The sequence below is a fragment of the Streptomyces abyssomicinicus genome, from assembly GCF_008974245.1.
Lineage (GTDB): Bacteria > Actinomycetota > Actinomycetes > Streptomycetales > Streptomycetaceae > Streptomyces > Streptomyces abyssomicinicus.
In genome coordinates this window covers 449,300-506,337 of record NZ_BBZI01000007.1, presented here as the reverse complement: position 1 = coordinate 506,337, position 57,038 = coordinate 449,300, and the positions used below count along the sequence as shown (strand labels likewise).

General features: G+C 70.6%; 50 protein-coding genes and 8 pseudogenes (2 of these 58 running past the window's edge). 24 read left to right on the top strand and 34 right to left on the bottom strand.

Features of this window, described 5'->3' with window-relative positions:
* Positions 1-68, bottom strand: partial view of a 50S ribosomal protein L33 gene (gene rpmG, locus GBN72_RS15595; RefSeq protein WP_151772389.1) — the start only. 97 nt of this gene lie to the left of the window's left edge; 68 of the gene's 165 nt are visible here — the first part of the coding sequence; its start codon is at positions 66-68; its stop codon lies off the left edge, out of view.
* Between the two features lie 93 nt (positions 69-161).
* On the opposite strand from rpmG, the gene GBN72_RS15590 reads away from it, so the two are divergent.
* From GBN72_RS15590 to exaC, 3 genes are all read left to right on the top strand, one after another.
* The gene (locus tag GBN72_RS15590) at positions 162-1,973 is read left to right on the top strand and encodes a hypothetical protein (protein WP_151772388.1); all 1,812 of its coding nucleotides are present in this window, start codon (positions 162-164) and stop codon (positions 1,971-1,973) included.
* A 218-nt stretch (positions 1,974-2,191) separates the two neighbouring features.
* Entirely contained in the window at positions 2,192-3,520 is a 1,329-nt protein-coding gene (locus GBN72_RS15585; protein ID WP_151772387.1) for a GAF domain-containing protein, read from the top strand.
* A 44-nt stretch (positions 3,521-3,564) separates the two neighbouring features.
* Positions 3,565-5,088, top strand: a complete 1,524-nt coding sequence (gene exaC / locus GBN72_RS15580; RefSeq protein WP_151772386.1) for an acetaldehyde dehydrogenase ExaC — start codon at positions 3,565-3,567, stop codon at positions 5,086-5,088.
* 171 nt (positions 5,089-5,259) lie between these two features.
* Here the strand turns inward: exaC and GBN72_RS36175 are convergent.
* The 3 genes and pseudogenes from GBN72_RS36175 to GBN72_RS36040 all read right to left on the bottom strand — a co-directional run.
* A pseudogene (locus tag GBN72_RS36175) lies at positions 5,260-5,856 on the bottom strand (hypothetical protein); the annotation flags it as partial.
* A 391-nt stretch (positions 5,857-6,247) separates the two neighbouring features.
* Positions 6,248-7,531 (bottom strand): serine hydrolase domain-containing protein, encoded by a 1,284-nt coding sequence (locus GBN72_RS15570; protein ID WP_151772385.1) that lies wholly within the window; start codon positions 7,529-7,531, stop codon positions 6,248-6,250.
* A gap of 144 nt (positions 7,532-7,675) precedes the next feature.
* Positions 7,676-7,870, bottom strand: coding sequence for a hypothetical protein (locus GBN72_RS36040; protein ID WP_369695886.1), 195 nt, complete (start codon positions 7,868-7,870; stop codon positions 7,676-7,678).
* A gap of 226 nt (positions 7,871-8,096) precedes the next feature.
* Here GBN72_RS36040 and GBN72_RS15560 point away from each other — a divergent pair.
* A pseudogene (locus GBN72_RS15560) lies at positions 8,097-8,312 on the top strand (transposase); the annotation flags it as partial.
* A 31-nt stretch (positions 8,313-8,343) separates the two neighbouring features.
* Here GBN72_RS15560 and GBN72_RS15555 read toward each other — a convergent pair.
* A complete protein-coding gene (locus GBN72_RS15555; RefSeq protein ID WP_151772383.1) occupies positions 8,344-8,640 on the bottom strand; it encodes an integrase core domain-containing protein in 297 nt (98 codons plus the stop codon).
* A 308-nt stretch (positions 8,641-8,948) separates the two neighbouring features.
* Between GBN72_RS15555 and GBN72_RS15550 the strand changes: the two genes are divergently transcribed.
* The 8 genes and pseudogenes from GBN72_RS15550 to GBN72_RS35300 all read left to right on the top strand — a co-directional run bounded on the left by GBN72_RS15550 (position 8,949) and on the right by GBN72_RS35300 (position 13,896).
* Positions 8,949-9,917 carry an endonuclease/exonuclease/phosphatase family protein gene (locus GBN72_RS15550; RefSeq protein WP_246212516.1) on the top strand — a complete coding sequence of 323 codons (969 nt, stop codon included), beginning with the start codon at positions 8,949-8,951 and terminating at the stop codon, positions 9,915-9,917.
* Between the two features lie 333 nt (positions 9,918-10,250).
* A pseudogene (locus tag GBN72_RS15545) lies at positions 10,251-10,784 on the top strand (TraG/TraD/VirD4 family protein); the annotation flags it as partial.
* A gap of 52 nt (positions 10,785-10,836) precedes the next feature.
* A pseudogene (locus tag GBN72_RS36035) lies at positions 10,837-11,085 on the top strand (DUF317 domain-containing protein); the annotation flags it as partial.
* 197 nt (positions 11,086-11,282) lie between these two features.
* Positions 11,283-11,369 (top strand): annotated as a pseudogene (locus tag GBN72_RS35310) (hypothetical protein); the annotation flags it as partial.
* 93 nt (positions 11,370-11,462) lie between these two features.
* On the top strand, positions 11,463-11,594 hold the full coding sequence (locus tag GBN72_RS35885) for a hypothetical protein (RefSeq protein WP_281371839.1): 132 nt from the start codon (positions 11,463-11,465) through the stop codon (positions 11,592-11,594).
* A gap of 250 nt (positions 11,595-11,844) precedes the next feature.
* The gene (locus GBN72_RS15535) at positions 11,845-12,225 is read left to right on the top strand and encodes a hypothetical protein (protein WP_151772382.1); all 381 of its coding nucleotides are present in this window, start codon (positions 11,845-11,847) and stop codon (positions 12,223-12,225) included.
* Between the two features lie 129 nt (positions 12,226-12,354).
* Positions 12,355-13,230: a hypothetical protein gene (locus tag GBN72_RS35305; protein WP_246212514.1), complete on the top strand. Its 876-nt coding sequence runs from the start codon at positions 12,355-12,357 to the stop codon at positions 13,228-13,230.
* Between the two features lie 297 nt (positions 13,231-13,527).
* Complete coding sequence (locus GBN72_RS35300; RefSeq protein ID WP_246212512.1) at positions 13,528-13,896, top strand: hypothetical protein; 369 nt, start codon at positions 13,528-13,530, stop codon at positions 13,894-13,896.
* 164 nt (positions 13,897-14,060) lie between these two features.
* Here GBN72_RS35300 and GBN72_RS15520 read toward each other — a convergent pair whose 3' ends face one another.
* From GBN72_RS15520 to GBN72_RS15510, 3 genes and pseudogenes are all read right to left on the bottom strand, one after another.
* On the bottom strand, positions 14,061-14,816 hold the full coding sequence (locus GBN72_RS15520; RefSeq protein WP_151772381.1) for a class I SAM-dependent methyltransferase: 756 nt from the start codon (positions 14,814-14,816) through the stop codon (positions 14,061-14,063).
* A gap of 41 nt (positions 14,817-14,857) precedes the next feature.
* Complete coding sequence (locus GBN72_RS15515) at positions 14,858-15,073, bottom strand: hypothetical protein (protein ID WP_151772380.1); 216 nt, start codon at positions 15,071-15,073, stop codon at positions 14,858-14,860.
* Between the two features lie 319 nt (positions 15,074-15,392).
* Positions 15,393-15,945 (bottom strand): annotated as a pseudogene (locus tag GBN72_RS15510) (transposase family protein).
* 872 nt (positions 15,946-16,817) lie between these two features.
* On the opposite strand from GBN72_RS15510, the gene GBN72_RS34115 reads away from it, so the two are divergent.
* The 4 genes and pseudogenes from GBN72_RS34115 to GBN72_RS35290 form a co-directional block, all read left to right on the top strand.
* Positions 16,818-16,985, top strand: coding sequence for a hypothetical protein (locus GBN72_RS34115; protein WP_164540656.1), 168 nt, complete (start codon positions 16,818-16,820; stop codon positions 16,983-16,985).
* Positions 16,986-17,093: 108 nt separating this feature from the next.
* Positions 17,094-17,276 (top strand): annotated as a pseudogene (locus GBN72_RS36030) (IS3 family transposase); the annotation flags it as partial.
* A 294-nt stretch (positions 17,277-17,570) separates the two neighbouring features.
* Complete coding sequence (locus GBN72_RS35295; protein WP_246212511.1) at positions 17,571-18,173, top strand: DUF4097 family beta strand repeat-containing protein; 603 nt, start codon at positions 17,571-17,573, stop codon at positions 18,171-18,173.
* A 120-nt stretch (positions 18,174-18,293) separates the two neighbouring features.
* Positions 18,294-18,458: pseudogene (locus GBN72_RS35290) on the top strand (IS5/IS1182 family transposase); the annotation flags it as partial.
* A gap of 89 nt (positions 18,459-18,547) precedes the next feature.
* Here the strand turns inward: GBN72_RS35290 and GBN72_RS15495 are convergent.
* The 5 genes from GBN72_RS15495 to GBN72_RS15475 form a co-directional block, all read right to left on the bottom strand.
* On the bottom strand, positions 18,548-19,255 hold the full coding sequence (locus GBN72_RS15495) for a hypothetical protein (RefSeq protein WP_151772377.1): 708 nt from the start codon (positions 19,253-19,255) through the stop codon (positions 18,548-18,550).
* 39 nt (positions 19,256-19,294) lie between these two features.
* Positions 19,295-20,266: a hypothetical protein gene (locus GBN72_RS35285; RefSeq protein WP_246212509.1), complete on the bottom strand. Its 972-nt coding sequence runs from the start codon at positions 20,264-20,266 to the stop codon at positions 19,295-19,297.
* 20 nt (positions 20,267-20,286) lie between these two features.
* Positions 20,287-21,693 (bottom strand): PrsW family intramembrane metalloprotease, encoded by a 1,407-nt coding sequence (locus GBN72_RS15485; protein WP_164540653.1) that lies wholly within the window; start codon positions 21,691-21,693, stop codon positions 20,287-20,289.
* Between the two features lie 137 nt (positions 21,694-21,830).
* Entirely contained in the window at positions 21,831-22,109 is a 279-nt protein-coding gene (locus GBN72_RS15480) for a hypothetical protein (RefSeq protein WP_151772375.1), read from the bottom strand.
* 701 nt (positions 22,110-22,810) lie between these two features.
* Entirely contained in the window at positions 22,811-24,601 is a 1,791-nt protein-coding gene (locus tag GBN72_RS15475; protein ID WP_151772374.1) for an IlvD/Edd family dehydratase, read from the bottom strand.
* Between the two features lie 1,215 nt (positions 24,602-25,816).
* On the opposite strand from GBN72_RS15475, the gene GBN72_RS15465 reads away from it, so the two are divergent.
* Positions 25,817-26,287, top strand: coding sequence for a bifunctional 4-hydroxy-2-oxoglutarate aldolase/2-dehydro-3-deoxy-phosphogluconate aldolase (locus GBN72_RS15465; protein ID WP_246212507.1), 471 nt, complete (start codon positions 25,817-25,819; stop codon positions 26,285-26,287).
* 97 nt (positions 26,288-26,384) lie between these two features.
* Positions 26,385-27,353, top strand: coding sequence for a C-terminal binding protein (locus tag GBN72_RS15460; RefSeq protein ID WP_151772373.1), 969 nt, complete (start codon positions 26,385-26,387; stop codon positions 27,351-27,353).
* A 577-nt stretch (positions 27,354-27,930) separates the two neighbouring features.
* On the opposite strand, the gene GBN72_RS15450 is transcribed toward GBN72_RS15460, so the two are convergent.
* From GBN72_RS15450 to GBN72_RS15440, 3 genes are all read right to left on the bottom strand, one after another.
* A complete protein-coding gene (locus GBN72_RS15450) occupies positions 27,931-28,311 on the bottom strand; it encodes an NUDIX hydrolase (RefSeq protein ID WP_246212505.1) in 381 nt (126 codons plus the stop codon).
* Positions 28,312-28,509: 198 nt separating this feature from the next.
* Positions 28,510-32,280, bottom strand: a complete 3,771-nt coding sequence (locus GBN72_RS15445; protein WP_151772370.1) for a S8 family serine peptidase — start codon at positions 32,278-32,280, stop codon at positions 28,510-28,512.
* Positions 32,281-32,505: 225 nt separating this feature from the next.
* A complete protein-coding gene (locus tag GBN72_RS15440; RefSeq protein WP_151772369.1) occupies positions 32,506-34,023 on the bottom strand; it encodes an MFS transporter in 1,518 nt (505 codons plus the stop codon).
* 103 nt (positions 34,024-34,126) lie between these two features.
* Between GBN72_RS15440 and GBN72_RS15435 the strand changes: the two genes are divergently transcribed.
* Positions 34,127-35,011 carry a helix-turn-helix transcriptional regulator gene (locus GBN72_RS15435; RefSeq protein ID WP_151772368.1) on the top strand — a complete coding sequence of 295 codons (885 nt, stop codon included), beginning with the start codon at positions 34,127-34,129 and terminating at the stop codon, positions 35,009-35,011.
* Between the two features lie 43 nt (positions 35,012-35,054).
* Here the strand turns inward: GBN72_RS15435 and GBN72_RS15430 are convergent, their stop codons facing one another.
* A complete protein-coding gene (locus GBN72_RS15430) occupies positions 35,055-35,876 on the bottom strand; it encodes a hypothetical protein (protein ID WP_151772367.1) in 822 nt (273 codons plus the stop codon).
* Between the two features lie 118 nt (positions 35,877-35,994).
* Here GBN72_RS15430 and GBN72_RS15425 point away from each other — a divergent pair, with 118 nt between their 5' ends.
* Entirely contained in the window at positions 35,995-36,444 is a 450-nt protein-coding gene (locus GBN72_RS15425; protein ID WP_151772366.1) for an Lrp/AsnC family transcriptional regulator, read from the top strand.
* Positions 36,445-36,558: 114 nt separating this feature from the next.
* Complete coding sequence (locus tag GBN72_RS15420; protein WP_151772365.1) at positions 36,559-36,954, top strand: MFS transporter; 396 nt, start codon at positions 36,559-36,561, stop codon at positions 36,952-36,954.
* On the opposite strand, the gene GBN72_RS15415 is transcribed toward GBN72_RS15420, so the two are convergent.
* Genes GBN72_RS15415 through GBN72_RS15395 form a run of 5 tightly spaced genes read right to left on the bottom strand, consistent with a single transcriptional unit; the run spans position 36,902 to position 42,037 of the window.
* Positions 36,902-38,098, bottom strand: a complete 1,197-nt coding sequence (locus GBN72_RS15415; protein WP_151772364.1) for an acetyl-CoA C-acyltransferase — start codon at positions 38,096-38,098, stop codon at positions 36,902-36,904. The genes GBN72_RS15420 and GBN72_RS15415 overlap by 53 nt on opposite strands.
* A 31-nt stretch (positions 38,099-38,129) precedes the next feature.
* The gene (locus GBN72_RS15410) at positions 38,130-38,867 is read right to left on the bottom strand and encodes an SDR family oxidoreductase (protein WP_151772363.1); all 738 of its coding nucleotides are present in this window, start codon (positions 38,865-38,867) and stop codon (positions 38,130-38,132) included.
* Positions 38,854-39,309 (bottom strand): Zn-ribbon domain-containing OB-fold protein, encoded by a 456-nt coding sequence (locus GBN72_RS15405; RefSeq protein WP_151772362.1) that lies wholly within the window; start codon positions 39,307-39,309, stop codon positions 38,854-38,856. The genes GBN72_RS15410 and GBN72_RS15405 overlap by 14 nt, the downstream gene beginning before the upstream one ends.
* Before the next feature lie 8 nt (positions 39,310-39,317).
* Positions 39,318-40,472, bottom strand: a complete 1,155-nt coding sequence (locus GBN72_RS15400) for a thiolase family protein (protein WP_151772361.1) — start codon at positions 40,470-40,472, stop codon at positions 39,318-39,320.
* Between the two features lie 29 nt (positions 40,473-40,501).
* Complete coding sequence (locus GBN72_RS15395; protein WP_151772360.1) at positions 40,502-42,037, bottom strand: class I adenylate-forming enzyme family protein; 1,536 nt, start codon at positions 42,035-42,037, stop codon at positions 40,502-40,504.
* A 134-nt stretch (positions 42,038-42,171) separates the two neighbouring features.
* Between GBN72_RS15395 and GBN72_RS15390 the strand changes: the two genes are divergently transcribed.
* The gene (locus GBN72_RS15390; RefSeq protein WP_151772359.1) at positions 42,172-43,323 is read left to right on the top strand and encodes a thiolase C-terminal domain-containing protein; all 1,152 of its coding nucleotides are present in this window, start codon (positions 42,172-42,174) and stop codon (positions 43,321-43,323) included.
* 3 nt (positions 43,324-43,326) lie between these two features.
* On the opposite strand, the gene GBN72_RS15385 is transcribed toward GBN72_RS15390, so the two are convergent.
* The 12 genes from GBN72_RS15385 to GBN72_RS15330 are packed head-to-tail and all read right to left on the bottom strand — an operon-like array spanning position 43,327 to position 55,114.
* Positions 43,327-44,949: an AMP-binding protein gene (locus tag GBN72_RS15385; protein ID WP_151772358.1), complete on the bottom strand. Its 1,623-nt coding sequence runs from the start codon at positions 44,947-44,949 to the stop codon at positions 43,327-43,329.
* Positions 44,946-45,377 carry a Zn-ribbon domain-containing OB-fold protein gene (locus GBN72_RS15380; RefSeq protein WP_151772357.1) on the bottom strand — a complete coding sequence of 144 codons (432 nt, stop codon included), beginning with the start codon at positions 45,375-45,377 and terminating at the stop codon, positions 44,946-44,948. Before GBN72_RS15380 ends, GBN72_RS15385 begins: the two co-directional genes overlap by 4 nt.
* Before the next feature lie 3 nt (positions 45,378-45,380).
* Positions 45,381-46,538, bottom strand: a complete 1,158-nt coding sequence (locus GBN72_RS15375) for a thiolase C-terminal domain-containing protein (protein ID WP_151772356.1) — start codon at positions 46,536-46,538, stop codon at positions 45,381-45,383.
* Positions 46,538-47,314 (bottom strand): SDR family oxidoreductase, encoded by a 777-nt coding sequence (locus GBN72_RS15370; protein ID WP_151772355.1) that lies wholly within the window; start codon positions 47,312-47,314, stop codon positions 46,538-46,540. The genes GBN72_RS15375 and GBN72_RS15370 overlap by 1 nt, the downstream gene beginning before the upstream one ends.
* Positions 47,311-47,736 carry a Zn-ribbon domain-containing OB-fold protein gene (locus GBN72_RS15365; RefSeq protein ID WP_151772354.1) on the bottom strand — a complete coding sequence of 142 codons (426 nt, stop codon included), beginning with the start codon at positions 47,734-47,736 and terminating at the stop codon, positions 47,311-47,313. The genes GBN72_RS15370 and GBN72_RS15365 overlap by 4 nt, the downstream gene beginning before the upstream one ends.
* A 54-nt stretch (positions 47,737-47,790) precedes the next feature.
* Positions 47,791-48,576, bottom strand: coding sequence for an SDR family NAD(P)-dependent oxidoreductase (locus GBN72_RS15360; RefSeq protein WP_151772353.1), 786 nt, complete (start codon positions 48,574-48,576; stop codon positions 47,791-47,793).
* 2 nt (positions 48,577-48,578) lie between these two features.
* Positions 48,579-49,055, bottom strand: a complete 477-nt coding sequence (locus GBN72_RS15355; RefSeq protein ID WP_151772352.1) for a PaaI family thioesterase — start codon at positions 49,053-49,055, stop codon at positions 48,579-48,581.
* Between the two features lie 27 nt (positions 49,056-49,082).
* The gene (locus tag GBN72_RS15350) at positions 49,083-50,228 is read right to left on the bottom strand and encodes an acyl-CoA dehydrogenase family protein (protein ID WP_151772351.1); all 1,146 of its coding nucleotides are present in this window, start codon (positions 50,226-50,228) and stop codon (positions 49,083-49,085) included.
* Positions 50,225-51,016 carry an ABC transporter ATP-binding protein gene (locus GBN72_RS15345; protein ID WP_151772350.1) on the bottom strand — a complete coding sequence of 264 codons (792 nt, stop codon included), beginning with the start codon at positions 51,014-51,016 and terminating at the stop codon, positions 50,225-50,227. Before GBN72_RS15345 ends, GBN72_RS15350 begins: the two co-directional genes overlap by 4 nt.
* A gap of 18 nt (positions 51,017-51,034) precedes the next feature.
* Positions 51,035-51,901 carry a branched-chain amino acid ABC transporter permease gene (locus GBN72_RS15340; protein WP_151772349.1) on the bottom strand — a complete coding sequence of 289 codons (867 nt, stop codon included), beginning with the start codon at positions 51,899-51,901 and terminating at the stop codon, positions 51,035-51,037.
* Positions 51,902-51,939: 38 nt separating this feature from the next.
* Positions 51,940-53,172 carry an ABC transporter substrate-binding protein gene (locus GBN72_RS15335; RefSeq protein ID WP_151772348.1) on the bottom strand — a complete coding sequence of 411 codons (1,233 nt, stop codon included), beginning with the start codon at positions 53,170-53,172 and terminating at the stop codon, positions 51,940-51,942.
* A 49-nt stretch (positions 53,173-53,221) separates the two neighbouring features.
* The gene (locus tag GBN72_RS15330) at positions 53,222-55,114 is read right to left on the bottom strand and encodes an ABC transporter permease subunit (RefSeq protein WP_164540651.1); all 1,893 of its coding nucleotides are present in this window, start codon (positions 55,112-55,114) and stop codon (positions 53,222-53,224) included.
* A gap of 150 nt (positions 55,115-55,264) precedes the next feature.
* Here GBN72_RS15330 and GBN72_RS15325 point away from each other — a divergent pair, with 150 nt between their 5' ends.
* Positions 55,265-55,897 carry a TetR/AcrR family transcriptional regulator gene (locus tag GBN72_RS15325; RefSeq protein WP_151772346.1) on the top strand — a complete coding sequence of 211 codons (633 nt, stop codon included), beginning with the start codon at positions 55,265-55,267 and terminating at the stop codon, positions 55,895-55,897.
* Between the two features lie 1,060 nt (positions 55,898-56,957).
* Positions 56,958-57,038: the start of a MetQ/NlpA family ABC transporter substrate-binding protein gene (locus GBN72_RS15320; RefSeq protein ID WP_164540649.1), read on the top strand. 777 nt of this gene lie beyond the right edge of the window; only the first 81 of its 858 coding nucleotides appear in the window; the start codon lies at positions 56,958-56,960; the stop codon falls past the right edge of the window.

The following is a 57,038-nucleotide window of genomic DNA, read 5'->3' as shown; positions in this document are numbered from 1 at the left end:
ACGTACGTGACGCCGGTGCCGGCCGTGGACCTCAGCTTCACCACGGGACGCGCGGTACTACGTGCCATGGGACCTCCTTCCGATCTGGCCATGTCAACAGCACGGGCGGCGTCGGCATTCCCGCCCCTCCACTGTCGGAGGCATGGGCCATGATCGGGACCATGAACCGGACGACCAGCGCCCACCACCCCCCGGCACCCCGGGAATGGCCGCGTCACGAGATGTCCGCCGCCCTCGCCGGCCTCGTCACCGGGTCGGGCATGTGGCAGGAGGACGCGTTCGCCGGTGTCGCACGCACCGCGGCGTTCCTCGACGGGACCTGGACCCCCGGCCCCGGCGCGGACGGCCCCCGGCCGGCCGGCGACGGCTCCTGGACCCGCTTCATAGGCCGCACGGACGCCGTCGCGCTGCGCGCGGCGGCTCCCTCCACCCGGCCCCGTCACCGTGAGGTCCTGCTCGACTTCCTGGAGATGTGGGCCGCGACGCCCTTCGCGGACCCGGACCGCCACTTCAGGGTGGGCAGCCTCCAGGGGACGGACCGCCCCTTCGGGGTCCGTGACGAGCGGGGCGCCGCCACGAGCGTGTACTGGCCCGTCGACGGCCGGCAACGGTTCCTGGAGGCGCGGACGGCCGACGACCCCGGCCCCGCGCTGCCGGGCTCGGTGATCCACTCGACGCGGACGCGCCGAGGTCGGTACACCCGTGAACGGCTCCTGGCGCTGGTCGCCGCGGTTCGCGAGCGCGGGCCGATGCCGTGGGACCCGGCCGCCGTGACCGGTCTCGCCCGGGCCACCGGGCTGAGCCGGGCCATGGCCGCCCTGTTGCTGGCGGGCGCACCGGTGCCCTTCCGTTTCGACGCCGCGGAACGCGAGGTGCTGGGACTGGGGGCGGCCGAGGCCGACGACGGCCTGCAGGAGGTGCGCGGCCTCACGGAGGCGGACCTGATCGCGCTGCTGGCCGACGTCCTGCCCGACGACCCCGCCGATCTGTGGCGGCCCGCCGGCCCGCGGGACGTCGCCGCACGCCTGGCCCGGAGCTGGTCGGACCGGCACGGGGCGTGGCCGCAGGCGTCCGAGACAGCGTGGCAGGCCGCGCTGCCGCTGGACCGGCGCATACCGGCGGCGGACCTGTGCCGTCTCCTCCTCGACCCCGCCCGGCTGCCCCCGGCGGGCGGCATCGGCGTCAACCCCCGCTGGCTGGAGCCCGAGCACCGCCGCCTCCCCACGATCTGGGACGTCCGGAACTGGGGCGACGCCGAGCTGCTGCTCGACACGTTGCTCACCGCCGTGCCGTGGGCCTACGCGGAACTGCCCGCGGGCGACGCGGTGCGCGGTGGCGCCCCGGAGCTGGTCCGGTTCCTGCGCGGGGCGCTGTCCCGCGCGGACTCCCCGGGCCGCCTGCTGCGGGAGGGCCTGGCGCAGGGAACGCGGCACGCGGAGGAACGGCAGTGGCTGACCGGCGGGGCGTGCGATCGGATGATGGCACGGATCACCTCCGGCGCCCTGCCCGAGGGCGCGTACGAGACCGATCCGCGCGCGAGCGCGCCCGAGGTCGTCTCGCGGGCCGCCGGGCACCTGGGGGTGTCCGGGGACGCGGCCGCCCTGTACCTGCAACTGCTCACCCTCCCCTCCCCCACCGACCGGCACGTGCGCCGGTGGAACGGCTGGACCACCCGGCAGCACCGCGACGCCGCCGCCGAGCTGGCCGGCCGGGGCCTGGTGGTCCGCGACCGGCGGGCCCGGGCGGGCCGTGACGTCTTCCTGCCCGGCGCCTGGATGCCGAGCGGCAGGCCCCGGCGCGGCCTCAAGCCCCCGCCGCCGCTGGAGGGCTGGAAGGTTCCGCTGCTGGGCGCCCTGCTGGGCCACGACGGGAAGGTGACGGACCTGCCGCCCTTCCCCGACACCCTGCCCGCACTCTTCGCGCGGGCCTGGCGCCTGGTGCGCGACGGCGACGGACCGGAGCCGGCGCCCTGACGCACCCGTGCCGGGCGCGCTCCTCACCCGCGGCGCGGGCGGGCTCCTCACCGGCGACGCCGGGCGGGGTCGTCACCGGCGGCGCGGGCGGGCTCCTCACCGGCGGCGCCGGGCGGTCTCCGCCGAATCCCCGCGGCGCGACGCCTTGTCGCCCTCCCCGCCCCGGATGAGGATGTGACGACGACCGCACGTCACCGTCGCCTTGCGGGGAGGCCGCATTGACCGATCCTTGGGTGGCCCTCAAACCGGGAGCCGATCCGGTGGAGCGGGCACGGGTGCTGCGCCGGGCCCACGAGACGTTCACCCGGGCGGGAACCGTGCCCCGCCCGGTGCGCCCGGTGGTGGCCGACTCGTGGCGCAGGTCCGCCCGGGCCGGTGTGGGACCGGACCGCACGGCGGACATCGAGCTGGCCGACGCCGACCTCAACGCCTACCGGGCCGAGCATCCGCTCTCCCGGATGATGCCCCTGATCCGGGAACTGGTGGGCACCTTCGCCGACGACGGCGGCCATCTCCTGGCCGTCTGCGACGCGCACGGCCGCCTGCTCTGGGTGGAGGGCTGCCCGGCGACCCGGCGGGCAGCGGACTCCATGAACTTCGTGCCGGGCGCCCGCTGGTCGGAGAGCGCCGTGGGCACCAACGCGCCCGGCACCGCGGTCACCGTCGACCGCCCCGTGCAGGTCTTCACCGCCGAGCACTTCTGCCACCGGGTCCAGCCGTGGACCTGCGCCGCCGCCCCGGTCCACGACCCGCGCACCGGGCGCGTCCTCGGCGCCGTCGACATCACCGGGGGCAACGGCCTGGCCCATCCGCACAGCCTGGGGTTCGTCCAGGCGGTGGCGCGCGCCGTCGAGTCGCAGCTCGCCCTCCTGGAACCGCCGTCACCGGGCGGCGGAACGCTGGAGCTGACCGCACTGGGCCGGGAGGAGGCCCTGCTGCGGGCGGGCGGCGGGCGCCGACTGCGGCTGAGCCGGCGGCACTCCGAGATCGTGCTGCTGCTGGCCCGCCATCCCGAGGGACTGAGCGGCGACGAGCTGGCCTGCGCCCTCTACCCCGACGAGACCGTGCCCCCCGTGACGCTGCGCGCCGAACTGGCCCGGCTGCGGCGGGTGCTGGGCCCGGACGTGCTGGCCTCCCGCCCGTACCGGCTGACCGCCCCGGTCGTCTGCGACCTGGAGCTGGTGGAGCGGCGCCTGGAGACGGGCGCCGTCGCCGCGGCGGCCGCCGCCTACCGGGGGCCGCTGCTGCCCTCCTCGCAGGCGCCCGCGGTGGCCCGCCTGCGGCATCGGGTGGCGGACGCCCTGCGCACCGCGCTGATCATCCGGGGCGACCCGGACCTCCTGGCCGACTGGGCGCACGCCCCGTGGGGCGAGGACGACCTCGAGGTCTGGCGGGCCCTCGCCGCGGTCCGCCCCAGCGCCCCCGCACGCGCCCGGCTCGCCGCACTGGAACGCGAACTCGGCGCGCCGCCAACCCCGTTCTCCCCCGGCGCCCGCTCGCAACGTCCGCGCAACGTCGTGGCGCCTAGCCTGCGCGACCAGAGCTGACGAGCCGTCCGACGGCGGGCGGCACATCTCCGGGAGGCAGACAGATGACCCGCTACGCAAGCCCGGGCACCGAGGGCGCGATCGTCTCCTACCAGGCGCGCTACGACCACTTCATCGGCGGCGAGTACGTGCCCCCCGCGCGCGGCCAGTACTTCGAGAACCCGTCGCCGGTGAACGGGCAGCCCTTCACCGAGGTCGCACGCGGCACCGCGGAGGACGTGGAGCGCGCCCTGGACGCCGCCCACGCCGCCGCCCCGGCGTGGGGACGCACGTCCCCGACGGAGCGCGCCGGCATCCTGCTGAGGATCGCGGACCGGATGGAGGCGAACCTGGAGAAGCTGGCGGTCGCCGAGACCTGGGAGAACGGCAAGCCCGTCCGGGAGACGCTGGCCGCCGACATCCCGTTGGCCATCGACCACTTCCGCTACTTCGCGGGCGCTCTGCGCGCCCAGGAGGGCTCACTGGCGGAGATCGACGACGACACCGTCGCCTACCACTTCCACGAGCCGCTGGGCGTCGTCGCCCAGATCATCCCGTGGAACTTCCCCATCCTGATGGCCGTCTGGAAGCTCGCCCCGGCCCTCGCGGCCGGCAACGCGGTGATCCTCAAGCCGGCCGAGCAGACCCCGGCCTCCATCCACTACTGGCTGAGCCTGGTCTCGGACCTGCTCCCGCCGGGCGTGCTGAACATCGTCAACGGCTTCGGCGTCGAGGCGGGCAAGCCGCTGGCCTCCAGTCCGCGGGTCGCCAAGGTGGCGTTCACCGGTGAGACCACCACCGGGCGGCTGATCATGCAGTACGCCTCGGAGAACATCACCCCGGTCACCCTGGAGCTGGGCGGCAAGTCCCCGAACATCTTCTTCGACGACGTCTCCCGCGCGCAGGACGACTTCCTGACCAAGGCGCTCGAGGGATTCGCCATGTTCGCCCTCAACCAGGGCGAGGTCTGCACCTGTCCCTCGCGCGCCCTGATCCAGCGCGGCCACTACGGCGACTTCCTCGCCGCCGCCGTCGAGCGCACCGAGCGGATCGTCCCCGGCCACCCGCTGGACACCGCCACGATGATCGGCGCACAGGCCTCCAACGACCAGCTGGAGAAGATCCTCTCCTACCTGGACATCGGCCGCCAGGAGGGCGCCAAGATCCTCACCGGCGGCGAACGCATCGAACACGAAGGCGACTTGAAGGGCGGCTACTACGTCCAGCCCACCATCTTCGAGGGCGACAACCGCATGCGGATCTTCCAGGAGGAGATCTTCGGCCCGGTCGTCTCGGTGACCTCCTTCGGCGACTTCGACGACGCCGTCAAGATCGCGAACGACACCCTCTACGGCCTCGGGGCCGGCGTCTGGACCCGCGACGCCAACACCGCCTACCGCGCGGGCCGCGCCATCCAGGCGGGCCGCGTGTGGACCAACTGCTACCACGCCTACCCGGCCCACGCCGCCTTCGGGGGCTACAAGGGCTCGGGCATCGGCCGCGAGACGCACAAGATGATGCTGGACCACTACCAGCAGACCAAGAATATCTTGACCTCGTACTCCGCCAAGGAGGTCGGCCTCTTCTGAGAGCCTCGAAGAAGGGCGCCTGACCTGCAGGAATGCAGGTCAGGCGCCCTTGCTTCCACGACCTTGAACGGCGGAGCAGGGATGACCGGCTACTCCCGATTCCTCCCACTGGCTTCCCATCCCGGACCAGCTGTCCCGGTCTTTTCCGGTCCAAGAAGGCCCTGCCCAAGGTCATCGACGTCGCCTCGGAGCAGGCTGGGACACCCGGTCCCACTCGCGCAGCGACTGGTCGATCAACTGGTTTGCGTGCTCCTGGACGCCGTCGAGGAACTTCGCGTAGTTGCGGAAGAGAACCTCGATGCTCTGCCCCGCCCGCCTGGCGCACTCCGCGGGATCGACACCGGAGTACAGCCAGAAGGAGATACCGGCGTGCCGGAGGCCGTAGGGCCGTTTGACAAGCCCCGCGGCCAACTCCATCCGGGTCAGAGCCGCCCGCCGCGCTCGCGCCCACGTCCTCCCGTAGGCCGCGGCCTCTACGTAATTGCCCTCGGCGTTACGGAACAGCCGGCCGTCATCCGCTACGCCGAAGCGCTCAACGTGCTCCCTCAGCCGCTCCACGAACACAGGCGGTACCGGAACAGGACGCGTCGCCCTCTCGGCCCGCCTCTCGTCAGTCCTTGTCTCGGTGAGGCAGCCGTCTATGAGGTGGCTGCGGTACTGGATGTGGCGGAGGCCGCTTCGGATGCGCTGCATGAGGTGGTCCGGGGTGGTGAAGGCGACGTTGGAGAGCCAGCCGCGACGCAGGAAGTAGTGCTGGCCTTCTACCAATGGGCGGTGGGCGGGCAGTTGGTGGCTGAAGCCCCTCTCCCTCAGCGAGACCGGCCGACGCCGCTGTCCGGGTTGTCGTTCGGGTCGAGCCGGTCGAGTGCAGCCGGGACCGCGACGGTTCCAGCGACCTGCGCCCACGGCGAGGCCGACGAGAGGATCGAGTGGCTGTCGGCGGCATCCTCCCGACGCAGGCGGGACGTCGAGGTCCGCGGATATGACGTCACCGGGTTGTCGAGGCCGCTGGATTTCGCGGGTGACCGACCACCGCGACGTCGCCCGCGCCGAGGTGATCGCCGATACCCGATCCAGACCGTCCGCTGATCGCCACCCGCGCCGGCGGCAGGGCGGCCGGGCAACAGGGCCACGTCCAGCACCTGAAGCCCCCAGAACGCTACCGGCTGTTGTGGGAGACGGCCGACGGCCTGGAGTCGGCGATGTCCTGGGTACCGGCGCACAGGGCGCGGTCCACAAGCCCGCGGACGGCCCGCTCGGCGGCGAGCAGCTGCTCGCCGCCGCCGGTGCCGTTGGCGACGACGACGACTGAGCGGCGCCCGTCTGCGGAGAAGCCGGTGCGCACCGTGAATCCCTCCAGGTCCCCTCCGTGGCCCCAGGTATCGCCGCCGCAGGTCAGCGGCTGCTGCATCAGTCCCAGGCCGTACCGCAGGCCGGGAAACCCCACCTGGAAGTTCTCGCTGACGGACACGGTCCTGCGCATCTCCGCGAGCTGGGCGGGAGGCAGCAGGCGCCCGCCGAGCAGGGCGGTGAAGAAGCGGTCCACGTCGCGGTCGGTGCCGACGAGGGCAGCGGCCGCGTCCACTTGGGAGATGTTCCTGGCCGTGGTGTCGGTCCAGGTGACCGAGCCGGGGAACAGGTGGTAGGTGTGAGCATGGGGCGGCTTCAGGTACGGGTCGTCGCCGGGGGCGTAGGTGCCAGTCAGGCCGAGCGGCCGGATTATGCGGTCGCGTACCTCCTCGGCCCAGGGCCGTCCGGTGGCCTTCTCGATGATCATCCCGGCGAGGACATAGCCGGTGTTGGAGTAGTTCCAGTCGGGCTTGGGCGCATCGGCCGGTGCGGGTGGGAAGTCCGGCCGGTGGCGCACCGCGCCGGCGACCAGCTGCTCGGGGCCCCAGTGGTCAAATCGTGTCCGCTCGAAATCGGCTGCGGTGTTCCCGGAGTCCTCTTCGGGGCCGTAGTTGTGGATGCCGCTGGTGTGCTGCAGTAGGTTCCTGACGGTGATGAGGCTGCCGTCGTTGCCGTTGCCGCTCACCACACCCGGCAGCCAGCGCTCGACGGTGTCGTCCAGGGACAGGCGGCCCTCGGCGACGAGTTGCAGCACCACGGTGGCCACGAACGTCTTGGTGACGCTGCCGATCCTGAACTCCGTGCCGCGCGGCACAGGGCGGCCGGTGTGCAGCTCGGCCTTGCCCGCTCGGGCGTGTACCGTGCGGGCGCCGTCACGCACCCGCAGTGTGATGCCGACGAACCCACCCTCTGCAAGGACGCGGGCCGCTTCGCGTTGGAGCTGCCGAGAGGTGAGCCGGCCGTCGGCGGAGGCCGCGGTGTCCGCAGACGCCGGGTGGGGAGCGGCCGCAGCACCCGGCGCGAGTGCCGTGGAGGCAGCGAGGAGAGCGGCGGCGGCAAGGCGGGCCCGCGAGGTCTTCTGTATTGCCTTCATGCCCTCACACTCTGCCGGGGTGGGTCGGCTGCGCCCCATGGCGGCAGCCTCCGCAATGGGGGTGGGGATACCCCCAGGGGTCAGGTCGGGCCAGCCGAGTAACTGGTCGTTTCAGAACGCGGTGCAGAGGTCGGGTAGTTGCCGTCAGTCCTCCGGACGCTGAAGGATCTGTTTGTATTCACCGTGCTCGATGAGACCGGTGAGGACGTGGGCCATGTTGCTCACTCCGGCATCACGGACGATGAGACCGTCCGAGCACCAGTAGTAGCGGCCTTCAAGGGCCTCTCCACTCTTGGCCCACCACTTCATCAGGACCTCGACCCGGGCAACAGTGCACACGGTCGCGCTCCACCGCGAACCATCGGGCAGTCTCGCCTCGACGTCGATGTCTTCGACCGACTCCAGCTCTTCGTCGGTATCCGGCAGGAACGCGGCCTCGAACTGCTCCGTGCGGATGCGGTACCAGGGGCCGTCCCAGCTGCCCGACTATGTGCTGTCGCTCATCGGGCGAGTAGGCAGGGCAGCACTCTCCACCTCCACCACGTTGTTCTGGCACGCTTCGTGCGTGAACAACGATCTTGTACCCGATGACCTATGGGCGCGCGTGGCTCCCCTACTGACGTCAGGCCCGGAACGGCGCCACCGCCACGCGGGACGGCACCGGATATCAGACCGCATCGCGCTGGCGGGCATCCTCTACGTTCTGCGCACCGGCGTGGCCTGGCGCGATGTGCCACGCCAACTGGTCGGCTGCTCCGGCGTCACAGCCTGGCGCCGCCTGAGGGTGAAGCGCTCCGGGATCGGTGGAGGCTCTATGCATTGGCTCCAGCCACCGCTTGAGGCTGGTGTCGAGCGTAGTGGTTGGTCTCGTGTTCGTGGGGCGGGATGGTTCCGATCGCGCTGTGCAGGCGTCGGTTGTTGAACCAGTCGACCCATTCCGCAGTCGCGAGCTCGACAACGGGCAGACCGTGCCCGGGCTTGTGGTGCTTGATCAGCTCGGTTTTGTAGAGGCCGATCTGGGACTCCAGAGGGCGTTGTCCCAGCGCACGGCCCGGGCCGGGTCTTTCGTCCGGCGGGGCTGAGGTTAGGGGACAGACCGGTGAGGGCATCCGGCAGGAGGATGCCTCGTGCGGTCAACCGTCGCTGGCGGCGGGACGGGAGTACGCCTGGGGACGACCGCCGACGAAACCCTGGTTGATTGATGCGCCGTACATAGTAGCGAAGTTGACACAGCTGCTGGCCCTTTGCCGGACGCCCTCGACACCCGCGCTCTCCTAATCTCGTGGACACCTCGTCAGGACGATGTGTCGACGCACCAGCCCGATAAGAAATGTCACGTCACGACATCGGGCCTCTGCCGGGTATGGAAAATCCAGGAGCCGAGAGTGACCGTCACGACCGACCAAGGGGGAACACCATGAATGCCTCTGTCCGCACGAACCGCAAGAGGGGTAGGAACCTGAAGGGCTGGAGGGCCTGTGTCGTCGGGGCTGCCGGGGCGACCACGATGCTCGTATCCACGGCATGCGCGGCGAGTGAGCCCGAGGGCACGGGCTCCGCTCACTCGGACCGGATGAACGCGGCGGACCCGGCGAAGCCGGGGTCAACGGAGGATGCCTCTGTCGTAGAGCCTGTCGCGAAGGCCGCAGTCGTCGCATTCTCGAACAGGGTCGCCAACTTCAACGTGCACAATCCTTCCCGCGTCGGTCATTACGACCGTCACCTCACCCGGATCGTGAACGAGATCGCCAGGTATCGCCCGCAGGTCATCGCGCTTGAGGAGATCTGCGTTCAGGAAACGAAGAACATCGTCAAGAAGCTCGAGAAGAAGGGCTATCACTACTACGTCGCACACGGGAGCGTTCAGACGGACAGCTGGGCCTGCCTCGGCGCCGGCTCCGCCTACGGCAACGCGATTCTCTCCGCCGCGCCGCTGACGGGCATCGTGAACAAGCGTTACTCGGAAGGCGGGAGCGAAGAACGCGGATACGTGTCGGCCCACACCACCGTCGCCGGCAAAAAGGCACGTGTCTTCGCGACCCATCTCGCGCAGTCGGGTCAGAGGGACGCGCGGAAGAAGCAGATCAGCGAGTTGCTGTCCGCGGCCAAGAAGTACCGCAACGCCATCGTTCTGGGAGACTTCAACGCCGACCCGGCGTACTCCGAGATGAAGCCCATGTGGAACCAGTTCCGGGACGCTGACCCCTCCTGTGGCCCGACCCGGAACCGTCCCCCTTGCCAGGCGACCGCCGATGCGTCCCCGTACCGGAAGAAGTTCGACTACATCTTCCTCCGCAAGAACGGCCGCTACTCCGCACCGAGCCTGGGCGTCCACCCCACCTACTCGGACCACGACCTGGTCCACGCCGACCTGCGGGTCCGATGATCCGCTGCCCCGCTGGGCCACCACCCACCGGTGAGAGGGCGAGACGGACGGCTGTGGCCGTGATCGACGGCTATGCCTGAGCTCGTGCTTCCAGACCCTGGAAGAGCGGTTTCGGCGTACCGCGCGGCCGTGGTACCACGAAACCGATCCACGGGTGGTTCCCGCCGTACGACAGGGAAGCCTGCTCAGCGCCGGCACCACGCGCGCACTGCGAGGTGAATGATCTGGGCGTCAGCACGAATGCCGGCCGCTTCCACAAGCGAGGAAGGTGCGAGGGCGCCCGGCCAGAGCCATCCCAGCAGGTGATCGAATATCTTGACCTCGTACTCGGCCCCGCCGATGCTCGCGATCCTCGACGAGGCCGCCAACGTCTGCAAGATCAGCGACCTGCCCGACCTGTACTCCCACCTCGGCTCACGCGGCATCATCCCAATCACCATCCTGCAGTCCTACCGCCTGGGCCAGAAGGTCTGGGGCGACGCCGGCATGGACGCCATGTGGTCCGCCTCCACCATCATGGTCATCGGTTCCGGCATCGACGACCCCGACTTCGCCGACAAGCTCTCCCGCCTCATCGGCGACCACGACCTCGAGACCACCTCGACCTCCGACTCCGGCAAGTCCACCTCCGTCTCCAGGCGGCAGGAACGCATCCTGCCCGCCGACGCGATCCGCGCCCTCCCCAAGGGCACCGCCCTGTGCTTCGCCACCGGCATGCGCGCAGCCATGCTCGACCTGCGCCCCTGGTACCTCGAGCCCGACGCCGACACCCTCTCCGCCGCCTCCGCCCGCGCCTCCAAGGCCATCACCGCCCGAGCCGTCGCCAAGGCCGGGGCTCCTGCCGTGCGTACGGCATCGGACGCCTGAGACCGGCGCACCCGGATTCCGCCCCGAACTCCCGTCGGAAGAGAACCCACGCATGCACCATGCCGCCTTCCAGCCCACGGACCGCGTCCTCATCTCTCCGCGGTACCTCGCCGGTACCGGTGCGGACAGCCTGGGCAACGTCATCGGCCCGCTGACCCACCTGGTCGACTGGCACACCACCCACGACCCGGCGACCGGCCTCGTCACTCTCGACAGCCCGGACCACTGCCTGTTCATCACCTTCGAGCCCATGCGCTTCGACGGCATCTGGTGGACCATCGCCCACCACGAGCCGAACTGGGAAGTGAAGTTCACCCGCCAGACACCGGTCGAGGCCATCGCCGCCGTCACCCAGGCCCTGCCACAGCTTCTCGGTGACCACCGGCACTGTGAGCAGATCCCCCTCACGCCGGCAGCCCGTCGAGCGTCGCCGCCGACCGTCAGTGGACCGCCCGCCGCGACAGCAACGGCTTCACCTCGCCCGACGGGCACTGCACTCTGCGCCACACACCGCAAGCCCCAGCCACCTGGACCGTCAACGCCTCGCTGTGCGAGGGCTTCGACACCGAGTGGAGCGCAGTCTTCACCGACGCCCCAGAACGGCTGGTCGCCCAGTTCGTCGCCGGGATCGCCTCCGACATCCCCGTCGAGCAGGCCTTCGGCGACATCCCCTACCTCGTGCAGCACAGCACCAGCGAGCTCATCACCGCGGTCCGCGGTGCCGCGGTGAACGCCCACGTCCATCACGCCGTCGCCCTGGCCGCCCAGGCATACGCCCCCGCACCTCGCCGGTCGGCGCCCACTCCGTGACGCCCAAGCGGCCTAACACCGACGTCCCCTAGCTCTCTGGAGTCCCCCTGGCCATCACCGATCACCACGAGGTGTTCCTCGGCTCGACCAATGACGGACACACCTTCGCCGTCCTCAACAGCGACAAGCGCCGCTACCTGCGCTCAGCCCACCGCGTCTGACGAAGGCCAGCTTCGCCCCCGTCGACCACCGCGGACGCGTCATCTACCTGCTCCCGCCCACCAACGCACTCCACCAGGCCGAACAGGCCATGTACGAACTCTGCTCCCACACCTCGGACATGGCCGACCTCGCCTGGACAGCACGCCCACGGCCCGCCGCCCCCCAGGTGCGCATCCGCTTCACCGGCAACAAGGTCAGCATCGTCACCGACAGCCCTCGAGCCCGAGCGGCACTGCGGCAGCTCGGCTCCGTGAACGAGAACGAGCACGGCGACTTCGCCCTCTCGGACAGCCTTACCGAGCGGGAGAAGGTGCGCGCCGTCGTCCGGATCGACCTACGTCTCGACCGGCAGGACATCACCAGTCACATCGACCTGAGCATCGCCACCCCCGCCGCCATTCCCCCGGCCCCACACCGGCTCTCCCCGGCGGCGTCCCCCTTCTCCGCCGTGGCGAGCCGGAAGCGCTGACACCAACACCTACCTCCGTCGCGTCTGTCTGCGGTCAACAGACACCCGTCCAGAGGCACCCCCTCTGGACCACGCGTCGAGCTCCGGGACCGCCCCGTCAGGACGACCCGTCACCCTCGAAGGACCCGCTTGGCCATCACCGACCACCACGACGTCTTCGTCGGCGCGACCGCCGACGGATACACGTTCGCCCTGCTCAACCGGCCCTTGCGTGCAGGCCCCCGCCTCCTGACCGATGCCGGGTTCACCGCCCACGGCCACGGTGGCCGCACCGCCTACCTGTTCGCCCCCAGCACAGGTCAGGAGGCACACACACGAGCCGGCGACGCGCTGGCCGATCTCCTGGAGCACACCCTGGACATCGTCGACCTCGCCTGGACAACCCGCTGGCACCCCGCAGGACGACCCGCCCCCGATGTGCGTTTCCGGTTCTCCCACAGCGCCATGACTGCCACCGCCGAAACGAGCAACGGCCAATCCCTGCTCGCGGCAGAGGGCTACACCCTCTCGACTGACCAGACCTTCGGCTGCGGCGCCGTACGCGAACCCGCTACACGCGACACCGAGGGCCGACCGCTGTGTCCGAACTGCATGATCAGACAGCCCGAGAACCTGGAGGAGTGCGTCGGATGCGGCCGACGCAAGCCCGTCGCGAGCCGGCTGCCTGAAATGGCCCACGCTGCCAGAACTGCCGACCGAGGAATACCGCGGAGTGCGGTATCTGCGGGCGAACGGCTCTCTGCGACATCGGTCTGGCACCACGTGCGCCGGCTCCGGCGCCGCCTCGGTGAAGACCACACCACCCGGCTCCAGGACCTGAACGTGCGCTGCCACGTCACCGCGGCAAACAACTTCCTCGACTGGCTCGGCGGCGAAGGGCTCGCAATCGGGACCTGCACCCAGACGGACCTGGAACGCTGGATGGCCGACCCCACGGTCAGCTACCCCGACGAGACCGGCCACTTCGTCCGCTGGTCGGTACAGCACCGGCACGCAGCGACCTGACCTACGGCACCGTCCGATGGTCAGGCCCGCTCAGCACCATCGACAGCGAGAAACGCTGGGCGGACGCCCGGCGTCTCCTCACCGACGACACCCTGCCGACCCCGGACCGCGTCGCGGGACTGCTGCTGATCCTCTACGCACAGAAGATCGTCACCATCAGCCAACTCAGCGTCGACGACGTCCACTTCGACGGGGACACCGTCTCCATCACCTTCGGCACCTCGCCGGTCGTCCTCCCCGCACCGCTGGCCAGCCTGGTTCGCGAGCTCGTCGCGACTCGCCGCGGCAAGACCAAGATTGGCAACTCCCGACGACGTTCCCTGGCTGTTCCCGGGTGGCCACCCGGGGCGCCCCCTCACCGACAGTCAGATTGGCAAGCGTCTCCACCGAATCGGAGTCCGGCCCAAACAGGACCGGTCCACGGCGCTGTTCACCCTCGCGACCGAACTCCCCGCAGCGATCGATGAGTTCTACGCGAAGGTCCGAGCCCAGGGACGGGTCCCCAACAGCGAACGCAAGCTGCGGGCCGAACTGAAGAAGACCAAGGAGCGACTGGCCGAGCTGATCGAGGAGAACCAGCGTCAGCAGGCCGAGATCGAGACATTCGCCCGCGTGGTGAACGTCCTCACCGTTGAGAACCACCAGCTCCGCGGCCAGTCGGGGTAGAAGCGAGCCCCGGTGGTGGCCTTGCGCCTGGCCCCCGAGCCCGGCTCGTAGTCGCACCGCCTCGTCCGAGGCGTTGCGTTGACCACTTGAACCCGCACCGATGAGAGGGCGCAAGCGTCCTGCGAGCAACCGCACGGTCTGGCCAGGGACTGAGAGTCCGGTGTTTATACCTTGCTCGCGACCACCATGTAGTTCTCGGCCTCAAGATCGAAAGTGCTCAGTTCCGTCTGGAGTCCGACCCGGTGCAGCTCGACTTCGAGTTCCTCGTACCGGTAGGGCCAGCAGGAGAGCAGTTCCGAGCGGACAAGAACTGGCCCAGCCGCATCAACTTGGGCGATCGCAATCTCGATATGGTGCTCATCCTCCCAATGCGGCGCAATTTCCCAGCGGTAAAATACGACGGCATCGCGACCGTTCCGGCGGACGAGTCGGTCCCAGATGTCCAGCCGGGAACCTCTGGCCCTCACGAGTTCCCAAGTCCGGGACGTGAGCACCAAGCGCCCTCCCGGGCGCAGAAGCCGTGACATCGACTCCAGAGCAGCACCCCTGCCTGTCGCGCCCGCGGCATGGTGAAGCGAGTTGCCAACGCAGAACACCATGTCGAACGTGTTGTCCTGGAAATGGTCGGGCAACTCTTCCCAGTTCGCCCGTACGGCCCGCACAGATGTCCCGAACTCCTCAGACAACTCTGCAGTCCGGCGAACCATAGCCTCGCTGGCGTCAGTTGCGACAACCTGCATGCCACGACCGGCGAGGCCAACCGCCAACTGTCCGGTTCCGCAAGAACAGTCGAGGACGTGAGCGTTTGCCGGCAGGAGACGGAGGGCGTCATCGAACGACGCAGCGAACTCGGCTGGAGGCAACTTTGCATCCGAGATGAGCCATTCGTACACCTCGGCAAGCACGTCGTATTCCGTCACAACCACTACCTTCGTCAACGCGGCAAACTCACGGCGGGACGTCAGTCCATCAGCGGAGCAAGCCGGGCACCAATGGTTTTCGCAAGGATGGGCCACCGCTCGGGCACCACGGGCATCGAGGGCTCAAGCTCGTCACGCGGCCAAGGGCCGCCGAGATAGGTGTGCGCCTCTGGCGACGCCAGCAGCTCGATGAACGTCACACGGTCCCGGGCCTCGGGCTCACGGAGCGCCAGCCACCTGATCAGCAGGCTCGGCAACGATCAAGAATCGCAGACCCGATCAAGCCACCGGTCCGGGCCCCACCCTCATCAGCGGGGCCGGGCCCCACAACCACACCTGCCAGGGACGGGATGTCTCCCGTTCTCGTTCACAGCATCGACTTCGGCCGTGGCGGGCCGCATCCCGAAGTGCCGATCTACTTTCGGGATTCGTGAATAGAGCCACCCTCTCCGCTATTACGCAGAGTCACCTCAACAACGATCACCAGGAGTCAAATGAGAGATGGCTACAACACAGCTAGACTTGACAGGGAACTGGGCTGCCCGTTCCACGGCAACGCCCAGTGAGCCTTTTCCATCATCGGCCTGAGCAGGCCAGATGCAGGGTCAAGACAGCTCGGACGAGGCCCGTGACGCGGTTGGTTGAGCACCGCAGCTTGCGGAGAAGCCTCCAGGACTTGAGGGTGGCGGCCGCCTGCTCGACGAGGGCTCGGATCTTCGCGTGGGACCGGTTGACGGCCTTCTGACCTCGGGAAAGCGTTTCCCAGCGTCCCCAGTACGGGACGCGGACCGTGCCTCCGGCACCTCGGTAGCCGTTGTCGGCCCAGCACTCGATGCCGGCGTCCGTGAGGGTGTGGATGACGTCATGTTCACGGGCGGCTCGGATGTCGTGGACGGCGCCGGGCAGAGCCGGTGAGGCCCACAGCAACCGGCCGGACGATACCGAACCCGGCCGCGAGCTGGGCGTACGGTGGCCGTTGCGGAGGTGGGCAAGGGTGAGCCAGGGCCTGTCGGCCGGGGCTCAGACGCCGCCACCGGGTGCCGAGCTCCCCGCGGCGTTGGCGGAGCTTGGCGGACAGGAAGCGCAGGGCAGAGCTGGACACGTCGACGCCGGACGGGTAGACAAGCACACGAAGCCTCTGGTGGAGATGGTTCTTCTTGGTCGAAAACCCATCTACCAGGGGCTTCACCTGTCTGTCAGCCCAACTGACCATCTAGGCCGTCAGGTTGGAATGACCTCACTGGCACCGCCCCAACGGGCATCGCGCACCACTCCAGCGTCCGGCACACCGAGCAGTACTACTAGCCGACAGCTGGTGCGTTTGCAGAGGCACTGCAGAAGATGGAGCAGCCGCCCAAGTCCTGGAAGTCTCAGCGTGTTCAAGGCACGCATTTCCGCGCCGGTCCGCCGAGCAGGCGTTCTGCTGTCGTCTCAGTCGAACCTGCGCCCAAGATCCGGACCATTCCCGGACCATCGACGGGTCCCGGGTCACGCGAGTACTGGTTTCCCCTGGTCAACGGCCCCGACGTCCCTGTACCACCAGGAGACCAAGAACCTCCTGGTCTCCTGCTCCGCCAGGGAGGTCGGGCTCTTCCGGGAGCCTCGGAAAAGGGGGCCTGACCTGGAACAGCGGAGCGGGAATGACCGGCCACTCCCGATTCCTCCCACCGGTTCCCGTCCCGGACCAGCTGTCCCGGTCTATTTCCGGTCCAAGATGGCCCCTGCCCAGGGTCACCGACGTCGCCTCGGAGCAGGCCGGGACACCCGGTCCCACTCGCGCATCGACTGGTCGATCAACTGGTTGGCGTGCTCCTGGACACCATCGAGGAACTTCGCGTGGTCGCGGAAGAGAACCTCAATACTCCGTCCCGCCCGTCTGGCGCACTCCGCCCTCGTCGCTCGTTCACACCGGAGTTCAAGGCCGAGATCGTCGAGTTGTGCCGTCGCGGTGACCGCACGATCGGGCAGGTCACCCGGGACTTCTAGCTGACGGAGACCGCGGTGCGGCTGTGGGTCAGCCAGGCCCAGGTCGACGACGGTGAGAAGGACGGCCTGACCAGTGCCGAGCGGGACGAGCCGGCCCGGCTGCGGCGGGAGAACCGCTGCCTGCGCGAGGACGTCGACGTCCTCAAGCGAGCCACAGCCTTCTTCGGGAAGGAGACCCGGTGAACGTCCACCCGTTCGTTCGAGGCGGAGAAACACACAGGTCACAGCGTCAAACGAGCCTGTGACCTGCGCAAGGTCTCCCGAGCCGCCTTCTACGCGCGCCGCACCGGCATGCCCTCCGAACGCCGCCGCCAGGACGCCGAACTCACCGACCGGATCAGCCAGGTCCGTGCCGACTCCCGCGGCGCCTGCGGCTCCCCGCGCGTCCACGCGGCACCCCGGCAGGCGGGCGCGTTATGCGGACGCCGCCGGGTCGCCCGGCTGATGCGCGAAGCCGGCCTCACCGGCCGCTGCCGCCGGTCGCGCCTGCGACGAGATGGTGTGCTGCTCATCCGTCGCGGGCATACGCGCCCCATGACGCCATCGCCGAGCAGATTGCGCAGCTCCCGCCGAGGGCCGGACCTCCGTCACGGCCGCCGCGCGGCCTGGGCCGGGTGCGCGCTTCTCGTGTTCTTCGCTCTGCCGGCGTGTGACCGCGGCGGGGGTGACAGGCCGTGGCCCGGGGCCGCCGGAGGTGCGCGGGGAGACCTGTTCGAGAGGGCCTCTCTGGCGGACGGCAGCCGTCTCCTCGTCACCACCGAGGGCGGCGTGCGGATCGTCGGGACGGACGACGAGAGCGTGCGGGTGGACGAGGCGACCCCCGCCCACTGGGACCTGGACGCGGCCACCCCTACGCTCGACCTGCTCTGCGATCAGGGTGACAAGCGGACCAAGGACAACTGCGGCGCCATGCCGCTCGTCCATGTGCCCGCCGGCATCACGCTCACCGTGCGGGCCCGCAACGCCGGCATCGAGGTCGACGGGGTGCGCGGCGAACTGACCCTGAGCACCGTCAACGGCGACGTCACCGTGCACGACTCGGGCGCGGAGGGCACCAGCCAGCACCTGGTTACCCGCAACGGCAGCGTCCGCGCCAGCGGCCTCGCCGCCGACGGCGTGAGCGCCGAGACGGTCAACGGCGACGTCGATCTGCTGTGCACGACCTCGCCGGCAACGCTCGACGGCGTGACGCGCAACGGCTCCGTGCGCGTGACCCTCCCGGCCGGCGCCCCGCCCTACAAGGCCGACGCGAGCACCGTCAACGGGCGGACGGTCGTGGACGTCCCCGCTCCCACCGCGGGCTCCGCGGACCACCCGCGCCGGCTGACCCTGCGCACCGTGAACGGCGACACCGAGGTACACCGGGGTTGAAGGATGGGCCGCCGAGGACAGCCCTGATCCCCCGTGGCTCGGTACCCCGTGGCTCAGTACACGAGACCGGCGCGCCCGTCCCGCCCGCGTACCGGCCGGCCGGTGCCGGTCAGCCCGACGGTGACCACACCGATCGGACGGCTTCCCGGTCGGGACCTCGATACGACCCAGCGGACGGTCAACCGGGCCTTGTCGGCGGCACGAGCACCCGTCGAACGAAGCGTCACGCGACTGAGGTCCCGGCGCATCTTTCGCCGAGCCCGCCGCAATGCCAGCCCAACAAGGTCGTCGACGCGATCCGCGTCCCGCTCTCTTCCTCGCGTCTCTTCCTCGCGCGAAGCTGTGTCACCATCGTCCGCGACCTGCATCGAAGTCTATTCGAGATTCTCGAAGGAGATCGGCTCGTAGGAGTGCGCGTACTCGGTGAAGAATTCCACTGCCGAGACCGGGAGAGGCAGATCGATTTTCACCGAATACTCCAGGACTCGCTTCCTGGGATGATATTCCCAGAATTGGTAGTCCGGTGATCCGTTCTCCAGCACGCCGGGATATCTCTCGCGGCTGCCGAGGAGGTCGAGCAGCTCCGGCAGCGTCGCTGATTGGATATTCGGGCCGGGGTCCTCCAGGAGGGCGACCCGGTCGACGCCTCCTTCGACGCGGGCGGGAGCTCCTTGGCCGAGAGCACGGACTTGCTGCGGGCCGAGAGTGATCCAGGATGCCTGTGCGGTGAGCACGAGCCAGCGGTCCGTGGCGGTGTTCCGGTAGATGGCACAGTCGGCGTCCTGGTGAAGCCGCTCGCTGTAGGAGAAGCCGGGCTGCTCCAGCGTGTGCTCGATCCCTTCGACTTCCAGGGTAAGGGTGCGGCCCCGGCCGGTGAGGATCCCGGCCAACTCCTTCCGGAACGGTTCGCGATGTTTCCACTGGGCAAGGCAGGAGAAGTGCAGCGGGCCGTGGAAGAACTGGTGGTCGGGGTTCCAGGTGGCCCGCAGCAGCCAGTAGCTGTGGACGATGCCGGTCGCCCCCGGGATCTGCAGCACGAACTCTCCGCAGAGCCGACACGATGTGATGTCGTCGTCGTCCATGGCGGGGAACACCTCTTTCACTCGATCGCAGACTACCAGTCAGCCGATTCTGGGGACAGGGACGATGAATCCGCGGTCGTTCACCGGACCACCCGATGGGAATTCCCCGGATGGCAGATCGAGGATTCCGTCGCCGTCGAAGAAGCGGAGGTTTCCGTCCCGGCTGACCACCACCTCGACATGATCGGAAACCTTGTTCTCAAGGTCTCGACTCATGCTGTTCGCGATACCGCGCACCCGCTCAAGATCGGTGGGCGGCCCCGGCATGCGGTCCTCCGGGTGGGTGTGGGCGATGAAATCGTAGCCCTGGCCGCGCAGTTCCACGGGAATCGTCGACGTGTATTCTGTGCCGCTGAACAGGCGCAGCTCTCCGGCCGCGTTCTGGATGATCGCGTGCTCGACCGCACTGAACCGCTGAAGCTCCGTCAGGTGCGAGACGCTGACCTCGCCGGCGCGAATGCCGATATGGCCGTGTGATTCCAGCTGCCGGACCAGGTGCTTGGCTTTCGGAGACAAGTCCCGGTACGGGATCTGTCCACCCGGCATGCGCGCCGAGCCGTGGATCGTGTCGCCCATGCCACGGACGTCCGCCGGCTGCATGCCCTGAGCGGGTCGGCCGCCAGGCTCCGGCGGTGGCTCTGCCGAGGCGGGCGGCGCCGGCGGGGGTGGGGGTGGGGGCGGCGGCATCGGCGGGGAGGCGCCGGCACCTGAGGGTTGCGGGGCCTGCGGGACAGCCATGGCCGAAGGGCGGCCTCCGGCCCAGTAGTTGTACAGAGCCCAGCCGGCCCAGCCGAGGCCGGCGGCGCCGCCCAGACTGGCGGCGCCGATCCAGGGGGCTGCGGAGTGACACCCCGGGTTGGACAGGTTCTCGGTGATCTCGGATATGTCGTCGGGGTTCGGGGGCTGCTGTCGCTCGGCGTAGGTCAGCCCGCCGCAGGCAGCCTCGGCGGTGCCGGCACCCAGCAGCAGCGGGACCGCGGTCCAGCAGGCCACGGCCGCGAGCTTCGCCAACGCGGCGACGGCGCGGCGCCTCACGACGCCGCCCCCTCATGCGGCCCGAGGAGCGGTACCGCGCCGTCCGTCTTCAGGCGCAGCACGCGCTCACGCAGCCGCGCCTCGTCACGCGTGTCGTAGGGGTCGACCTCGTCGCGGGAGGCGTGCCACCGGTGCATGCCAAGCTCGAGCTGGGCGGCGTGCAGCCGGGCCAGGCGACGGTAGGCACGCACCCCTCCGCCGCGCCGCAGCACGTCGACCTTGACCCGGAACCGGCGCGCCGGGTTGAGCAGCGCCGGCAGCTCGCCCCACGTGACCGCGCCGTGGCCACGCGCCGCCTCGGCGGACAACTCGACCGCGAGCCCGGCAGCCTGACCGCGCAGCCCGCGCCGTAACAGCAGCAGATAGAGCACCAGCAACGGGCCCTGGAGCAGGAGGATCGCGATGGGGAACACCGCCAGCACCCAGACCGCATCGCTCACGTTGGGGAACCAATCCGACACCTCGTGCTGGAAGTAGCGCAGCAGCAGGTTGTTGGCCGCGTGGGTGCTGATGGCGGCCAGGAAGCCGCAGGCGATGACCGCTCGACGCGCGCTGGGCGTCCGCAGCTGGCGCGCTATGCCGAAGCCGGCGCCGATCGCCGCGGTGAACGCCGTATGCGCGGCCATCAAGCCCAGAGACTGCCGCAACCAGTACTGGAGATTGGCGTAGACGCCGTCACCGGCGGTGATGTACAGGACACTCTCCATGTAGTTGAAGCCCAGCCCGGTAGCGGCACCGATCACGACCCCGGAGACAACGCCGTCGAAGTGGCGACGGAAGAGGAGGAACAGCACCGCGATGGCCGCGCCCTTGCCCAGTTCCTCGAACACTCCGGCGCCGACGTACACCGCGGTCTGCACGGTGTGGTCCAGCTGCGCGGCACCCACCCCCGGCGTCCACAGGTAGTTGGGGAGGTACGAAGCCAGCCAGGTGCCCGTCGTGGCCCCGAAGCCACCGCCCATGACCAGCCCGCCGACGAAGGCCGCCAGCGGCAGCCACAGCGGCATCCTGCGATACCGCTGCGCCCCGTGGACGGCCAGGACACCGAGCACGGTGCTCGGCAGGCACCCCAGGAGGACCAGGGTGGAGAGGCCGGGCGAGACGAAGATGTTGGTGACCGCCACCGCGACGGCCGCGAACGGCAGCAGCAGCAACACGACGAGGGCGATCTTGCAGTTCCGGATGAGCCGCCCGGAGGGGCCGGAGGCTGCCAGGGCCACCAGGGCGACGAGGCCCACCAAGGCGGCGGCCGACCAGCAGGCCGGGAAGCCGAAGACCATCAGCCTGCCGAGCGGCCCGGCATGGACCTGGCCGTCGAGCACACTGAACGCTCCGTCGTTCAGGAGCGTCAACTCGGGGCGGTTCAGGTCGATCAGCATCTGGATCCCCACCGCTACGTGCATCATCAGGAGGATGAGCAGCACTGCGCGGGCCCGGGTGTCCCGGGGCGGGGGCGGGGGCGGCATCGTGGGCGGACGGGGCGCGCCGGGCGGCGGCCACTGCCGCGGGTGGAACGGGGGCGGCGGGCCCGCGTGCACGGTCACGGCGCCTCCGGGAACTCGCCGAGGCTGTCGGTCGGCAGGGACCACCCGTCCGTCGGGAGGCCGGAGAAGATCGACGGGTCGATGGTCGGAAAGTCCGTCAGGTAGTCCGTGGGGAAGCCGGTCGGCACGGCGGTCAGCCAGTCCGTCGGTAAGCTCGACGGGAAGTCCGACGGCAGCTCCGTGGGGATATCGGTCGGGATCCCTGAGGGCCAGGCTGTCGGCATGGGCGTGTCGGGTAGGCCGTTCAGGTCTGGTTCGGTGTCGATCACCAGCATGAAGAGCAGTGCGACGCACGTCGACATGGCCCCGACGAGCAGGCCGTAGACGGCGAAGAAGCGTACGTGTGGTCGTCGTTCATACCCAGGCCGCTCAGGCTGGGGACTCGGCCGCTCGGCTCCGTCCGGCCCTGCCGTCGGCTCCGCCAGAGGCTGCACCGGGGAGGGGAGCCGGGGAGGCACAGACGGGCCTGGGTCTTCTCCAGGAACGTGCATACCGCCCTCACCACCGCTTGTATGCACGGCACCACCTCCCCCGAGCGAACGCACAGCATAACGAGGGGAGTTTGGTGTTTGAAGACCGTCTGCCGTGTTGCGATGAGAGGCAAGAACCTCCTGGTCTCCTCCTCCGCCAAGGAGGTCGGGCTCTTCTGAGAGCCTCGACTCGAAGAGGGGTGCCTGACCTGGGACAGCGGAGCGGGGATGACCGGCCGGTCCCGATTCCTCCCGCCGGTCTCCCATCCCGGAGCAGTTGTCCCGGCCTGTTTCCGGTCCAGGACGGCCCGGCCCAAGGTCACCGACGCCGCCTCGGAGCAGGCTCGGACACCCGGTCCGCGAGGAGGCGGTTGATCAGCAGGACGGCGATCGCGCTCGTCGGAGTTCCGCGCGCGTCCTCTTCATGCGCTCAACAGGGGAAGGCGTCCAGGCCACGGAGGACGGGTTCACCGCGCCCGCGGCCCGGGAGGGTCGCGACGCCGGAGTCAGTGCGAGTCACGGGGCACCCCCTTGGTGTGGACGATGTCCTGGTAGGCGACGGCGAGCTCCATGCAGCCGCCGCTGTCGAGCTGGCCGACCGTGGAGCGGTAGATCTCCTGCCACGGCGTCTGGTTCTCCAGCACGGGGGGCGTGTGACGGGCCAGCCGCTCGGCGATCTCCTCGTCCGGCAGCAGGACGTCGACGCGTGCGTTGTCCAGGTCGATGCGGATCCGGTCGCCGGTGCGCAGGATGGCGAGATTGCCGCCGATGGCGGCTTCGGGGCTGGCGTTGAGGATGGACGGTGCGTCCGAGGTGCCGCTCTGCCGTCCGTCACCGAGTGTCGGCAGTGCCATGATGCCTCGCTGGGCCAGCGCCGACGGGACCTCCATGTTCACGACCTCGGCCGAGCCTGGATATCCCACCGGTCCCGTGTAGCGGATGACGAGGATGCAGTTCTGGTCGATGCCGAGCGCCGGGTCGTCGATGCGCGCGTGGTAGTCCTCCGGTCCGTCGAAGACGACGGCGCGGAGCTCGAGCACGGAAGGATCGCCGGAGTGCGCCGCGTAACGGGCCCGGAAGGCATCCGTGACGACCGACATCTTCATGATCGCGGAGTCGAACAGGTTCCCCGTCATGACGAGCAGCCCACCGTGCGCGTTGACCGGGTCCTCGCAGGAGCGGATGACCGCGGGGTCGCCGGGCCGGACCTCCGCCAGGTTCTCGGCCACCGTCCGGCCCGAGACCGTCACCGCGTCACCGTGCAGGTGCCCCGCGTCATGCAGCGCCCGCATGACCGCGGGGACGCCGCCGGCGCGGTGGAAGTCCTCACCGAGGAACTCCCCCGCGGGAGCGAGGTTCACCAGCACCGGGATGTCGCGTCCGACCCGCTGCCAGTCCTGGTTGGTCAGGTTCACGCCCACGTGACGTGCGATGGCGTTGATGTGGACCGGCACGTTGGTCGACGCGGCGACGGCCGAGGCGACGACGATCGCGTTCTCGAAGGCCCGCTGTGTCATGACCTTGCGAGGCGTGAGGTCCTCCCGTACCAGCGTCACCGCCCGGCGGCCCGTCTCGTAGGCCATCTGCGCCCGCTCGCTGTAGGGAGCCGGGATCGACGCGCAACCGGGCAGGGACATGCCCAGGGCTTCGGCCAGACTGTTCATCGACAGTGCGGTGCCCATCGTGTTGCAGTGCCCGATGCTGGGTGCGGAGGCGGTCACCCGCGCCAGGTACTCGTCGTGGTCGATCTCTCCACTGGCGAGCAGCCGCTTCGACTGCCAGATCACCAGTCCCGAGCCCGTCCGCATGCCGCGGTGGTAGCCGTTGATCATGGGGCCGCCGGACAGGACGATGGCCGGGATGTTCACCGTCGCCGCGGCGGTCAGACAGGCAGGCGTGGTCTTGTCGCAGCCCGTCGTCAGGACCACCCCGTCCAGGGGGTATCCGTAGAGCACCTCGACCAGACCGAGATAGGCGAGGTTGCGGTCCAGTGCCGCGGTGGGCCTCTTCCCGGTTTCCTGCAACGGATGGACGGGGAACTCCAGCGGGATGCCACCGCCGTCTCGGACACCTGCTTTGACCCGGTCGGCGAGGGCGAGATGGTGCCGGTTGCAGGGCACCAGGTCACTGCCCGTCTGGGCGATGCCGATGACCGGCCGACCGGACTGCAGCTCTTGGCGCGTGAGACCGAAGTTGAGGAACCGCTCGAGGTACAGGGCGGTCATCTCCAGCTTCTCCGGGTTCGCCCACCACGCCTGGCTGCGCAGTCGCCCTGTGGCGCCGTTCGACGGTGACACGCTCACCTCCGGGCCGAACGGTGCGGCCTTCCGCCCCGGCACCGGGCACCGGCGGGGTTCATGGGAAGGCTTGGGCACACGGCCCGTTGCCGGTCAGCCACGGATCCTCCTCGTTCGACGGTGGCGGTCGCCGCTCAGTCCGGCCGGACAACGCAGGACTTCGCCAGACGATCGCATGGAACGCCGCCGGTTCCCGCGCGGCACGCTCGGGCATCACCGGCACGGCAGTCACCGCCCTCACGGCGACCCGCCGGTTCGCGGATCCGACCCGCATCGCCGGGTTCCTCGGTGATGCGGATCCGACCCGCATCACCGAGGAACCCGGCGGCCCCGCGGACCTCGCGGACACCGCCGAGGCGAACAGCGCCGGCGGACAGCGCCGGCGGACGGAGCCGGCCGTACCGCCGCGGTGCTCCGTCGGCTGCACGGCGCGGCGGTGACGCGTCCGGCAGTCGGTCGGTGCGACTGCGTCCGACATCGCCGACCCTCTCCTCGCGGCGCCCCGGCAGGGTGCCATCCGTGCTGAATCACACCGCGCCCGCCGGCCGCCTCCCGGGCTTCGCGCACCAGGGGCGTCACCCCTCGGGCCCGCTGCGGGGCCTGCGGGCCGTAGCGGGGCCGGCGACGCGGCGGGGCCGGAGGGATGACATGCCGCGTTCGGCGTAATCGGTGGTTGCGGTCCTTCTGGCGTGCACGCTGGGGCTGTCGAGCACGGTCCCGGCAGGGGCCCGGTGACGCACGAGTCCGGTCGGCAGCGTGGGCCCGGTCGGCGCCGCGGACGCGTTCGGCGCCGGCCATCTCAGCGCCAGGCTGGAGGGCCTCGTTCCGGCAGACCGGTTGCGCCGGGGCGCGCTGTGCGGGGCGTTTCGCGGTGTCCGTTCCCGGGGACTGGGAGGGACTGCCGCGCCGGGAGGAGCTGGCTCTACCGACCGGCACGCAGGACTGGCACCGCTGACACCGCGACCGAGGAAGAGCGTGGACCGGACGGCTGCAGGCGGAGATCGAGACCCACCGGGTCCGCGTCCCCGTATTCGGGAGCGGGCACCGGCACGCGACACCGGGACAGGGCTGAGAGGGTGACCATGGACAGCGGCAACTGGTTCGACGCGGCCTTCGACAGGAGCCCGCTGTTGGCGGTCCTCAGGGGTTACGGGCCGGCAGCGAACGGTCGAACTGGCCGAGCGGGCCTGGGACCTCGGTGTGAGGTGGGTCGAGGTGCCCGTCCAGTCCGAGGCGGGAGTGGGGTCGCTGGTCGCCGCGGTGGAGGCCGGCCGTGGCCCGGGCGTGTGCGCGGGCACCGTGACCACGGTCGAGCGGGTGCGGCAGGCAGCCGGCGCAGGGGCTCCGTTCGCCGTGGCCCCGGGTCTGGACCCCGACATCGCCGCGGCCGCCCTGGAAGCCGGTATGCCGTATCTGCCCGGGGTGGCAACCGCCTCCGGCATCCAGACCGCCGGCCGCCTCGGCCTGCGGTGGCTCAAGGTCTTTCCCGCCTCGGCGCTGGGCGCGGGATGGATCAAGAGGATGCACGGGCCCTTCCCGCGGGTGCGCTTCGCCGCCACCGGCGGAGTGGACGCGGCCAACGCCCGGCAGTTCCCGGACGCGGGCGCGCGCGTCGTCGGAGTCGGTTCCGCGCTCGAGGATCCGCTCCAACTCGACGAGCCGGCCGCCCTGTTGCCAGGTCTCTGAGGCCCGGACGGCACTGGCCGGGCCTGTCCCCCATGGCGACACCAAGCCCGCACACCGCTCGTACCGCTGCCCCGCGACCTACAGACTGGGATCCGGCATGCCCCGTATCGTCATCACCGACTGTGACCACGACACCATCGCCCCGGAGCGGCAGGTTGCCGCCGAGGCGGAGGTCGACCTCGTGCTCGCGGACTGCAAGGACGAGAACGACGTCCTCGAGGCCGCGGCCGGGGCTGACGGACTGATCGTCCAGTACGCCCCGGTCACCGCCGCGGTGTTCGATGCCGTACCGAACCTGAAGGTGGTCAGCCGTTACGGAGTGGGCGTCGACACCATCGATGTCGCTGCGGCTCAGGCGCACGGTGTCCTGGTCTGCAACGTGCCGGACTACGGGACCGAGGACGTCAGCGACCACGCTGTCGCTCTGGCCCTGGCGTTGCTGCGCGGGATCCCGCAACTCGACCGCCGCCTGCGCCGCGGTGACCACGACATCAGCGCCGTCAAACCGTTGCACCGCTTCCGCGGCCGGACGTTCGGTGTCGTCGGCCTGGGCCGGATCGGCGTGGCCACCGCCTGCAAGGCGCGGGCGCTCGGATTCGAGGTCGTCGCCCACGACCCCGCGGCGAAGGAGGTTCCCGAGCCGCTGCGTGGAGCCGAATTGCTGGGTTTCGAGGAGACACTGGGCCGGGCCGACGTGCTGTCGCTGCACGTCCCGCTGACTCCCGCCACGCACCATCTGCTCAACACGGAGACACTGCACCGGATGCGACCCGGATCGGTCCTGGTCAACACCGGCCGGGGCGCCGTCGTCGACACCGAGGCCCTGGTGGAGGCCCTCGAACGCGGGCAGATCCTCGGCGCCGCGCTGGACGTGGTGGAGAACGAGCCGCTCCTGCCGCCGCACCGGCTCTTCGAGCTGCCGAACGTCGTGCTCACCCCCCACGTCGGTTGGTACTCCGAGGAGTCGTTCACCGAGCTGAAGCAACGTGCCGCCGAGAACGCGGTCGCCGGGGTCCTCGGCCGAACGCCCCACGACGTCGTCTCCGCCGCCGTACACGACGGATGAGCGCGTGAGAAGACCGAGCCGCGGTGCTGAGCGGAGTCATGACCTCAAGAGACCGACCGCTCCGGTCCGTCGTCGCCCTGCCCCTTCCGCGACCCGGACGCGTCCGAGGACGGCGAGCAGCCGTGACGTACCCGGCAGGAGCCGTCCACCGGGTGGGCAGCCCGATGCGTCGCAGCCATGCCGCGACTTCGGTGTCGGCGTCCTTGACCTCTTCGCCATGTACTGCGAGGCCCTCAGGGACGGTCGCGCCGGGGCAGGAGGCGGCGTAGTCGCGTTCGGTGGTGCCCAGGCCGCTCATGGCCGGGGCGTCAAAGCGCGGACGCCGGGCTGCTCCCGGTTCCTCCCACCGGATTCCCACCCCCGGGCAAGATCTCCCGGTCCATCGCCGGTCCACAATGGGGCCCCGAGATCATCGGCCCTTCCCCGCCCGCCCGGCGCACTCCGCAGGATCGACGCCGCGCGACGCCGGAGTACAGCCGGAAGGAGACGCCGGCGCGCCGGAGGCCGTACGGTCGCCTGACGCGTCCCGCGGCCGACGGGCGCGTCAGGCGTCGGGTCGGGCGTCGGGCATCAGAGGTCAGGCGTCGGCGAGGCCGTTCCGGCGGAGAAGCGGCAGAACCTGGTCACGTACGGCGGGAGCCAGCCGCAGGTCCGGCTCGTCACCGGTGATCCATCGCATGTCCGCCAGTTCGGCGGCGGGGCGAGGAATCCCGCTGATGCTCGCCTCGAAAACGGTCATCCTCATGGGAACACCTTCCAGGGCCGCCTGCGCTTCGATCTCGGCCAGGAACCGCGGCTCGAACGGAGAGACCCCGAGTTCCTCGTCGAGCTCCCGGGCCAGGGCCTCCATCGGCTCCTCGCCGGCATCGGGCTTCCCGCCGGGCAGGTAGAACGTCTCGGGAGCCGCCTTCTTGCTCACGACGAGAAGGCGCCCTTCCCGGACGATCGCGGCGGCCACGACTATGAGGTGCTCTGCCCCGTCGAGGCTTCCGGAGAGCGCCGTCCCAGTACCATGTGTCATACACGCATTTTCCCACACACCCTGCCCGCGCAGGTCAGCGCCCTCAGCGCCGGGCCACCCCACCGCAACGAGTCCGCCGGGCGCCCCACCCCCGAAAGGGTGGGGCGCCCGGCGGACCTGCCGGTCAGCGTGTGATCAACGCACCGCGTAGGCGTCGTCCACGGTCTGAATGACGGAGTTGCCGTGGGTGTCGGTCAGCTCGGTCTTCAGGGTGACCGTCCTGCCGGAACCCTCGGCGTGGTTCACCGTCGCGTACCAGCGGCCGTCCTTCTGGGCGGTGGTGGCCCGGGTCCAGGTCTGCCCGCCGTCGTAGGAGTAGGAGACCTCGGCCTCCTCCAGCTTCCCGGGGGTGTACCCGGCGTGGCCGGTGACGCTCAGCCCGATCTTCTGGCCGTCCTCGGCGGCGAGGGTCTTGAGCCCGTCGCTGTCCAGGTCGTAGCGGGGGAAGAGGAGCGGGATGCCCTGCGAGTACACGTGCTCGTCCCGCGCGGAGCGGAACTTCCAGGTGGTCTCGGTGTGCGGGGAACGCTTCCACACGGCTGCCGGCGAACCGGTCTTGTAGGTGTTCAGGGTCATTTCGTAGGCCGCGTCCTCGGCCGGGACGGTGAAGACGCCGGACGGCCAGGCGGACTCGCCGATCACCTCGCCGCCGCTGCTGAGCCGGATGTTGCCCATGTCGCCGAAGGAACCCTGGATGCCCATGTGCTCGGTGTCGGCCCAGAAGCCCGGTGCGACGCCGATCAGGTTGTCCTGACGCTCGGCGGCGAGGGCCTCGCTGCCGTCGTCGTTCAGCGGAGTGCCCGGGGCGAGGATGCCGCGGTACCAGTTCTCGGTGCGCCGCGCGCCGGCCGTGTAGGTGCGCTGCGGGTCCATCATGGCCTCGCCCCAGGGGAAGCTGGAGGAGACGTAGCGCTGCCAGCCGGTGTCGTCCGTCGTGTAGTACTCGGTGCGCTTGCCGGGGACGGCGACGGTGTCGATCGTTCCGCTGGAGAACCGCCCGCCGTGCGGGCGGGTGAAGACGGCGGTGTCGGTGTAGTCGGCGTTGACGCCCATCGCCTCGTAGGTGGCCGTGGACTTCGCGAGCTTCCTGTCGCGGACCCTGTACGTACGGTCCGAGGTGATCGGGCCGTCCTCGGGGAAGAGGAGGTTGTAGACGAACGGGCTGACGGCCGTGCCCTTCCAGCGCAGCGTCACCGGGCCCTCGGCCAGCGCGGCCTTCAGACCGTCCGCCTCGCTCTTCTCGATGCCGAGGGCGGGGAGCGGCGCGGCGCCGAAACCGACGGACGGCTGCCACGGACCGTCGAGGTCGCGATGGGCGATGACCGCCTTGGCGCCGGCCGCCTCGGCGTTCCGCGCCTGGATGGACACCAGGGTGGATGCGCCGATGTCGACCAGGGCGATCTTGCCCTCGACTCCCGCGGCCTGCAGTTCGGCGGCGGTGCCGGTGCCGGCGTCGACGAGGGCGGCCTCACCGGTGCCGTCGAGGTTGACGGAGCTGGTGCCGGCGGTACGGGCGTGCAGCTGCGGGCCGCCGACCACCGACAGCTCCTCCAGCAGCGGGGCATAGGCCCGCCAGGAGGAGGCGAACTCGAACTCGCCGTCGGCGGCCCGGCCCTGGACGTCGACCAGGTAGGTCTCGACGAGGCGGCCCGCGGACATGGAGCCCGTGTGCATCCACATGTCGTCCCAGGTGCGGCCGAAGGCGAGCGTGGTGGAACGGTTCTCGGAGGCGCGGTCCTCGGTCTTCACCCGGAGCTTGTGGGCCTTGCGGGCGTCCAGGACCACGGTGGTGTCCTTGGTGACGTTCAGCTGAGGCCTGGCGAGGTAGGCCAGGGAGTCGATCGCCAGGCCGGCCTCGTCGTCCGCGTCCGGCGTGGTGACGAAGCTGGAGACGAAGTAGGCGCCGGGGCGCACCTGGTACACCTGGTCGGCGGCGCCGTCGTTGTAGCGGCGGGCGCCGGTGGCGTCGTCGGTGCCGATGACGTCCACCGAGGACATGCCGCCGGCGGGGTCGCCCGCGGCGTCGACCAGCTTGACGCGCAGGGTGACCGTCTCCGGGCCGACGTACAGCGAGAACGGCGTGGAGACCTTGACGCCGCCGGCGCCGGTGGCCAGCACACGTCCGGTGACGTCACCGTACTGGGCGGCCTTCAGCTTCGCCGTCGGGTCGATGGCCAGCGGAACCGTGACGGTGGCGCCTGCCGGGACCGTGACGGTGTTCGCCTTCAGCTCGGCGACGCCGGAGCGGACGGCGGAGCCGTCGTTGCCGGTGACGCCCTGGACCTTCAGCGACAGCTTGACCGGCTCGGTGCCGGAGTTGGTGTACGGGACCTCGACCGTGGTGCGGTCGCTCTTGTCCTGCGGCCAGTTGAACGTACCGGCCTGGACGGCGGGAGAGCCGAGGAGGCCGGTGCCGATGGCCGCCTTCACGTCGAGGCGACCGGCGCCGGTCTCCCGGACGTCCCCAGGGATGTCGCTCTTCGCCGAGGACACCAGGGCCGACTTGATCTGCTGAGGGGTCCAGTCGGGGTGGCGCTGCTTCACGATGGCCGCGGCGCCCGCGACGTGCGGGGTGGCCATCGAGGTGCCGGACATCGAGCGGTAGGCGTAGACCCCGCGACCACCGGTGGCCGCGGCCGAGATGGAGACACCGGGAGCGGCGATCTCGGGCTTGAGCGTGTGCGAGTACGGCGCGGGGCCGCGGCTGGAGAACTGGGCGGTGGAGTCGTCGCGGTCGACGGCGCCGACGGTGAGCACGCCGGGCGCGCAGGCGGGCGAGGAGACGGTGTTCAGGGTGGGCCCGGCGTTGCCCGCCGCGACCACGAACAGGGCGTCCGTGCTCCGGGCCAGTTCCTCGGCGGCGACGCTCATCGGGTCGGTGCAGTCGGTCGGTCCGTTGCTGCCGAGGCTCATCGAGACGACGTCGGCGTCCTGTTCGACGGCCCACTCCATGCCGGCGATGATCCAGGACTCGGCGCCGGAGCCGGCGTCGTTGAGGACCTTGCCCGAGAGCAGGTCGGTGCCGGGGGCGACGCCCTTGTTCCGGCCGTCGCTCGCCGCACCGGAGCCGCCCACCGTGGAGAGGGTGTGGGTGCCGTGGCCGTTCCGGTCACCGTCCGTGTCGGAGTCGGTGAAGTTCTTCGACGCGACGACCCGGCCCTCGAGGTCGGGGTGCTCGGCGTCGACACCGGTGTCGAGGACGGCGACCTTGGTTCCCTTGCCGTCGTACCCGGCCGCCCACGCGAGGTCGGCGCCGACCTGCTTCGTCGACCGGTCGAGGGTGGTCCTGACCTTGCGGTCCAGCCAGAGCTTCTTCAGGCCGGCCGCCGAGCGCGAGCGCTTGTCGGTGACGTCCGCCCAGAAGTCGCTCGCGTCCGTCTTGTCCGCCTTGAGTCCGACACCGTTGATGATGTCGAGGCCGACCGTGCGCTCGGCGCCGCGGGGGGTGGCGGGGCCCGAGCGGGCGGTGCTCTCGCCGTACACGGCGATCAGCGGCAGCGACGTGGAGTTCGCGTCGTCGTAGCCCTGGCTGATCAGTCCGGTGACATTGAACAGTTCCTCGTCGACCGTGCCGGCGGCGAGGGCGCCGACCGCGGTGTCCGGGTAGGCGTAGATGTCCTCACCCGACTGCCGGGTCTGCAGGACCGGGACGGTTCCGTCCTCGCGCGGCAGGGCCGTGACCGAGGCGTTGCCGGCGCCGTCCCTGCTGACCAGGACCTGGTCGCCGGTCACCAGGGTGACGGTGACGGGCTTGCTCTCCTCGGCCGCGGCGGTGGCACTGCCCACCAGCGGTCTCTTCGCGTTCGTTCCGTCCTGTGGTTGTGCCGCGGACGGAACCATCGCGGTGACGGCCAGGACAGCGGCAGTGGCCGCCGCTCCCAGCGCCGTGCGCGATATCGGACGCATCGCTCTCCCCAAGTGAAACCTGCATGTCATGGCGCGACCGCGGCATGCCGGAGGTCGCCGATGCCGCGGTGGCGCCACAGTGTCAGAGTGGGCGCCATTGAGGGGGAGTTGGGCGTGGCGGGTTTACGCATTGACCTCAACTCGCCAACCGTGGGCGGCGCGCTGGATCTCGACACGGTGCCGGGGTTACGCCCCTCAGGTCCGCGCGGGGCCTGAAAGCAGTCGTCACGGCGTGGCGGGTTCCTCCGCGAGCTCCTCGTGGACCTCGGAGGTCCGCTGTTCCGGTGCCGGCTTGGGGAGCCCGCGCAGAGCGGCCGTTCCCAGGACGGCGTGCAGCAGGCTCGCCACGATCACGACGACGTGCAGGCCGGTGACGAAGGCAGACTTCGCTTCCTGGATCACGGGTGCGAGCAGGGAAGGCAACTGGAGCGTCTCGTCGAGGGTGGGGGCGAGGTCCGGGCCCTGAAGGCGGAAGAGCAGCGCGGCGAGCGAGCCGAGGATCGCGATGCCGAGCGCGTTGCCGATCTCGTTGCTGGTCTCGGCGATCGCACCGGCCGAGCCCGCCCGCTCCGCGGGGACCGCGCCGACCGCGGTGTCCGCGACGACGGCGAAGGAGATGCCGTAGCCCAGTCCGGCGATCACGGTCGAGGCGACGTACCAGCCGATCCCTCCGGTGACCGTGGTGGGCAGCAGCAGCAACAGGCCGCCCGCGATGGAGAAGTGGCAGACGAGGAGAGCGGCCCGCCTGCCGATGCGTTCGACGACCGCCGGCGTGACGATGCAGGAGAGGGTGAGGGCCACCGCGCCCGGGAGGGCCAGGAGTGCCGCGTGCAGGACGCCCAGGCCCAGTACGGACTGGAGGTAGATGCCGGACAGGTACGCGGTGGCCGACCACGCGGCCAGCGGCAGCAGACCCGTGATGACGGCGATGGTGAAGACGCGGTCGCGGAAGAGGGAGAAGTCGATCAGCGGGTGGTCGAGGCGCCGTTGGCTCAGGCCGAAGAAGATCAGAACGGCGATGCCGGCGATGATCGTGGTGATCGGGAGGGCCGAGATGCCGTCGGCGGCCCAGTGCTTGATGCCATAGATCGTGAGCAGCAGGCCCCCGGCGGAGGTCACGACGCTGAGGGGGTCGACGCGGCCCGCCCCGCCCGACCGGACCTCTCCGAGGAGGACCGGGGCGAGCCCCAGGAACACGATGATGACGGGGAGGTTGACGAGGAATACCGAGCCCCACCAGAACCGGCCGAGAAGGGCGCCGCCGATGACCGGGCCGAGGGCGAAGCCGGCCGCGAAGGCCGCGGCGAAGATGCCGATGGCCTGGGCCCGGCGCCGGGGGTCGGGGAACAGCTCGCTCAGTACGGCCAGCGCCGAGGGCAGCAGGGTGGCACCGGCCACGCCCATGAGCGCCCGGCAGACGATGAGGAGTTCAGGCGTCGGTGCGAACGCGGCGCCGGCCGAGCCGAGCCCGAAGACGGTCGCGCCGATCATCAGGAGCTTCAGCCGGCCGTAGCGGTCGCCGATGGCGCCGAAGGCGACCAGCAGGGAGCCGACGGCGAAGCCGTAGACGTCAAGGATCCACAGTGCCTGGTCGGCGGTGGGCGAGAGTGCCTGGCTGATCCGGGGCATCGCCAGGAACAGGATCGATCCGTCCATGGAGACGAGGAGGACCGGGCCGAGGACCACCGCGAGCCCGATCCAGGCCCGCGGTCCGGGTGCGTCGTTCGCATGCTGTCGATTCATGGTGCCGACACTCGGGCACCGGGTGGCCGACAGCCATGCCCGTGGCGTGGGTACACCCGACAGGTACACCCACGGAACGGGCGGGCGCCCTACGCTCTTTTGCGTGGAGAGCCTCGGAACGTTCCTGAAGAGCCGTCGTGACCGCGTCACTCCGGCGGAGATCGGTCTGCTGACCTACGGCACCTCCCGCCGGGTCCCCGGCCTCAGGCGGGAGGAGCTCGCCCAGCTCGCCGGGGTGAGCCCGGGGTACTACACCCGTCTGGAGCAGGGGCAGGCCGAGACCGCCTCCGACCAGGTGCTCGACGCACTAGCCCGGGTGCTCCGGCTCGACCGGGTGGAGACCGCACACCTGCACAATCTCGCGCGGCAGTCCGTGAAGCCGGGTTTGGGTGAACCGCCCCGCGAGGAGCCCCACCCGCGGGTGCTGACCCTCCTGGACTCGCTGGGCGGGGCCACGCCCGCGGTGGTGCTCGGCAGGCGCGGCGACGTCCTCGCGTGGAACCGCACCGGGCACGCGCTGGTCGCCGAGCACGTCCCCTTCGAGGCGCCACACGATCCGCAGGGGCGTCCGTCGGTCCCGAGGATGTTCTTCCTGGACCCGCACACCCGCGACATGTACCGCAACTGGCCGGATCTCGCCAAGGTCCACGTCGCCTATCTGCGCCTCACCGCGGGCCGCTACCCCACGGACGCCCGGCTCGCCGGGCTGATCGGCGAACTCACCATGCGCAGCGTGGACTTCGGCGCGATGTGGGCGACGGGTGACGTAGCCGACTGCACGACGGGGACGATGCACCTGCAGCACCCCACCGTCGGGTCGGTGAGCGTGGACTACCAGGTGTGGCTCCAGCCCGACAGCCCCGATCACCGCGTCGAGATCTACACACCCAACGACGCGACCTCCGCGGACGCGTTGCGCGTGCTGCACCAGCAGAGCGGCCGGGGTGAGGAGCCGGAGTCGAGGACCGGACGGGCCGGGCAGCGCTGAACCACCCGCGCCCCTCCCGGAGGACGATCGCGAAGGGGCGGGTTCAAGGTCCCGCCGGAGGGGCGTTTGACCTGCGAAAACGTAGGACCGGCATCCTCCTTCCGCAACCTGGCGTGTGCAGGCCGCGGCGGATCAACTGGTCGACCAGCGTCATGGCGGCAAGCCCCAGGAGCATGGCGAGCGCGGTCCCGCAGGGAACCAGAGCGGCCGCCACGGTGAGAAGAAAGGCCAGGGTGCCTCCTGCCGAGGTCATCGCCGCGCGGCTCACCGCGGCGGCCGCGGTGGCGCCGCCGGCGCGGTGGGCCGAGGGCGTCATCACCATCAGCAGCATGGGCAGTGAGGACAGCACACCGCCCAGGAACGGCCCAGCGGCTCGAGCGACGCCCGCGGCGCAGAAGACGGTGAGCGCCGCCAGCGTCATGCGCACCAGGATCTCCCACGAAGGATCGGGCAACGCCCTTGCCCTCGTGGTGGCGGGAGGCCAGGTGAGCAGCCCCGCGACAGTGACGGTCACGGAGAGGAGCGCGGTCAGCCACACGTTCCCGCTCAGGGTGCCCGCGACCGCACCGACTGCCGCGATGCCGAGAGCGCCGAGCAGCGTGCCGACAGGCGGAAAACGGTGGGCGAGCCGCCCGTAGGCGAGGCAGAAGCAGACCACGACCAACTGCCCCGTCACGCACCCGTGAGCGGCGCGGGAGGCGGAGGCGGTACCGCTCTCCAGGCACACGAGCAACAGGAACGGACCGGTACTCGTGGGCGCACCCATGAGCCGACCGCCCGTGGCAGGCCCTGACCGGCGCGCGGCCAACGAGACGCCCAGGACGAGCAGGGGTGCCAAAGCGGTACGGGCGAGAACGACTTCCATGCCTGTGATGGTTTCACGGAGGAGACCGAGAATGCTGCGGAAAGAGTGGCCAGGGAGGGGCCCAAGCCGATATATCCTCGGCTAGATTGCCCGATGACCGAGAAACCCGAGGTTGGCCATGGACCGCATCGACCAACAGATCGTCGCCGCTCTCCTCACGGACGGGCGCATGACCTACCAGGAGCTGGGGCGCCAGGTACGACTCTCCGCGAACAGCGTCGCCGACCGGGTGCGCCGTCTGCAGGCCTCCGGAGTGATCTGCGGCTTCCAGGCGAAGCTCGGCCTCCGCGCTTTGGGCAGGAACATGGAGATGATCAGTGACATCCGTCTGAGGGACGGTGTGGACCGTGAAGCCTTCGAGGCGGGGCTGCAAGAGGTGCCCCAGATCGTCGCGGCGATGCGGCTGACGGGTGAGTACGACTATCAACTACGCATGGCCTGCTGTGATTCGCGGGAGTTCGAGACCGTCATCGATCACTTGAAGGCAGATCTGGGCGTTCAGCGACTGCACAGTCGCCTGATGCTGCACGAGGTGCCACTCAAGGGTGACCGCCTCGTCAGGTCGTGACACCGCCGACGGACGTCGGCCACCGGTGCGGAGAATTCCTTCCGGGTCCGGGAGGGCGGAGCGCCCGCCGGCTGCCGAGCCGTCGATCGGTCCTTGAGGGGGTCAAGGGGGATGATGCTGAGTTTCACCTCCGAGCCGAAGTCGCCGATCGGGCTTCTGCGCAGGGTCGGAACGGCATCGAGCCTGGAGGACGGAGCCTTCGCCCTGGTGCTGCCGATCCTCGCCCAGCAGTCCACCGGGAGCCTCGGCGTGGCCGCGGTCTTCGTCGCGGTGACGGCACCGTGGGCGCTGGTGTCCCTGCCGGTGGGACACCTCGCGGACCACATGTCCCGGACGAGGCTGCTGAAGATCACGGCCTTCGCGCGGACCGGGCTCGCCGCCGTGCTCGCGGTGCTGTGCGTGTCCGGCACGCCGCCCCGCCGCCCGCTCGGATCGACGGGGCGGCCGGCCGGAGCGCTCACAACTCGAACAGGCCCGCCGCGCCCATGCCTCCGCCGACGCACATCGTGACCACGGCGTACCGGACGCCCCGCCGGCGTCCCTCGAGCAGGGCGTGCCCGACCATGCGGGCGCCGCTCATGCCGTACGGGTGGCCGATGGCGATGGCCCCGCCGTTGACGTTGTGGCGATCGGGGTCGATGCCGAGCTGGTCACGGCAGTACAGCGCCTGCGAGGCGAAGGCCTCGTTGAGTTCCCACAGACCGATGTCGTCGACGGTGAGGCCGTGCTGCTTGAGCAGCTTCGGGACGGCGAAGACCGGGCCGATGCCCATCTCGGCGGGCTCGCACCCGGCGACGGCCATGCCGCGGTAGGTGCCGAGCGGCTCGAGACCGCGGCGCTCGGCCTCACGGGCCTCCATCACGACGACGGCGGCCGCGCCGTCGGAGAGCTGCGACGCGTTCCCGGCGGTGATGGTCGCGCGGTGGTCCCCGCGGTCGGGCAGCACCGGGCGCAGCGCGTCGAGGTCGCCGAGTTCGGTGGCGGGCCGGTTGCCCTCGTCGAGTTCCAGGGTGAAGGGGATCGGGTCGTGGCCGTCCGGGTCCGCCCTGAGATCGAGGCGCTCGCCGCTGAACGGGGCGATCTCGTCGGCGAACAGGCCCTGTCGCTGGGCCCGCGCCGTCCGCCGCTGGGACTCCAGGGCGTAGGCGTCCTGCGCGTCCCGTGAGACGCCGTAGCGCTGCGCCACCGTCTCCGCGGTCTCCAGCATCGAGACGTAGATGTCGTGCCCGTGCTCGACCAGCCACGGGTCGTCGGCGCGGTGGCTGTTGCGGTACCGGTCGTCCTGCACCAGGGAGATGGACTCCACCCCGCCGCCGACCGCTATCCGCATGCCGTCGCTGATCACCTGCTTGGCGGCGGTCGCGACGGCCATCAGCCCCGAGGCGCACTGCCGGTCGATGGTCATGCCGGGCACCGAGACGTCGATCCCGGCCCGCAGGATCGCCTGGCGCGCCACGTTGTATCCGCTGGCGCCCTCCTGCATCGCGCAGCCGAGCAGGACGTCCTCCACCTCCTCGCCCTGGAGACCGGCCCGTTCGATCGCGGCGCTCAGGGCGTGCGCCGCGAGTGCCTGGGGCTGGGTGTTGTTGAAGGAGCCGCGGTACGCCTTGCCGATGGGTGTGCGGGCGGTCGAGACGATCACTGCTTCTCGCATGGCTGTTCTCCGTCGTCGTGGAAGTGGGGTGTCAGATCGCGATGCCGCCGTCGACGGGGAGGACCACACCGGTGATGTAGCTCGCCTCGTCCGACGCCAGGAACGCCACCGCGGAGGCCATCTCGGCCGGGTCGGCGAACCGCTTGAGCGGTATCTGCGCAAGGAGTTGCTCGCGCTTCTCCGGCGGGACGCCGGCGATCATCCGGGTCTCGGCGTTCGGTGAGATCGCGTTGACGGTGATGCCGAAGCCGGCGAGTTCCTTGGCCGTCGCCTTGGTGAAGCCGATGATCGCCGCCTTGGCGGCGCCGTAGTTGGACTGGCCGATGTTGCCGCGCAGCCCGCTGTAGGAGGTGACGTTGATGATCCGGCCCGTCCCCCGTGCCCGCATGTGCGGGACGACCGCCCGGGTGAGCTTGAAGGTGCCGCCCGTGTGGACGGCCAGGACCTGGTCCCAGTCGTCGTCCGACAGCTTCCAGACGACGCCGTCGCGCAGGATGCCTGCGTTGTTGACCACGACGTCCACCCGGCCGGTCCTTCGCAGCGCCGCCTCGACTATGGCCTCGGCGTCCGCGGTGTCCGACACGTCGGCGGCGATGCCGAAGGCGCCGATCGTCCCGGCCGCCTCACGGACGGCGGCCTCGTCGAGGTCCGCCATCACCACCTGGGCGCCCGCGGCGGCGAAGCGTCCGGCGATCGCCAGCCCCACCCCGCGGGCGGCTCCGGTGACGACGACGGTGCGTCCGCCGAAGTCGAACTCAACGTTCGCCATGTGCGCCGCTCCCCGCGTTCCTGGGGAGCGGCGCGCACGTCACCATGCCGGTGTCCTGGTCCGTCGCGTCCGCGGTGACGCTCACCATCACGGCGTCCCCGACGGCGACGTCGCTGCCCTCCTCGCAGGCGCCGGTGCGGCACACCATGCGCACGTCCGGCACGTCGTCGAAGGTGACGAGGGCGATGCCGTACGGCGTCCGGCCGCGGTTCGCCGCGGTGAACGCGTAGCGGACGGTGGTGACGCTGTAGACGGTGGCCCGCCCGGAGACGGACCCCCACGCGAGGCGCTGGGAGAAGCAGTGCGGGCAGCGCTCCATCGGGTACCAGTGGTGCCGGTCGCAGTCCTGGCAGTGGGGCAGGGCGACGGTGCCCTCGCCCCCCTCACGGAAGAACTGACCGAACGAGTCGACCGGGGCCTCGGCCGTTTCTTGCAGGCTCATGACATCTCCTAGTTGCTCAGCATCAGCAGCGCGTAGTCGGGCACGGACAGGCCGGTCACCAGACCGACACGGGCGTTCTCGACCTGGTTCGGTCCGGCGTCGCCGCGCAGCTGCCGGACCGCTTCGATGACGTGCTCGGCGCCCAGCAGGTAGCTGTGGGCCAGCAGGCCGCCGTGGGTGTTGACGGGGAGGCGGCCGTCGAGCCGGGTCTCGCCGGCGAGGGCGAACTTGCCCGCCGTCCCCCTGTCGCAGAGTCCGAGGTCCTCGAGCTGCAGCAGGCACGAGATCGTGAAGCAGTCGTAGACCTCGGCGAAGTCGGCCTCGCTCAACGGGAGCGAGGCGTCACACTCCACCGCCGCGACTGCCTGCGCCGTTCCGGGGAAGCTCAGGTAGTCCGCCCGCTGGCTGAAGATGTCGTCGCCCGAGGTCGCCTCGGACCCGAAACCGACGCCACGGACGTATACCGGCCGGTGCGGACCGTCGGCGGCGCGTTCCTCGACGGTGAGGACGTAGGCGACCGCACCGTCGCTGATCAGGCAGCAGTCCTCGAACCGCAGCGGGTCCGAGATCATCGGCGTGGCGAGGTACTGCTCCATGGTGAGCGGCGTCGTCTTCTGTCCGATGCCGGCACGGACGGCGTACTCGCGCTGCGCGACGGCGAAGGCGCCGAGTTCCTCGTCGGCCAGGCCGTACTCCTCGGCGTAGCGGGCGGCCAGCAGGCCGAAGTACTCCGGCTGGGCGTCGAAGCCGATCGGCTTCTCGTAGGCGCGCTTGGCCGGGTACATGTCGTGGAACCCGTACGGGCCGCTCGGCCGCGATCCCCAGTCGACGCCGAAGTAGACGAGCACGTTGCGGCACAGCCCCTGCCGCAGGCCGGTCCGGGCGAGCAGCGGCGCACCGACCGAGCCGGCGCCGCCGTAGGACAGCGAGGCGTCGAAGGTGCGCGTGATGCCGAGCTGTGCCGACAGCCAGTCACGGGGCACCGAGGCCGACATGATGACCGAGTCCGACACCATGCCGTCGATGTCCTCGGGCCTCAGCCCCGCGTCCTCGATCGCGGCGAGGGCCGCGTCGACCACCAGGCGCCTGATGCTGTGTGTCGACCGCCGGGCCGGTGGCGTGGCGCCGATGCCGGTGATGCAGATGTCGCTGGTGGAACTCATCAACACTCCTTCGGAAGGGACGGCGGGGCTCAGACCCACGCCTCGAGACGTTCGCGGACGACCTTCCCGGTGACGTTCCTCGGGATCTGGTCGAGCTCGATGTACCGGAAGACCTTCGGCACCTTGTAGCCGGCGAGTTCGCGGCGGCACGCCGCCTCGAGGTCGCCGGTCTCCACCGGCCGGTCGGTCGCGACGAACGCGACGGGGATCTCGCCCCACCGCGGATCGGGCCTGCGGACGACGACGACCTCCACGACGCCCGGGCAGGCCATCAGCACCCGCTCGATCTCGGCGGGGTAGACGTTCTCGCCACCGCTCTTGATCAGGTACTTGGTGCGGCCGACGAAGTGGAGGAACCCGTCCTCGTCGGCGCGCAGCAGGTCGCCCGTGCGGTACCAGCCGTCCACCAGCGACGCGTTGGTCGCCTCCTCGTCGTGGAGGTAGCAGGTGAAGAGCGTCGGACCGCTGACCAGCATCTCGCCGGGCTCGCCGAGTTCGGCGTCGGTGCCGTCCGCGCGGACCAGCCGGTGGTTCGCCAGCGCGGTGAACCGCTTGCCCAGGTGGTCCGGATAGGTGCCCGGCGCGATGCTGCCGTAGGTGAGCGGGCCGGCCTCGGTCATGCCGTAGGAGTTGTAGTACGAGGTGCCCAGCAGGCTGGTCAGCTCGCGGACCTGCTCCGGCGGGACGAGGTCCGCCATGGCGCCCACCAGGCGGATCGGCTTCACCGGCCGGTCGTCCTGGCGGAGCCGTTCGATGAGGGTGCCGATGGCCCCCGGCATCATCACGAACCAGCCGAGCCGGACCTGGTGCAGGTACTCGTTGATCGCCTCGACGTCGAAGCCGTCGACCACGATGTACCGGCTGCCCAGGACGGCGCAGACGAAGATGTAGTCGGCCGACACGAGATGGAACATCGGCGCCCAGGCGAGGTGGGCGTCGTCGGCGCCCAGACGCATGTCCGAGGCCGCGAAGGCGGCCCGGGCGATCATCGCCCGGTGCGATATCGCCGCGGCCTTCGGCCGTCCGGTCGTTCCGCTCGTGCAGATGATCGTGACGAGGTCCTCGGCGTCGACGTCGGCCGTCGGCTCGTCCGCGGCGAACGGGTCGACGAACCGCTCGTAGAAGTCGCTCTCGCCCCGGGGGGAGACGGGCTCGACCGGCCGCTGCGTGGCGGTGACCAGGTGGCGGTAGGCCGGCTGGGCGAAGACCAGTCGCGGCCGGCACAGCTCCACCGCGTAGGCGACCTCGTCCTCGCTCTGACGCCAGTTCAGCACCGCGAGCGCCGCGCCGAGTTTGGCCACGGCGTGCTGCAGCAGGACGTGCTCGACGGAGTTGCTGCCGAGGACCGCGACGGTGTCGCCGCGGCGTACGCCCGCTTCGGCCAGTCCGCTGGCCAGCCGGTTCGTGATCGCGTGCAGTTCGGCGTAGCTGTACTCCCGCCCCTGGGCGGTGAGCGCCGGGCGGTGCGGATTCGTCTTCGCCTGGTTGCGCATGACATCGGCCAGGGTCAGCCGCGGTGCGGTGCGCCGGCCGGTCGGCGGTGCGGTCAGAGATTCGACGGACATGGTCTGCCTCCTGGTTACTGAGCGCTCATTTAGCTAACTTATGGCGCAGGAGTTTGAGCCGTCAAGGACTCGTGAGGGCGGTCTTCGCCCGGTGGTCCGGACGGCTTTTCAGCCCGCTCGTGAGGAGTCATCGCATGTCACGCAAGGTCGCCGTCGCAGGGGTCGGTTACACCGGTCTGAGCCGCGACTCCGGACGTTCCGTCCTCGAACTGGCCGCCGAGGCCGCCCTGAACGCCTGCGCCGACGCGGGGCTTCCTCCGTCGGCGGTCGACGGCATCGCCAGCTTCATGGTGAGCAACGACTCCGAGCCGTGCGGGTCGCTCGCGACGGCGCTCGGCCTCCCCGGACTGCGCTACGTCATGGACGCCAACGGAGCCGGCCAGTCGCCCTGCCACCTGGTCGGGAACGCCACGATGGCGATCGCGACCGGCGCCGCCGACCACGTCCTCGTCTTCCGGGCGCTCAACGGGCGCTCCGGGATACGGGTCGGCGCCTCCCGCTTCGCCGGGAAGTCCGCGCCGTACCGCTACCCGATCGGCTACAACGCCTACATGATGTACATCGCGATGTGGGCACGCCGGTTCCTGCACGAGACCGGCCAGGGCGAGCAGGACCTCGCCGCCGTCGCGGTGGCCCAGCGGGCGTACGCCGAGCTGAACGACCGCGCCGTCCTGCGCGCGCCGTTGAGCTACGACGACTACTTCGCCTCACGGCGGGTCGTCGATCCGTTCCGGCTGCCCGACTGCACGACCGAGGTCGACGGCGCCTGCGCGGTGCTCCTCACCAGCCTCGACCGGGCCCGTGACCTCCGCAGGCCTCCGGCGGTCGTCGCCGCGCACGCCTACCGGGCCGGCGCGCGCCCTGGCCTCGACATCGGGAACCACACCATGGTCGAGGACCACACCCGCAACTTCACGGCCCTGCTGCGCGAGGACCTGTACGCGTCGGCCGGCATCGGCGCGGGCGACGTCGACTTCGCCCAGATCTACGACTGCTTCACCAGCACGGTCCTGATGGGCCTGGAGGGGCTCGGCCTGTGCGGGCGCGGCGAGTCCGGGGACTTCGTGCGCTCGGGGGCCACGGGCCCCGGCGGCTCCCTGCCGGTCAACACCAACGGCGGTCTGCTCAGCGAGGGGTACGTCCACGGTATGAACACCGTCGCCGAGGCGGTCCTCCAGATCCAGGGCCGCGGTGGTGAGCGCCAGTCGGCGCGCCACGACGTCGGGGTGGTGACGTCGGGCGCGCTGATCGACGGTTCCGCCCTGGTGCTGACCAGCGACAGGTGAGAGTCAGCCGACGCGGGACCGGCTGGTCGGTCCCGCGTCGTACGTCGCGGCGGTGAGGCCGGCGGCACGCAGGTCGCTCTTGCGGACCTTGGCGGTCTGGGTGCGCGGCAACTCGTCGAGGAACTGGAGGTAGCGCGGCACCGCGAAGTACGGCAACCGCCCCCGGCACCAGGCCAGCACGTCCTCCGGCGCCACGGCGGGCGCGTCCTCGCGCAGGACGACGGAGACCATGACCTCGTCCTCGCCGAGCTCGGAGGGGATGCCGTACGCCGCCGCGTCACGCACCGACGGGTGCGACACCACCACCTGCTCCACCTCGTAGGAGGAGATGTTCTCCCCCGAGCGGCGCATCGAGTCCTTCGCCCGGTCCAGGAAGTAGAACCATCCGTCCTCGTCGCGCCGCATGAGGTCGCCGGTGTGGAACCACAGGTTGCGCCACGCCTCGACGGTCGCCTCCGGCATGCCGTAGTACCCGAGCTGGGTGGCGAACGGCTGCCGCGGCCGTACGACGAGTTCACCGGGCCGGCCGTCCTCCACCGGTGCGTCCCATGCGTCGACGAGCCGGCACTCCCAGCCCGGCAGGGGGCGTCCGCACGCCTCGGGCCGTCGCTGGCCGTCGGGGATCCCGAGCGGCACGCCGACGTCCGTCGAGCCGTAGAGCTGGGTGCTCTCGAACCCGAACCTCCCCTCGAACTCCTCGATGTGGCCGACCGGTGGCGGGATCACGAGCGCCTTGCGCAGCCGGTGGTCGCGCTCCTCGTCACCGGGTTCGCGTTTCCACAGCAGCGCTCCCATCGAGCCCAGCATGTTCGTCACGGTGGCGCCGGACTTCCTGATCGCGGGCCAGAACCCGGAGGCGCTGAAGCGCGGTGCGACCACGAGCCTCGCCCGGACGATCAGGGCGGGCAGGAAGGAGGTGCACAGGCCGTTGGCGTGGAAGAGCGGCAGACAGGTGAAGAGGACGTCGGAGGAGGTGTGGCCCATGACGGCCATCGCGCTCTCCGCCTTGCCCATGGCCATGCGGTGGGACCACATCACTCCCTTCGAGGGCCCGGTGGTCCCGGAGGTGAACATGATGCTCGCGAACGTCGACGGGAGGGCCTCCTGCGGCGCCGGCTCCCCGGCGCCGGCCAGAAACGCACCGGTCGTCAAGGCACCGGTCGTCACAGCGCCGGCCGTCACAGCACCGGTCGTCACAGCACCGGCCGTGCTTCCGGCCGGGGCCTGGGATACCTCCAGCACCTGGGGCGCGTGCTCCAGGTCCGCCGCGACGACGGCGATGTCGGGCAGGAACTCCCGCTCCGCGACCACGAGCACCGGGCCGGAGAGACGGAGCATGTGATGCAGGACGCTGCCGCGCATCGCCGTGTTGAGCGGCACCGACACCAGGCCGGCGATGGCCGTGCCGAGCCACCAGGCGAGGAAGTCGATCCGGTTGCCGATCACCAGGGCGACCCGGTCGCCGGGAGCATGGCCCGCGCGCTGCAGGCCGAAGGCCACGGCCTTCGCCCGCTCGTACAGCTCACCGGCCGTGTACGCGCGGTCGTCGAGGAACTCGACGAGGACATGTTCCGGTGCCTCCGCGGCGAGCCGCCGGAGCACGAGGTGAGGCACGTACTCGGTCATGGCCGGTCCTCTCCGGGTGGTGCGGCCGGCTCGAAGGCCAGCCGGGTGAACTCGGGCAGGTCCTCGAAGACGGCCCGGACGGCCATGCCCGGCTCGATCCGGTCGAACGGGGCGCCGAGGAAGCGTCCGTTGACGCGGGGCCCCTCGTCCAGGTCGACGTCCAGGACCGCGTAGGGCACGTCGGCCTCGAAGGCCGGGTGGAACGCGTGGTGGGCCACGAACCAGGAATGCACCCGGCCGGTACCGGCCGCCTCGCGCAGCTCCACGTGGTCCTCTCCGGCACCGCACTCGGGACAGCCGGGCATCGGCGGGAAGAACCACTGCCCACAGACGTGGCAGAACGGGACGCGCAGCCGGTGCTCACGCAGCCCCTCCCAGAAGGGCGCCGAGTCGGGGCTCGGCACCGGTGCGGGAACGTTGACGGTCATGGGTCACCTGTCCTTCGTCAGGACGATCGCGGAACCGGAGAGGTAGGCCCCCGAGGAGACGACGGCGACGTCGTTCTTCGGCACCTGGCGCTCACCACCCAGCCCCTGCATCTGCCACACGGCCTCGGTGACCGTGTTCATGCCGTGCACATAGCCCTCCGCCAGGAGGCCGCCGTGGGTGTTGGTCGGCAGCTTCCCGCCCGGCGAGGTGTGGCCCTCGCGCGCGAACGTGCCCGCCGTCCCGGGGGCGCACAGTCCGAGCCCCTCCATGTTGAGGGCGAGCGCGCCGGTGAAGCAGTCGTAGACCTCCGCGTAGTCGACGTCCTCGGGGCCCAGCCCGGCGCGCTTCCAGAGGGGGCCCGCGAGGTGGCCGGAGAAGTTGCGGAGGTAGTCGTCGTACCGGAGCGAGCTGCCCATGTCGAGGTCGAAGCCGTGCGTGGCCCAGGCGGCGCTGCTGATGACCGCCGGGGTGAGGGCGAGGTCCCTGGCTCGCTCCACCGAGGTCACCAGCACGGCCGCCGCCCCGTCGACCTCGGTCGTGCAGTCGGGCAGCCGGAAGGGCTCGGCGACCGGGCGGGACGCGAGGTAGCCCTCCTCGGTCAGCGGCTCCCGGAGCACGGCGCGCGGATTGCGCTCCGCCCATCGGCGCTGGGCGATCGCGATGGCGCCGAAGTCGAGCTCGGTCGCCCCGGTCTCGATCATGTAGCGCCGCGCCCACATGGCCGCGACCTGGGGGTAGGCGACGAAGCCGAGCGGATAGCGGAACTCCGTGCCGCCGCCGACGGCCGCACGCTGGCCGATCCGCACGCCCGACCGGCCGTTCATGGCCCGGAAGACGAGCACGTTCTTGGCGAATCCGCAGGCCACGGCCATCGCGGCGTGCGCGACCATGTGCGCCGCCGACTGGCCGCCCTGGGCGAAGTCCATGACGTAGCTGAGGTCTCGCGCCCCGATGACCGCGCCCAGCGCCTCGGCCTGGACCGAGTCGTCGTACATGCTGTACTGCACGACCCCGTCGACCGCGGTGGGCTCCAGACCAGCGGCCGAGCAGGCGGCGAGAGCGGCCTCGCGGGCGAGGGAGAGCACGCTGCGGCCGGACCGCCGGGTCAGCTCGGTCATGCCGGCCCCGGCGATCGCGGTCCGTCCCGCGAACGGGTCCATCACACACCTCCGGTCAAGGTCAGGCCGCCGTCGACGGTGATGACCTCACCGGTGATCCACGCGGCGTCCCGTGACAGGAGGAAGGCGATCGCTGCGGCGACGTCCTCGGGCTCGCCGAGGCGCTGCATCGGGTACCGGGCGGTGACCGCGTCGTCCTGGCCGGCGAACAGCGGCGCGGCGAAGCGCGTCCGGACGACGGCGGGGGCGACCGCGTTGACCCGGATCCGCGGGGAGAGCTCGAGCGCCAGCTGCCGGGTGAGGTGCATCAGCGCGGCCTTGCTGGCGCCGTACACGCCGATCCGGTCGGCCGGCTTGAGACCCGCCACGGACGCGACGTTGACGATCGCGCCGTCGCGTTCGGCGAGCCCCGCCGCCACCGCGTGGCGGGCCCAGCCGATCGCGGCGAGCACGTTGGTGTTGAGGATCCCCGCCGCCGTCTCCAGGGGCGTGTCGACGATCCGGTGGAACGCCGGGTTGACGCCGGTGTTGTTCACCAGCAGGTCCAGCGAGCCGAAGCGCCGCACCACCGCGTCGACCGTGGCCCGCTGGTGCTCGGTGTCGTCGGCCGGGCCGGCCATCCACATGGCCACGTCCGGGCCGCCCAGTTCCTGGACGGCGTCGGCCAGCGCGGGCTCCTTGCGTCCGGTGAGGCAGACGCGGCCGCCCTCCCGCACGATGCGCCGGGCGGTCGCGAGGCCGATGCCGCGGCTGGCGCCGGTCACGACGGCCACCCGGCCCTGGAAGCGGCCGGTGCCGGGGTTCAGGGGCACGCTCATGCTGCCATCTCCTCGAAGCGAAGCTCGGTCCATTCCGGATGGTCGACGTACGCCGCCACCACGGCGAGGTCGAAGGCGGGCGAGTCGACGTCGTCCATCCGGCCGACGACCCGCACGCCCTCCTCCAGGTCGACCGTCACCAGCGCGTAGGGCACCTCGGCCGCGAACTCCGGCCGGAACGCCTGCCGGACGACGATCCAGGAGTAGATCCGTCCCCGCCCGGACAGCTCCCGCCAGCGGTGCTCCGGCGCGACGCAGTACGGGCAGCGGGACATGGCCGGGAAGCGGACCCGCTCGCAGGCGTCGCAGCTCTGCAGCCGCAGGCGGTGCTCGCGCAGCGCGTCCCAGAACGGCGCGCTGTCACGATCTCGCTCGGGCACCGGCAGCGGTGGCGCGGTCGACGGGATGGCTGATGGGGACACGCTCGACTCCTCACAGATGTAACGGGGCTCCTGCTTGCTCGCTCGCTCGACCGGTCAGGCCACGGAGACACCTCCGTTCACGCTCAGCACCTGGCCCGTCGTGCGCCCCGAACGCTCGTCGCACAGGAACGCGATCGCCTCGGCGACATCGGTGGGGCTCGCCACACCGAGGCGCGCCGCCCGCGCGGCACGGGCGAACAGTTCGGCACTGAAGCCGTCGGCCGTCACCCGCGCGGTCGTCGGAGTGCCCGAGACGAGGGAAGGGGTGACCACGTTGACGCGCACGCCGTCACGTCGGCCCTCCAGCGCGGCGACCCGGCTGAACATCACGATGCCCGCCATCGCCGCGCCGATGACCGACTCGCCGGGGGTCGGCACCTTGGCCGCGTCCGAGGCCACGTTCACGATCGCCCCGCCGCCCCGGGCCCGCATGTGCTCCAGGGCGATTCCGGTGATGTGCAGGGGCGGCAGCGCGAAGCCGGTGAGGGTCGCGGCGAAGCTCGTCACCGGCGTGCGGTGGACCAGGTCGAGCACGATGGAGGTCGGTACCGTCGAGGTGACGGCGAAGTCGAGCGGTCCGATCGCGGCGACGGCCTCGTCGACCGCGCGCCGCGCCTCGCCGGGATCGGCGGCGTCGGCCCGCACGAAGTGCGCGTCGAGGCGGCCTTCGAGGCTCGCGACCGCGGCGCGACCGCGATCGGCGTCGCGCCCCACCAGGACCACGGCTCCCAGCCCCGCGCCGGCGAGCACCCGCGCGGTCTCCAGGCCGATGCCCGACGTACCGCCGACGATCAGGGCGGTGCCCGACCGGATCCGGGGGACGTGGTGCGCCGTGTCCACGGTCAGCACCGCCCGTCGGCGCCGGGGCCCACGGCGCGCGCGTAGTGGCCGTCGACGTCGGCCAGTTCCACCCAGACGCCTTCGGCGCCGGCCAGCACCGCCCCGGTGTCGGCCGACCGCATCTCGCCGCGCATCACACGCCTGCGCTCCCCGGCGAGCGTGCCGTGCGCGGTGACGACGACCCGGCTGCCGATCGGCACCGGCCGCCGGTAGCGCACGGTGAGTTCCGACGTCACCGCCCACGAGCCGAGCGCGGTGGCGGCGTAGCCGAGGAACTCGTCGAAGACCCACGCCGTCCAGCCGCCGTGCGCCACCCTCCGGCCGACCGCGTCCTCGGGGACGACGAACTCGCCCCGGACGCTTCCGTCGGGCAGGATCCGGAGGTCGTCGACTCCGATCCGGCACGCCCCGCGGACCTCACACCGCTCGCACAGTTCGACGTCGCGCACGAGGTCGCCCTCGGCCCTCATCGCCGTCATCCTTCGCTCCCTCCGTCCGGGGAACCGTCACAGTCCGAGGTCACGGCCGATGAGTTCCTTCATGATCTCGTTGGTGCCGGCCCAGATGCGTGTCACGCGGGCGTCGCGCCAGGCACGGGCGACGCGGTACTCGTTCATGTAGCCGTAGCCGCCGTAGATCTGTACGCAGTGGTCGAGGACGGCGTTCTGCACCTCGGACGTCCAGTACTTGGCCTTGGCCGCGTCGACGGCGCCGAGGGTTCCCGCCACGTGTGCGGCGACGCACTTGTCGACGTACGCCTCGGCGACCTCGATCCGGGTGGTCAGTTCGGCGAGCAGGAACTTGTTGTGCTGGTGCTGTCCGATCGGCCTGCCGAAGGCGTGCCGCTCCTTGGCGTACTCCACGGTCTCGCCCAGGATCTGCTTCGCGTGGGCGGTGTTCGACACGGCGGCGCCCAGGCGCTCCTGCGGCAGGTTCCGCATCATGTGCACGAAGCCGTGGTCGAGTTCGCCGACGATCTCGGCGTCGGTGACCCGGACGTTGTCGAAGAAAATCTCGGCCGTGTCGGACTCGCCCTGCCCCACCTTGTCGAGCTTGTGGCCCCGGCTGAATCCCTCGGTGGTCGCCTCGATCCCGAACAGGGTGATCCCCCGGGCGCCCTTCGACGGGTCGGTGCGCACCGCCGTCAGCACCAGGTCGCACGAACCGCCGTTGGTGATGAAGGTCTTCGACCCGTTGATCACCCACGTGTCGCCGTCACGGACCGCCGTCGTCCTCAGCGCCGCCAGATCGGAACCCCCGCTCGGCTCGGTCATGCCGATCGCCGCGACGATCTCGCCGGACGCCATGCCCGGCAGCCAGCGCCGCTTCTGCTCCTCGGTGCCCAGGCGGGCGATGTACGGCGCCACGATGTCCGCGTGGATGCCCCAGCAGGAGGGCAGTGCCCCGTTCACCTTGGCGAACTCCTCGGTGACGACGGCGTTGAAGCGGTAGTCGCCGGCACCGAGACCGCCGTACTCCACGGGTATCTCGACGCCGAGCAGGCCCTGCCGTCCGGCCTCCAGCCAGAAGGAGCGGGGAATCGCCTTGTCCCGCGCGTGGGCCTCCAGCTCGGGCTGGACGGTGCGGGTCACGAACTCCCGGACCGAGGAGCGGAACAGCTCGTGGTCCTCCTCGTAGACGTCTCGCTTCACTTCGCACTCCCCACGAAGGTTGCCAGGACCTGTTCGTTGCCGAGCACCTCGGCCACCGCGCCGGAAGCGACCACGGATCCGCCCACGAGGGCGACCACCGAGTCGGCCAGGGCGGACACGAACTCGATGTCGTGATCGACCACGACCGTCGAGCAGTTCGTCCGCGCGGTCCACGCCCGGATCAGCTCGAGGATGTGGCGCCGGTCGTCCGTCGAGACGCCGGAGGTCGGCTCGTCGAGCAGGAGGAGCCGCGGCGACGAGACCATCGCGCGGAGCAGGTCCGCGACCTTGCGGACGCCGTACGGGCAGGCGCTGAGCAGCCGGTCCCGGTACGCCGCCAGGTCGAACTCCGCGATGATCTGCGAGGCCCGCTGCCGGGCCTCCGCCTCGGCTCGGCGCGAGGAGGGCAGCCCGAGGACCGCCGCGAGGCCCCGCGCCCGCCACACCGGTTCGAGTCCGAGCAGGACGTTCTCGAGCACCGTCAGGTCCTCCATCCGTCCGATGGACTGGAAGGACCTGCCGACCCCGCTCGCGGCGACGCGGGCCGGACTCCGGCCGGCCATGTCGATCCCGTCGAGACGTACGCTCCCGGCGCTGGGCCGGTAGTAGCCGGAGACGACGTTGAGCAGGCTGCTCTTGCCGGAGCCGTTGGCTCCGAGCAGGCCGAGGGTCCGTGCCGGCTCCACCGCGAGGCTCACCCCGCGCAGGATCAGCACGTCCGACAGCTTCAGCACCACTGCGTCGACCCGGAGGCGGTCGCTTTCCGCGACGTGTGCGACGTGTTGCATGGGATTGTCCTTCCTGAGCTAGAGACGCTGGGCCGAACCGGCGCCCAGGAGGCCGAAGGGCCGCACGATGAGCACGCCGAGCAGGACCACGAACGCCAGGACGTTGACCCACTGGCCGCCGAGGAAGTAGCCGCACAGGGTCAGCAGGGTGGCCATGATCACCGAGCCGAGGATGGAGCCGGGGATGCTGTTGAGCCCTCCCAGGACCGCGGCCGGGAACGCGAGCAGCAGGATGTCCGCCAGGGCGAGCGACACCGAGGTGGTCTCCGCGTACATCACTCCCGCCAGCGCCGCGCCGCCGCCGGCGATCGCCCAGGCGAGGCCCGCGAGGCGGTGCACCTTGATCCCGCTGTACGCCGCGAGTTCCTCGTTGGCGGCCAGGGCCCGCATCCTCAGGCCGGACAGGGTCCGGCTGAGGAAGAAGGTGAGTCCCACGGCGAGCACGACGGCGGTGCAGGCGTCGACGACGACGCTCCAGCGCACATGGGCCGCTCCGAGCGCGAACCAGGCGTCGGTGGAGTTCGGCACCGCGCGGGTGTCGGTGCCCCATGCCAGGACGATGATCTGGGTCAGCAGGATCGCCAGCATGAAACTCGTCACGACCTTGCGGAACTCGTCCCCACCCGTCAGCCGCCGGATCAGCACGTGGTACGAGATCCAGGAGACGACGCCGACCACGAGGGCCGCGATCGCCAGTCTCAGCGGGTACGAACCGATCTTCACGCTGGACATCACGTAGGCGCCCAGCATGACCAGCTGACCGTGACTGAAGTTCAGCACCCCGGTCGAGCGGTAGAGGAGCACCAGCCCCGTGTTGACGAGGCAGTAGATCGCGGCGAGCAGGATGCTGGCGCTCGCCAGATTGACGGTGGTGGTGATCGACATCGTTCAGTCTCCAGCCTGGCGAGCAGCAGCGAGGGGGGTCATCCGTGGCTCGCGCCGGCGAGCTCGAAGCTTCCCTTGACCGTGGTCGGGGCCTTCTTCTTCGCGTCCCAGGTGCGGAAGGCGACGGTGGTCGGGCCGGCGTGGCCGGCCGCGTCGAAGACGACCGGGCCGAAGGCGAATCCGTCGAGGTCGGAATCGAAGGCGTTGACGGTCTTGAGGAACGTGTCCGCCGGGCACGGGTAGCCGCACTTCTCCAGCACTTCCACGACCATCCGTCCCTGGGCGTAACCCTCGGGGACCATCACCGTCGCGGGGTCGCCGCCCGCCTTCGTCACGGCGTCGGCGTACGCCTTCGAGCCTGCGGCGTCACCGTCGGCGTCGAACGGCGCCGAGGCGACGTAGTGCTCCAGGCCGAGGTCCGCGACCGCGCGGAGCACCGAGGCGCCGCTGCCGAACGAGTAGTTGACGACCGGCGTCCTCGGATCCAGACCGGACGCCTGGAGGCTCTTGGCCATGTTGATGAGGTCGGTCTCGGCGGCGGTGACGAGGACCGCGTCGGGCTCCGAGGCGGTGATCGCCTGCATCGCCGCGCTGTAGCTCGCGGAGCCGACCGCCGCGGTCTGCTCGGTGACGATGTCGAAGCCCTGCGCCTTCGCGTACGGCTCGACCGCCGACCTCCAGCTCTCGCCCGCCGGACTCGAGTAGGAGAAGAGCGCCAGCTTCGGCTCGGCGGGGAGCCGGCCGTCGGCGGTGAGGCTCTTCAGGTAGTCCACTCCGCCGGTGCCCTGGGCGTTGATGCTGGCGTTGGTCGAGAACACGACGGGGTTGACCGGGTCCAGGAGGTCGCCCGGAGCACCGGCGGCCAGCATGGCGACCTTGGACTGCTGCGCGAAGTTCACGACGCCGGGGATCGAGGTGCTGGACGTGAAGCCGGTGACCGCGCTCACCTCGTAGCGGTCGACGAGTTCGCGGAACGCCGCGACGCCCTTGGCCGCGTCCGAGGCGTCGTCCCGTACGACGAGTTCGATCTTGTGACCGTTGACGCCGCCGGCGTCGTTCGCCGCCGCGATCGCGGCCTTGATGCCGACCAGCTGCGGGGCCGACACCGAGCGCACCGGGCCCGACTGGTCGACCACCACGCCGACCTGGTACGGGCCCTTCGCGGAGCCACCGGATCCGTCGCCGCAGCCCGCCAGCACCGCGACGAGCGCCAGGCCCAGAACGCCGCTGGTGAGCGGACGGCCACCGGGACGTGCCGAGGAGGACTTCATCTGGACTTCCTTCGTGAGAGGTTGGGCTTCGTGAGAGGTTGGGTTGAGGTCACTGCGTGACGCCTTGGGCCCGCGGGCCGTCGGGCTGCGGAACCGTCGCGGCCGCGACGAGCTCGTCGAGCCCGAGGAATCTGTTCTCGATGAACTCGAGAAGCTCGTCGGACGGCTCGCCGGAGCGGACGGGCCGGCCGTTCTCGAGGAGGACGAGGGTGTCCGCGAGACGCATCGCCAGGCTCGGGTTCTGCTCGGCGAGGACGATGCCGCCCGGCACCTGCGACCTGATGCGCCCGAGCACCGGCTCGAGCATGGCGATCGCGGCCGGGGACAGTCCCAGGGTCGGCTCGTCGATGAGCAGGAGATGGGGCAGCCGGGCGACGGCGGCGGCGAGTGCGAGCTGCTGCCGTTCGCCGCCGCTGAGCAGTCCGGCCCGCCGGTCGAGTTTGTCCCCGAGCGCGGGGAACGACTCCAGCAGCGTGGCCATGGCCGGCGCCTCGGCCCCGGTCCGCCGGGCCCGGGCCGTCCCGGCGGCGATCGCCTCCCGGAGGTGCTCCCGCACCGTGAGTTCCGCGAAGACCTTGTCCTCCGCCGGGATCAGCGCGACACCGAGGTCGCTGCGCTCGCTGATGGACAGCGGACGGAGGTCGGTCTCCTCGCCGTCGTGGCGGAGGCGGACCTGACCGGACACGACGCGGCCGCCCGACTGCTCCGGGTAACCGGCCAGCGCGTGGAGCAGGCTGGACTTCCCGGCGCCGTTGCGCCCGACGACCGCGGTCGTCGCACCCGCCGCGACGGTCAGTGTGACGTCGTCCAGGGCGGTCTCGCCGGCCGCGTAGGAGGCGGAGACCCCGACCAGCTCGGTCCGTGACACCTCTTCCGGCGTACCGGTCGGGGACGCCTTCGCCGGGGTACCGGTCGGGGCCTGGGGGGACGGCGCCGCCGCGGTGTCCTTGCGCGTCCGCCGCGGCCGCGTGCGACGGGCTCTCAGCAGCACGGCCGTCCCGATCAGCGCGAAGACGATGGACTCGACCGAGCCCAGGTTGCGCGACATCCAGCTGTCGGTGGTCGCCGCGCCGCCGAACAGCGAGTTCATGAACGTGGGCACCAGCGTCACGACGGCCGCGCCGGCCACCGCTCCGAGCGGACGGCCGAGTCCGCCGAGGACGATCATGACGATGAAGTTGAAGCTCATCTGGAGCGTGTAGGCCGTGTAGGAAACGGTGCTGAGGTGGTAGGCGAGCAGCGCGCCGGCGAGGAACTGGACCGCCGTCGTGAGCGCGAACGCCAGGGCGACCGACGACCCGACCCGGACTCCGGTCACGGAGGCCGCCGCCTCGTGGTCCCGGATCGCGATCCAGGCGCGGCCGTGGCGGGTCCGGCGGATGTAGGTGAAGTACTCGTACACCCCGAAGGTCAGCAGGGCGACGACGAGGAACCACGCCGAGCCGTCGGTGAGCGCGTACCCGAACAGCTGCGGCGGATCGACGAAGTAGCCGCCGAGGACCGCTTGGCGGCTCTGGACGATGTTGCCCAGATCCACCACCAGGTAGAAGACCGCGAGGGTGCTCAGCAGGAGGTAGAGGCCCGACAGCCGGCGGGCCGGGAGGGACGCCGCGAGTCCGAACACCGCTCCCACGAGGGTGACGACGACGAGGGTGGCCGGGAACGGGACCGCCATCCGGCCGGCGACGAACACGGTGCAGTAGCCGCCCGCGAGCAGGGAGCCCGCGGTCATCAGCGAGGGACGTCCCACCCATCCCATCAGCACCGTCAGCGAGATCGCCGCGATCCCGTAGATGAGCGCCGTCACCACGACCTGCTGCTGGTAGTCCCCGAGCGCGACCGCCCCGACCGCCGTCAGGGCGGCGGCGACACCGGCCCGTAGCGCCAGGCGCGCCGAGACGAGGCGTCGGGCACGCCCGAGAACGTCGTACGACCTCCGCACGGGTGCAGGAAGCCCGCTGCCGCTACTCCGCATCTCTCCACCTTCAGCCGTTTCCGCTGTGTCAGCGGGCACATTATGAGCGCTCAGTAACCTGGTCAATGGTGTGCGCAGGGAAAAGATGAGCGCTCACTCACCGGGTACGATCGGTCCATGCCGGACGAGCGAAGCGAAGACGGAGCGACTGTGGACGACACCCGGAACGACCTGCCGGCGACGGCGAAGCGCCTCCTCGAGGGCGCGACCAAATGCTTCGCCGCCAGCGGGTACCAGGCCACGACGACACGCGACATCTGCAACCACGCGGGACTCAGCCCCGGCTCGCTGTACGTGCACTTCAAGAGCAAGGAGCACCTGCTCCACGAGCTGATCCGCAGCGCGCACAGCGAGCTCCTCACCGCCCTTGAGGCCCTCCCCGAGCCGACCGCCGAGTCCGCCCTGGAAGTGGTGACCGAGCAGATCCGGACGGTGACGCACTGGCACGTCGACAACCACCTGCTGGCACGCGTCGCACAGACCGAGCTGCCCAACCTCAGCCAGGAGCACTCCCAGAGCGTGCGGGAGCAACGCGCCGCCATCCAGGCGGTGTTGACCGCTCCTGTCGTCACCGGCTGCGAGGCCGGGGTGTTCCGGTGCGCGGACCCCCGGCTGTTCGTGCGCGCGGTGCTGTCCCTGGGCGTCGACGTGATCCGCTGGTACACCCCGAGCGGGCGCTACACCGGCGCCGATCTCGCCCAGAGCAACGTCGACATCCTGAGCGCCTACCTGCTGCACCGGACCGGCTGAGAAGCCGCCGCCTGCCGATCATCCCGCCGGGCAGGACGAGTTGAGGGCCCAGCACGGTGCGGCCCCCTGCCCGGCGACGGCACCCCCCGTGGCGTCACCGCCCTTCATCGGTGGCGGCGCGTGCGCCCCGCAAACCGCTCCCCCGCGGATCCTGATACCGCGACCGGATGCGTCCGGACCTGCCGGCGCCCACCCCCCGGCCTGCGGATACCGCCCGGCGGACGGCGTCCGGACCTCGTCCGGGCCTTGTCCATACGTTCGGCTTTGGCCCATTCCCCGGCGTCGTCCGGCACCGGCCAAGGCGGCTGAATCAAAAGCCCTCATCCCCGATTCGGCCCGGATCACATATTCTCCGGTCTCCGACGGCAAGCCCTTCCGCCGGCAACGCCCAGAATTTGGACGGGCATTGTGCGTTTCCTTGGCGCGCCATATGATCGCCGAAACGCAGCGGATCAGACAGTAATGCTGCGACACGGTTCGAGATCGTCGTCGAGGGGAGGGGCCATGACCGTGAACCTGACAGGCGCATCGGCGCGACTCCTCCGCCGCGCGAGCCGGAGGCCGGCGCGCGGCGTCGTGGCGCCTCCGACCGGCCCCGTGTGTACGACCGTGCCGCGACTTCTCTGTTGTCGCCCGGTCGATGTCACCTCGGCGTAACCGCCCTCGGTCGACGCGCTGAGCGCGCGCCTCTCCACAGTCTCCGCACCTCTCAAGCGGCGCACGCCTGCGCCCGGGAATCACGGGATCACCATGCCTGCGCCTGTCATTCGCACAGCCGGCCGAGCTGAACTCGAATCATATGGACATCGCCGTCCATTGTTTCGCGGCACATACTGTCCGCCTTTCCGCGGCACGCGTTGTCAGCCGACGCACTGACCATTCCCTGCGTAATTCATTCCGTTGGATTCATTCCGTTGGCGCGGACACGAACATCACGGAGCCGACGGCCGCGCAGCCGCGCGCCCGTGGCGGTCGCCGTCCGGCACTGCGGCATGCCCTCGTCGCCCCGGTGCTCTCCGTGCGGCGGCCCGCGACACATCACCGATACAGGAGCAGTGACATGACCCGTGGACGAACAAGGCCGATCGCAACCGTCGCGACCCTCGCGGCCGCGGCGCTGGTGCTGTCGGGCTGCGGCTCG

Coding starts and splice junctions, on each gene's coding strand:
- GBN72_RS15480 (WP_151772375.1), bottom strand. CDS start 22,109: ATGCTGGTGATCGACACCGAACCAGACCTGAACGGCCTACCCGACACG.
- exaC (WP_151772386.1), top strand. CDS start 3,565: ATGACCCGCTACGCAAGCCCGGGCACCGAGGGCGCGATCGTCTCCTAC.
- GBN72_RS15555 (WP_151772383.1), bottom strand. CDS start 8,640: ATGCCCTCACCGGTCTGTCCCCTAACCTCAGCCCCGCCGGACGAAAGA.
- GBN72_RS15400 (WP_151772361.1), bottom strand. CDS start 40,472: ATGAGTTCCACCAGCGACATCTGCATCACCGGCATCGGCGCCACGCCA.
- GBN72_RS15550 (WP_246212516.1), top strand. CDS start 8,949: ATGAATGCCTCTGTCCGCACGAACCGCAAGAGGGGTAGGAACCTGAAG.
- GBN72_RS15395 (WP_151772360.1), bottom strand. CDS start 42,037: ATGTCCGTCGAATCTCTGACCGCACCGCCGACCGGCCGGCGCACCGCA.
- GBN72_RS15415 (WP_151772364.1), bottom strand. CDS start 38,098: ATGCGAGAAGCAGTGATCGTCTCGACCGCCCGCACACCCATCGGCAAG.
- GBN72_RS15390 (WP_151772359.1), top strand. CDS start 42,172: ATGTCACGCAAGGTCGCCGTCGCAGGGGTCGGTTACACCGGTCTGAGC.
- GBN72_RS15380 (WP_151772357.1), bottom strand. CDS start 45,377: ATGACCGTCAACGTTCCCGCACCGGTGCCGAGCCCCGACTCGGCGCCC.
- GBN72_RS15440 (WP_151772369.1), bottom strand. CDS start 34,023: ATGAATCGACAGCATGCGAACGACGCACCCGGACCGCGGGCCTGGATC.
- GBN72_RS15340 (WP_151772349.1), bottom strand. CDS start 51,901: ATGTCGATCACCACCACCGTCAATCTGGCGAGCGCCAGCATCCTGCTC.
- GBN72_RS15335 (WP_151772348.1), bottom strand. CDS start 53,172: ATGAAGTCCTCCTCGGCACGTCCCGGTGGCCGTCCGCTCACCAGCGGC.
- GBN72_RS15495 (WP_151772377.1), bottom strand. CDS start 19,255: ATGGACGACGACGACATCACATCGTGTCGGCTCTGCGGAGAGTTCGTG.
- GBN72_RS15385 (WP_151772358.1), bottom strand. CDS start 44,949: ATGACCGAGTACGTGCCTCACCTCGTGCTCCGGCGGCTCGCCGCGGAG.
- GBN72_RS15535 (WP_151772382.1), top strand. CDS start 11,845: ATGTACGAACTCTGCTCCCACACCTCGGACATGGCCGACCTCGCCTGG.
- GBN72_RS15410 (WP_151772363.1), bottom strand. CDS start 38,867: ATGGCGAACGTTGAGTTCGACTTCGGCGGACGCACCGTCGTCGTCACC.
- GBN72_RS15460 (WP_151772373.1), top strand. CDS start 26,385: ATGCCCCGTATCGTCATCACCGACTGTGACCACGACACCATCGCCCCG.
- GBN72_RS15325 (WP_151772346.1), top strand. CDS start 55,265: ATGCCGGACGAGCGAAGCGAAGACGGAGCGACTGTGGACGACACCCGG.
- GBN72_RS15570 (WP_151772385.1), bottom strand. CDS start 7,531: ATGAAGGCAATACAGAAGACCTCGCGGGCCCGCCTTGCCGCCGCCGCT.
- GBN72_RS15425 (WP_151772366.1), top strand. CDS start 35,995: ATGGACCGCATCGACCAACAGATCGTCGCCGCTCTCCTCACGGACGGG.
- GBN72_RS15405 (WP_151772362.1), bottom strand. CDS start 39,309: ATGAGCCTGCAAGAAACGGCCGAGGCCCCGGTCGACTCGTTCGGTCAG.
- GBN72_RS15420 (WP_151772365.1), top strand. CDS start 36,559: ATGCTGAGTTTCACCTCCGAGCCGAAGTCGCCGATCGGGCTTCTGCGC.
- GBN72_RS15355 (WP_151772352.1), bottom strand. CDS start 49,055: ATGACGGCGATGAGGGCCGAGGGCGACCTCGTGCGCGACGTCGAACTG.
- GBN72_RS15590 (WP_151772388.1), top strand. CDS start 162: ATGAACCGGACGACCAGCGCCCACCACCCCCCGGCACCCCGGGAATGG.
- GBN72_RS15370 (WP_151772355.1), bottom strand. CDS start 47,314: ATGAGCGTGCCCCTGAACCCCGGCACCGGCCGCTTCCAGGGCCGGGTG.
- GBN72_RS15445 (WP_151772370.1), bottom strand. CDS start 32,280: ATGCGTCCGATATCGCGCACGGCGCTGGGAGCGGCGGCCACTGCCGCT.
- GBN72_RS15375 (WP_151772356.1), bottom strand. CDS start 46,538: ATGGACCCGTTCGCGGGACGGACCGCGATCGCCGGGGCCGGCATGACC.
- GBN72_RS15485 (WP_164540653.1), bottom strand. CDS start 21,693: ATGCACGTAGCGGTGGGGATCCAGATGCTGATCGACCTGAACCGCCCC.
- GBN72_RS15430 (WP_151772367.1), bottom strand. CDS start 35,876: ATGGAAGTCGTTCTCGCCCGTACCGCTTTGGCACCCCTGCTCGTCCTG.
- GBN72_RS15345 (WP_151772350.1), bottom strand. CDS start 51,016: ATGCAACACGTCGCACACGTCGCGGAAAGCGACCGCCTCCGGGTCGAC.